At 71.9% G+C, this 56,612-nt stretch carries 52 protein-coding genes and 1 riboswitch (2 of these 53 cut by a window edge); of the genes, 33 read left to right on the top strand and 19 right to left on the bottom strand.

All coding sequences use genetic code 11. From position 1 onward, the window contains the following. On the bottom strand, positions 1-1,228 hold the 5' portion of the coding sequence (locus ACFYOH_RS05700; protein ID WP_388621522.1) for an AMP-dependent synthetase/ligase. The gene continues 569 nt to the left of window position 1, outside the view; 1,228 of the gene's 1,797 nt are visible here — the first part of the coding sequence; it begins with the start codon at positions 1,226-1,228; its stop codon lies beyond the left edge, outside the window. Between the two features lie 296 nt (positions 1,229-1,524). Here ACFYOH_RS05700 and ACFYOH_RS05695 point away from each other — a divergent pair, with 296 nt between their 5' ends. From ACFYOH_RS05695 to ACFYOH_RS05670, 6 genes are all read left to right on the top strand, one after another. Continuing rightward, complete coding sequence (locus ACFYOH_RS05695) at positions 1,525-2,337, top strand: metallophosphoesterase (RefSeq protein ID WP_388621521.1); 813 nt, start codon at positions 1,525-1,527, stop codon at positions 2,335-2,337. Between the two features lie 122 nt (positions 2,338-2,459). Further along, positions 2,460-2,900, top strand: coding sequence for an SRPBCC family protein (locus tag ACFYOH_RS05690; RefSeq protein ID WP_388621519.1), 441 nt, complete (start codon positions 2,460-2,462; stop codon positions 2,898-2,900). A gap of 225 nt (positions 2,901-3,125) precedes the next feature. Then, positions 3,126-4,301, top strand: a complete 1,176-nt coding sequence (locus ACFYOH_RS05685) for an ArsA family ATPase (RefSeq protein ID WP_388621517.1) — start codon at positions 3,126-3,128, stop codon at positions 4,299-4,301. Between the two features lie 60 nt (positions 4,302-4,361). Beyond that, positions 4,362-4,865: a DUF5304 domain-containing protein gene (locus ACFYOH_RS05680; RefSeq protein WP_388621515.1), complete on the top strand. Its 504-nt coding sequence runs from the start codon at positions 4,362-4,364 to the stop codon at positions 4,863-4,865. A gap of 67 nt (positions 4,866-4,932) precedes the next feature. Next, positions 4,933-5,886 (top strand): ROK family glucokinase, encoded by a 954-nt coding sequence (locus tag ACFYOH_RS05675; RefSeq protein WP_055705252.1) that lies wholly within the window; start codon positions 4,933-4,935, stop codon positions 5,884-5,886. A gap of 69 nt (positions 5,887-5,955) precedes the next feature. Then, positions 5,956-6,747 carry an endonuclease/exonuclease/phosphatase family protein gene (locus ACFYOH_RS05670; protein WP_388621513.1) on the top strand — a complete coding sequence of 264 codons (792 nt, stop codon included), beginning with the start codon at positions 5,956-5,958 and terminating at the stop codon, positions 6,745-6,747. 83 nt (positions 6,748-6,830) lie between these two features. On the opposite strand, the gene ACFYOH_RS05665 is transcribed toward ACFYOH_RS05670, so the two are convergent. Further along, the gene (locus ACFYOH_RS05665; RefSeq protein WP_388621511.1) at positions 6,831-7,388 is read right to left on the bottom strand and encodes a hypothetical protein; all 558 of its coding nucleotides are present in this window, start codon (positions 7,386-7,388) and stop codon (positions 6,831-6,833) included. Continuing rightward, entirely contained in the window at positions 7,381-8,160 is a 780-nt protein-coding gene (locus ACFYOH_RS05660; protein ID WP_388621509.1) for an alpha/beta hydrolase, read from the bottom strand. The genes ACFYOH_RS05665 and ACFYOH_RS05660 overlap by 8 nt, the downstream gene beginning before the upstream one ends. A 187-nt stretch (positions 8,161-8,347) precedes the next feature. Here ACFYOH_RS05660 and ACFYOH_RS05655 point away from each other — a divergent pair, with 187 nt between their 5' ends. The 4 genes from ACFYOH_RS05655 to ACFYOH_RS05640 all read left to right on the top strand — a co-directional run bounded on the left by ACFYOH_RS05655 (position 8,348) and on the right by ACFYOH_RS05640 (position 12,111). Further along, positions 8,348-9,058, top strand: a complete 711-nt coding sequence (locus ACFYOH_RS05655; protein WP_388622319.1) for a lysophospholipid acyltransferase family protein — start codon at positions 8,348-8,350, stop codon at positions 9,056-9,058. Between the two features lie 33 nt (positions 9,059-9,091). Beyond that, complete coding sequence (gene macS / locus ACFYOH_RS05650; RefSeq protein WP_388621507.1) at positions 9,092-10,297, top strand: MacS family sensor histidine kinase; 1,206 nt, start codon at positions 9,092-9,094, stop codon at positions 10,295-10,297. Beyond that, positions 10,294-10,971, top strand: coding sequence for a response regulator (locus ACFYOH_RS05645; RefSeq protein ID WP_388621506.1), 678 nt, complete (start codon positions 10,294-10,296; stop codon positions 10,969-10,971). The genes macS and ACFYOH_RS05645 overlap by 4 nt, the downstream gene beginning before the upstream one ends. A gap of 111 nt (positions 10,972-11,082) precedes the next feature. Then, a complete protein-coding gene (locus ACFYOH_RS05640) occupies positions 11,083-12,111 on the top strand; it encodes a 6-phosphofructokinase (protein ID WP_388621505.1) in 1,029 nt (342 codons plus the stop codon). A gap of 68 nt (positions 12,112-12,179) precedes the next feature. Here ACFYOH_RS05640 and ACFYOH_RS05635 read toward each other — a convergent pair whose 3' ends face one another. Together ACFYOH_RS05635 and ACFYOH_RS05630 are read right to left on the bottom strand one after the other, a co-directional pair. After that, a complete protein-coding gene (locus ACFYOH_RS05635; protein ID WP_388621503.1) occupies positions 12,180-14,060 on the bottom strand; it encodes an anthranilate synthase family protein in 1,881 nt (626 codons plus the stop codon). Positions 14,061-14,153: 93 nt separating this feature from the next. Next, positions 14,154-14,210: a trp operon leader peptide gene (locus ACFYOH_RS05630; RefSeq protein ID WP_115913573.1), complete on the bottom strand. Its 57-nt coding sequence runs from the start codon at positions 14,208-14,210 to the stop codon at positions 14,154-14,156. Positions 14,211-14,317: 107 nt separating this feature from the next. Here ACFYOH_RS05630 and ACFYOH_RS05625 point away from each other — a divergent pair, with 107 nt between their 5' ends. Together ACFYOH_RS05625 and ACFYOH_RS05620 are read left to right on the top strand one after the other, a co-directional pair. Next, positions 14,318-15,670 (top strand): class II 3-deoxy-7-phosphoheptulonate synthase, encoded by a 1,353-nt coding sequence (locus ACFYOH_RS05625; RefSeq protein ID WP_388621502.1) that lies wholly within the window; start codon positions 14,318-14,320, stop codon positions 15,668-15,670. A gap of 157 nt (positions 15,671-15,827) precedes the next feature. Beyond that, positions 15,828-16,052 carry a bacterioferritin-associated ferredoxin gene (locus ACFYOH_RS05620; RefSeq protein ID WP_388621501.1) on the top strand — a complete coding sequence of 75 codons (225 nt, stop codon included), beginning with the start codon at positions 15,828-15,830 and terminating at the stop codon, positions 16,050-16,052. 19 nt (positions 16,053-16,071) lie between these two features. Here the strand turns inward: ACFYOH_RS05620 and bfr are convergent, their stop codons facing one another. Beyond that, the gene (bfr, locus tag ACFYOH_RS05615) at positions 16,072-16,590 is read right to left on the bottom strand and encodes a bacterioferritin (RefSeq protein WP_388621499.1); all 519 of its coding nucleotides are present in this window, start codon (positions 16,588-16,590) and stop codon (positions 16,072-16,074) included. Positions 16,591-16,766: 176 nt separating this feature from the next. Between bfr and ACFYOH_RS05610 the strand changes: the two genes are divergently transcribed. Further along, the gene (locus ACFYOH_RS05610) at positions 16,767-17,399 is read left to right on the top strand and encodes a sulfite oxidase-like oxidoreductase (protein ID WP_388621497.1); all 633 of its coding nucleotides are present in this window, start codon (positions 16,767-16,769) and stop codon (positions 17,397-17,399) included. Positions 17,400-17,476: 77 nt separating this feature from the next. Here the strand turns inward: ACFYOH_RS05610 and ACFYOH_RS05605 are convergent, their stop codons facing one another. The 5 genes from ACFYOH_RS05605 to thiO all read right to left on the bottom strand — a co-directional run bounded on the left by ACFYOH_RS05605 (position 17,477) and on the right by thiO (position 23,124). Further along, entirely contained in the window at positions 17,477-18,370 is an 894-nt protein-coding gene (locus ACFYOH_RS05605) for a deoxyribonuclease IV (protein WP_388621495.1), read from the bottom strand. A 492-nt stretch (positions 18,371-18,862) separates the two neighbouring features. Continuing rightward, positions 18,863-20,815, bottom strand: coding sequence for a Stk1 family PASTA domain-containing Ser/Thr kinase (gene pknB, locus ACFYOH_RS05600; protein ID WP_388621494.1), 1,953 nt, complete (start codon positions 20,813-20,815; stop codon positions 18,863-18,865). A gap of 123 nt (positions 20,816-20,938) precedes the next feature. Next, a complete protein-coding gene (locus tag ACFYOH_RS05595) occupies positions 20,939-21,733 on the bottom strand; it encodes a thiazole synthase (RefSeq protein WP_388621492.1) in 795 nt (264 codons plus the stop codon). Between the two features lie 3 nt (positions 21,734-21,736). Beyond that, complete coding sequence (gene thiS, locus ACFYOH_RS05590; protein WP_388621490.1) at positions 21,737-21,955, bottom strand: sulfur carrier protein ThiS; 219 nt, start codon at positions 21,953-21,955, stop codon at positions 21,737-21,739. Beyond that, entirely contained in the window at positions 21,952-23,124 is a 1,173-nt protein-coding gene (gene thiO / locus ACFYOH_RS05585) for a glycine oxidase ThiO (protein ID WP_388621488.1), read from the bottom strand. The genes thiS and thiO overlap by 4 nt, the downstream gene beginning before the upstream one ends. After that, a riboswitch (TPP riboswitch) is annotated at positions 23,122-23,233 on the bottom strand. (Overlaps the previous gene by 3 nt.) Positions 23,234-23,286: 53 nt before the next feature. Between thiO and ACFYOH_RS05580 the strand changes: the two genes are divergently transcribed. The 6 genes from ACFYOH_RS05580 (at position 23,287) to ACFYOH_RS05555 (ending at position 28,296) form a co-directional block, all read left to right on the top strand. Further along, positions 23,287-23,637, top strand: a complete 351-nt coding sequence (locus tag ACFYOH_RS05580; protein WP_388621486.1) for a hypothetical protein — start codon at positions 23,287-23,289, stop codon at positions 23,635-23,637. A gap of 32 nt (positions 23,638-23,669) precedes the next feature. Further along, a complete protein-coding gene (locus ACFYOH_RS05575; protein WP_388621484.1) occupies positions 23,670-24,929 on the top strand; it encodes an NAD(P)/FAD-dependent oxidoreductase in 1,260 nt (419 codons plus the stop codon). 137 nt (positions 24,930-25,066) lie between these two features. Beyond that, positions 25,067-25,432 carry an Rv2175c family DNA-binding protein gene (locus ACFYOH_RS05570; protein ID WP_061919720.1) on the top strand — a complete coding sequence of 122 codons (366 nt, stop codon included), beginning with the start codon at positions 25,067-25,069 and terminating at the stop codon, positions 25,430-25,432. Positions 25,433-25,616: 184 nt separating this feature from the next. Beyond that, complete coding sequence (gene thiE, locus ACFYOH_RS05565) at positions 25,617-26,264, top strand: thiamine phosphate synthase (protein ID WP_388621482.1); 648 nt, start codon at positions 25,617-25,619, stop codon at positions 26,262-26,264. A gap of 122 nt (positions 26,265-26,386) precedes the next feature. Beyond that, the gene (gene metF / locus ACFYOH_RS05560; protein WP_388621480.1) at positions 26,387-27,310 is read left to right on the top strand and encodes a methylenetetrahydrofolate reductase [NAD(P)H]; all 924 of its coding nucleotides are present in this window, start codon (positions 26,387-26,389) and stop codon (positions 27,308-27,310) included. A gap of 56 nt (positions 27,311-27,366) precedes the next feature. Further along, positions 27,367-28,296: a hypothetical protein gene (locus tag ACFYOH_RS05555; RefSeq protein WP_388621479.1), complete on the top strand. Its 930-nt coding sequence runs from the start codon at positions 27,367-27,369 to the stop codon at positions 28,294-28,296. Between the two features lie 34 nt (positions 28,297-28,330). On the opposite strand, the gene ACFYOH_RS05550 is transcribed toward ACFYOH_RS05555, so the two are convergent. From ACFYOH_RS05550 to ACFYOH_RS05535, 4 genes are all read right to left on the bottom strand, one after another. Beyond that, positions 28,331-29,842, bottom strand: coding sequence for a phytoene desaturase family protein (locus ACFYOH_RS05550; protein WP_388621477.1), 1,512 nt, complete (start codon positions 29,840-29,842; stop codon positions 28,331-28,333). Between the two features lie 372 nt (positions 29,843-30,214). Next, complete coding sequence (locus ACFYOH_RS05545; protein ID WP_388621475.1) at positions 30,215-30,844, bottom strand: TetR/AcrR family transcriptional regulator; 630 nt, start codon at positions 30,842-30,844, stop codon at positions 30,215-30,217. 47 nt (positions 30,845-30,891) lie between these two features. Continuing rightward, positions 30,892-32,976: a YhgE/Pip family protein gene (locus tag ACFYOH_RS05540; RefSeq protein WP_388621473.1), complete on the bottom strand. Its 2,085-nt coding sequence runs from the start codon at positions 32,974-32,976 to the stop codon at positions 30,892-30,894. After that, positions 32,963-33,778 (bottom strand): ATP-binding cassette domain-containing protein, encoded by an 816-nt coding sequence (locus ACFYOH_RS05535; RefSeq protein WP_388621471.1) that lies wholly within the window; start codon positions 33,776-33,778, stop codon positions 32,963-32,965. Before ACFYOH_RS05535 ends, ACFYOH_RS05540 begins: the two co-directional genes overlap by 14 nt. A gap of 166 nt (positions 33,779-33,944) precedes the next feature. Here ACFYOH_RS05535 and ACFYOH_RS05530 point away from each other — a divergent pair, with 166 nt between their 5' ends. From ACFYOH_RS05530 to ACFYOH_RS05520, 3 genes are all read left to right on the top strand, one after another. After that, the gene (locus ACFYOH_RS05530; protein ID WP_388621469.1) at positions 33,945-34,508 is read left to right on the top strand and encodes an SAV_6107 family HEPN domain-containing protein; all 564 of its coding nucleotides are present in this window, start codon (positions 33,945-33,947) and stop codon (positions 34,506-34,508) included. 123 nt (positions 34,509-34,631) lie between these two features. Further along, on the top strand, positions 34,632-35,402 hold the full coding sequence (locus tag ACFYOH_RS05525; RefSeq protein WP_388621467.1) for a methyltransferase: 771 nt from the start codon (positions 34,632-34,634) through the stop codon (positions 35,400-35,402). A 277-nt stretch (positions 35,403-35,679) separates the two neighbouring features. After that, complete coding sequence (locus tag ACFYOH_RS05520; RefSeq protein ID WP_388621466.1) at positions 35,680-36,063, top strand: DUF3040 domain-containing protein; 384 nt, start codon at positions 35,680-35,682, stop codon at positions 36,061-36,063. Positions 36,064-36,153: 90 nt separating this feature from the next. On the opposite strand, the gene ACFYOH_RS05515 is transcribed toward ACFYOH_RS05520, so the two are convergent. From ACFYOH_RS05515 to ACFYOH_RS05500, 4 genes are all read right to left on the bottom strand, one after another. Next, positions 36,154-38,541: a DUF3488 and DUF4129 domain-containing transglutaminase family protein gene (locus tag ACFYOH_RS05515; protein ID WP_388621464.1), complete on the bottom strand. Its 2,388-nt coding sequence runs from the start codon at positions 38,539-38,541 to the stop codon at positions 36,154-36,156. Next, complete coding sequence (locus ACFYOH_RS05510; RefSeq protein WP_388621462.1) at positions 38,538-39,899, bottom strand: DUF58 domain-containing protein; 1,362 nt, start codon at positions 39,897-39,899, stop codon at positions 38,538-38,540. The genes ACFYOH_RS05515 and ACFYOH_RS05510 overlap by 4 nt, the downstream gene beginning before the upstream one ends. After that, a complete protein-coding gene (locus ACFYOH_RS05505; RefSeq protein WP_388621460.1) occupies positions 39,899-40,939 on the bottom strand; it encodes an AAA family ATPase in 1,041 nt (346 codons plus the stop codon). The genes ACFYOH_RS05510 and ACFYOH_RS05505 overlap by 1 nt, the downstream gene beginning before the upstream one ends. 253 nt (positions 40,940-41,192) lie before the next feature. After that, the gene (locus tag ACFYOH_RS05500; protein WP_388621458.1) at positions 41,193-41,741 is read right to left on the bottom strand and encodes a beta-class carbonic anhydrase; all 549 of its coding nucleotides are present in this window, start codon (positions 41,739-41,741) and stop codon (positions 41,193-41,195) included. Between the two features lie 419 nt (positions 41,742-42,160). On the opposite strand from ACFYOH_RS05500, the gene rsmH reads away from it, so the two are divergent. The 11 genes from rsmH to ftsZ form a co-directional block, all read left to right on the top strand. After that, positions 42,161-43,117 carry a 16S rRNA (cytosine(1402)-N(4))-methyltransferase RsmH gene (gene rsmH / locus ACFYOH_RS05495; protein WP_388621456.1) on the top strand — a complete coding sequence of 319 codons (957 nt, stop codon included), beginning with the start codon at positions 42,161-42,163 and terminating at the stop codon, positions 43,115-43,117. Positions 43,118-43,780: 663 nt separating this feature from the next. After that, positions 43,781-44,374 carry a septum formation initiator family protein gene (locus ACFYOH_RS05490; RefSeq protein WP_388621454.1) on the top strand — a complete coding sequence of 198 codons (594 nt, stop codon included), beginning with the start codon at positions 43,781-43,783 and terminating at the stop codon, positions 44,372-44,374. Between the two features lie 5 nt (positions 44,375-44,379). Then, on the top strand, positions 44,380-46,341 hold the full coding sequence (locus tag ACFYOH_RS05485) for a peptidoglycan D,D-transpeptidase FtsI family protein (protein ID WP_388621452.1): 1,962 nt from the start codon (positions 44,380-44,382) through the stop codon (positions 46,339-46,341). A 166-nt stretch (positions 46,342-46,507) separates the two neighbouring features. Next, entirely contained in the window at positions 46,508-48,028 is a 1,521-nt protein-coding gene (locus ACFYOH_RS05480; RefSeq protein WP_388621450.1) for a UDP-N-acetylmuramoyl-L-alanyl-D-glutamate--2,6-diaminopimelate ligase, read from the top strand. Between the two features lie 28 nt (positions 48,029-48,056). Then, positions 48,057-49,463, top strand: a complete 1,407-nt coding sequence (gene murF, locus ACFYOH_RS05475) for a UDP-N-acetylmuramoyl-tripeptide--D-alanyl-D-alanine ligase (protein WP_388621448.1) — start codon at positions 48,057-48,059, stop codon at positions 49,461-49,463. Beyond that, positions 49,460-50,533, top strand: a complete 1,074-nt coding sequence (mraY, locus tag ACFYOH_RS05470; RefSeq protein WP_388621447.1) for a phospho-N-acetylmuramoyl-pentapeptide-transferase — start codon at positions 49,460-49,462, stop codon at positions 50,531-50,533. The genes murF and mraY overlap by 4 nt, the downstream gene beginning before the upstream one ends. After that, entirely contained in the window at positions 50,515-51,957 is a 1,443-nt protein-coding gene (gene murD, locus ACFYOH_RS05465) for a UDP-N-acetylmuramoyl-L-alanine--D-glutamate ligase (RefSeq protein WP_388621445.1), read from the top strand. Before mraY ends, murD begins: the two co-directional genes overlap by 19 nt. Before the next feature lie 97 nt (positions 51,958-52,054). Further along, positions 52,055-53,413: a putative lipid II flippase FtsW gene (gene ftsW / locus ACFYOH_RS05460; RefSeq protein WP_388621443.1), complete on the top strand. Its 1,359-nt coding sequence runs from the start codon at positions 52,055-52,057 to the stop codon at positions 53,411-53,413. Between the two features lie 6 nt (positions 53,414-53,419). Next, positions 53,420-54,511: an undecaprenyldiphospho-muramoylpentapeptide beta-N-acetylglucosaminyltransferase gene (gene murG / locus ACFYOH_RS05455; protein WP_388621441.1), complete on the top strand. Its 1,092-nt coding sequence runs from the start codon at positions 53,420-53,422 to the stop codon at positions 54,509-54,511. Positions 54,512-54,574: 63 nt separating this feature from the next. Further along, positions 54,575-55,369: a cell division protein FtsQ/DivIB gene (locus tag ACFYOH_RS05450; protein ID WP_388621440.1), complete on the top strand. Its 795-nt coding sequence runs from the start codon at positions 54,575-54,577 to the stop codon at positions 55,367-55,369. 279 nt (positions 55,370-55,648) lie between these two features. Further along, positions 55,649-56,612, top strand: partial view of a cell division protein FtsZ gene (gene ftsZ, locus ACFYOH_RS05445; RefSeq protein WP_388621438.1) — the 5' portion only. It continues 245 nt past the right edge of the window; only the first 964 of its 1,209 coding nucleotides appear in the window; the start codon lies at positions 55,649-55,651; its stop codon lies off the right edge, out of view.

The following is a 56,612-nucleotide window of genomic DNA, read 5'->3' as shown; positions in this document are numbered from 1 at the left end:
CGTCCGCTATCCGGATCACCGAGCCGGGCAGCGGCTGGCCGACCGTGCCGATCTTCTGCCGGTCCCACGGGTTGAACGCGGTCGCCGCGCAGGACTCGGTCAGCCCGTAGCCCTCCAGCACGGTGAAGCCGATGCCCCGGAAGAAGTGGCCGAGCCGCTCGCCCAGCGGGGCGCCGCCGGAGATGGCGTACTCGCCCCGGCCGCCGAGGACCGCGCGCAGCTTGCTGTAGACCAGCTTGTCGAAGACCTTGTGCTTGACCTTCAGGCCGAACGCCGGGCCGGAGGCGGTGTCCAGCGCCTTGCTGTAGGCGATCGCGGTGTCCGCCGCCTTGTCGAAGATCGCGCCCTTGCCGTCCGCCTGAGCCTTGGCGCGCGCGGTGTTGTAGACCTTCTCGAAGACGCGCGGGACACCGAGGATCAGCGTCGGCCGGAAGGCGGCCAGCTCGTCGGTGAGGTGCTTGATGTCCGGGACGCAGCCCAGCTTGATCGGCGCCATCATCGGCGCGATCTGCACCAGGCGGCCGAAGACGTGCGCCAGCGGCAGGAAGAGCAGGACCGAGCACTCGCCGGTACGGAACAGGGGGCGCAGCCGCTCCACGATGTTGCCGCACTCGGCGAAGAAGCTGCGGTGGGTGAGCACGCAGCCCTTGGGGCGGCCGGTGGTACCGGAGGTGTACACGATGGTCGCCGGGTCGTCGGCCCGGGCGAGCGAGCTGCGCTCCTCGACGGTCCCGTCCGACACGTCCTGCCCGAGCCGCCCGAGCTCCTCCACACCGCCGGCCTCGATCTGCCAGACGTGCTTGAGGGCGGGCAGCGACTCGCGCACCGACTCCACGGCCGCCGCGTGGCCCGGCAGCTCCACGATGCAGGCGGTCGCGCCCGAGTCGGACAGGATCCACTGCACCTGCTCCGGCGAACTGGTCTCGTACACCGGTACGGTGACCGCGCCCGCGCTCCAGATCGCGAAGTCGAGCAGCGTCCACTCGTACCGGGTGCGGGACATCAGGCCCACCCGGTCGCCCGGCTGGACGCCGGAGGCGATGAGACCCTTGGCGGCGGCGCGCACCTCGGCGAGGAACGCGGCGGCCGTCACGTCCTGCCAGACACCTCCCACCTTGCGGGCGATGACGGCGACGTCGGGATGCTGCGCGGCGTTTCTGCGGACGATGTCGGTCAGGTTGCCGTCCGCAGGGACCTCGTACAAAGCCGGAAGGCTGAACTCGCGCAAGACTGCTGCTCCTCATAGGGCGCCGGCGCCACGACACTGTGTGATGCGACGGTGCGGTCCAAGGCTCGGGCAGGTGCTCGGGAAGTCAGCTGTTGAAATCCAGAGCACGACTGGACTGCCCGGACGTTACCCGCCGGTATGGCGTTCCCGACAGGGGTTCCCGGTGAGATGTTCGCTGCGTCACACACGTTGGCGTTCCTTCGCGCACAGTAGTCCACGGCCGAACCGACCGGCGAGTAACCGCAGGCCGGACGGACACTGTTCACGCACAGCGCACACGCCTACGCTTGATCGCCATGGCACCCACACCCTCCGGTAACCGAAGCGCCGGACATCGCAGGACGCGCGTCCACGTGGTCAGCGACGTGCACGGCAACGCCCGGGACCTGGCGCGCGCGGGCGAGGGTGCGGACGCGTTGATCTGCCTGGGCGACCTCGTCCTGTTCCTCGACTACGCCGACCACTCGCGCGGCATCTTCCCGGACCTGTTCGGCAGGGAGAACGCCGACCGCATCGTCGCGCTGCGCACCGCCCGGCGCTTCGAGGAGGCCCGGGAGTTCGGCGCCCGGCTGTGGGGCGGCATCGGCATGGACCGGGCCGCGGCCATCGAGAAGGCGGTGCGCAAGCAGTATGCCGAGCTGTTCGCCGCGTTCCCGACCCCGACGTACGCCACCTACGGCAATGTCGACATGCCGCCACTCTGGAAGGAGTACGCCCACCCCGGCACCACCGTGCTCGACGGCCAGCGGGTGGAGATCGGCGGCTGGACCTTCGGGTTCGTCGGGGGCGGGTTGCGCACGCCCATGCGGACGCCGTACGAGATCAGTGACGAGGAGTACGCGGCGAAGATCGAGGCGGTCGGCGAGGTCGACGTGCTGTGCACGCACATCCCGCCGGAGGTGCCCGAACTGGTCTACGACACCGTGGCGCGCCGCTTCGAGCGGGGCAGCCGCGCGCTGCTGGCCGCGATCCGCCGCACCAGGCCGCGCTATTCGCTCTTCGGCCACGTCCACCAGCCGCTCGCGCGCCGGATGCGGATCGGCGCGACCGAGTGCGTGAACGTGGGCCACTTCGCGGGGACGGGCCGCCCCTGGGCGCTCGAATGGTGACCGGTTGACGGTGGGTGGGACATGGGGTGAAGGCGGCAGGTCGGCGGCGCGGTAGCCTTCACGCTGCACACACGTGCGCACGACGACCTCTGTACCGGCCCGCATCTGGAGGAGCCACGGCGATGGCGGAACACACCAGCTCGAGCATCACCATCGAGGCGGCACCGGCCGACGTCATGGGGGTGATCGCCGACTTCGCCCGCTACCCGGACTGGACGGGCGAGGTGAAGGAGGCGGAGGTCCTCAAGACCGACGACCAGGGCCGTGCCGAGCAGGTCCGGCTCGTCATGGACGCGGGGGCGATCAAGGACGACCAGACGCTGGCCTACACCTGGACCGGCGACAACGAGGTCTCCTGGACCCTGGTCAAGTCCCAGATGCTCCGCTCCCTGGACGGCTCGTACATCCTCAAGCCCACGGGCCCCGCCACGACGGAGGTCACCTACCTCCTCACCGTGGACGTCAAGATCCCCATGCTGGGCATGATCAAGCGCAAGGCGGAGAAGGTCATCATCGACCGCGCCCTGGCAGGCCTGAAGAAGCGGGTGGAATCGCCCGAGTAACCCCTCGACGCCGGGCCCCGCACCCGCTCGTCCAGCCGCGGGCAGTCGTGCCGGTGGGGCGGCACGGGTGGGCGCTGGGGGCATCCCCTCGGGGGGAGGCGCCCCGTCAGCGCCGGGCTGCGCGACCCGCCCCCGGCCGGCCGCAGCTCCGGGTGCCGTCCGGTATCGCAGCTCCGGGCGCCGCCCAACACCCGGTCCGCCCGCCCTCCGTTACCGTTCAGCCTCATGCGCACCATCCTGATCACGGGCCCGGGCGGCGGCGGTCGTACGACCGTCGCCGCCGCCACCGCACAGCGCGCCGCAGGCGACGGCGTCCGCACGCTGCTGCTGAGTGCCGACCGCACCGACAGCCTCGGCGCCGCACTGGGTTCCGCGACGGGACCGGTGCCGGAGGAAGCCGCCGCGAACCTCACCACCTGGCGGCCCGATGCCGTCGACCGCTTCCGGCACGACCTCACCGCCTTCCAGAGCCGCGCAGCCACCGTCCTCGACCTGCTCGGCGCCGCCCGGCTGGACGCCGAGGAGGTCACTCCACTGCCCGGCGCCGAGGAGCTGTCCTTCCTCCGGGCCGTCAGGGACGCGGCGCTGTCCGAGCGCTACGACCTGCTCGTCGTGGACCTCCCGCCGCTCCCGCAGGCCCTCGCCCTGCTCGCCCTCCCCGAGGAGCTGCGCCGCTATCTGCGCCGCCTCCTCCCACCCGAGCGGCAGGCGGCCCGCGCCCTGCGCCCGGTCCTCGGCCGCCTGGCCGGTGTGCCGATGCCGTCCGACTGGCTCTACGAGACGGCCGCCCGCTGGGACGTCGAACTCGCCGCCGTCGAGGCCGTCCTCGCCGACCGGAACACCGCCGTACGCCTGGTCGCCGATCCCGGCCCGGCCGGCGCCGACGCCGTACGGACCGCAGGCCTCGGCCTCGCCCTGCGCGGCCTGCGCACCGAGGCCCTGATCGCCAACCGCACCCTGCCCGAGACCGACCCGGACAGCCTGCTCGCCGGACTCCTCGCCCAGCAGCGCAAGGCACTCGCCGACTGGCAGGAGCAGCCCTACGGCGTCCACCTCGTCCCGCACCTCGGCCACGACCCGCGCGGCGCCGACGACCTCACCGCCCTCGGTGTACCACCCGTCAACCCGGTGACCGCCCCGGTCGAGTGGCCCGTCACCGACCACAGGAGCGACGACGGCGTGCTGGTCTGGCACATCCCGCTGCCCGGCGCCATACGGGACGAGCTGGACCTGATCCGGCGCGGCGACGAGCTCGTGATCACCGCGGGCCCGTTCCGGCGGATCGTCCCGCTGCCCTCCGCCCTGCGCCGCTGCACCGTCGCCGGGGCCGGTCTGCGCGAGGGCGAGCTGCGCATCCGCTTCGCCCCGGATCCCGACCTGTGGCCCGCCACCGGACGGTGATGATCCGGGTACGCCCGTTCGGGTAACGTCGTAAGGGCGAACCGTAGTCAGGAGTCCGCCATGAGCGAAGAGCGTCCCGCACCCGACTCGCCCGAGGAATACGAGGAACAGGCGCGGCGGGCGACCGACGCCGACGCCTGGGCCACCGCCTGCGCCGAGGACCTCGCCGCCGAGAAGGCCCGCCGCCGCGCCGAGCACGGCCCACAGCCGGGCTCGGCCGCCGAGGAACTGAAAAGGCTCGTGGACACGGTGGCCGACAAGCTCTCCGGCCTCCCGTCACCGCTCCTCGGCGGCCTCGCCGGACCCGCCGCCCAGCAGGTGGTGCGCCAGGTCGTCCAGCAGGCCAAGGCCGCCGTCGAGCCCGTCATCGACCGCAACCCGGACGTCTTCGACCACCTGGCCGCGGCCGGCGGCGAACTGCTCGCCGCCTACCGCTCCGCCGTCCAGGCCCAGGAGCGCCGCTGGACCGCCCGCACGGCCGACGACCTCACCCGCGAGGCGCCGGACGACCGGCGCGACGGGGGCGAGGGCACCGGCCCGGGGGAGCGGATCGACCTGGACTGAAGCGCTTTCCCGGCAGGGCCTCGGGTACGGTTGGCCGTAGCGGGGCTCGACCGAAACTGAGGGATTCATGGGACTCACCATCGGCGTCGACATCGGCGGCACCAAGATCGCGGCCGGCGTGGTCGACGAGGAAGGCAACATCCTCTCGACCTTCAAGGTGCCGACCCCCACCACGCCCGAGGCCATCGTGGACGCCATCGCCTCGGCGGTGGAGGGTGCGCGCGCCGGGCACGAGATCGTCGGCGTGGGCATCGGCGCGGCCGGTTACGTCAACCGGCAGCGCTCGACGGTGTACTTCGCGCCGAACATCGACTGGCGCCAGGAGCCGCTGAAGGAGAAGGTCGAGGCCCGCGTGGGCCTCCCGGTCGTGGTCGAGAACGACGCCAACGCCGCCGCCTGGGGCGAGTACAAGTTCGGCGCCGGCAAGGGCCACCGCAACGTCATCTGCATCACGCTCGGCACCGGTCTCGGCGGCGGCATCATCATCGGCAACAAGCTGCGCCGCGGCCACTTCGGCGTGGCCGCGGAATTCGGCCACATCCGGATGGTCCCGGACGGCCTGCTGTGCGGCTGTGGTTCGCAGGGCTGCTGGGAGCAGTACGCCTCCGGTCGCGCGCTCGTCAGATACGCCAAGCAGCGCGCCAACGCCACCCCGGAGAACGCCGAGATCCTGCTCGGCCTCGGCGACGGCACCCCGGACGGCATCGAGGGCAAGCACATCTCCATGGCCGCCCGCCAGGGCGACCCGGTGGCCGTCGACTCCTACCGTGAGCTGGCCCGCTGGGCCGGCGCGGGCCTGGCCGACCTCGCCTCCCTCTTCGACCCGTCCGCGTTCATCGTCGGCGGCGGCCTCTCCGACGAGGGTGAACTGGTCCTCGACCCGATCCGCAAGTCCTACAAGCGCTGGCTGGTCGGCGGCAACTGGCGCCCGGTGGCCGACGTGATCGCCGCCCAGCTCGGCAACAAGGCGGGCCTCGTCGGCGCGGCGGACCTGGCCCGGGAGCCCGACCCGATCATGTAGTGGGGTCGTACGACAGTGCCCGCCGCGTCCGTTCCCGGGACGGGCGGGCATCGTCGTATGTTGATCGGCATGGCGACCAGCACGCTGCTTCCCAACTCCCGTACCGAATCCGACGGTTCGGCTGTCATCCGCGTCCTGAGCTACAACGTCCGCTCGATGCGCGACGACACCGACGCCCTGGCCAGGGTCATCACCGCCTGCGCCCCCGACCTGGTCCTGATCCAGGAAGCCCCCCGCTTCTTCCGCTGGCGCAAGAAGCTCGCCCGCCTCGCCGCGGCCTCCGGCCAGGTGGTCCTCACCGGCGGAGCCACCGCGGCCGGCCCGGCGATCCTCTGCTCGCTCCGGGCCACCGTCGAGCGCACGGAGGACGTACTCCTCCCGCTCACCCCCGGACTCCACCGACGCGGCTTCGCCATGGCGGTGGTCCGTTTCGGAGGGGTCCGGCTGGGCGTCATCAGCTGCCATCTGAGCCTGGACGGCAAGGAGCGGTACGAGCAGGGCGGCATGCTCCTCGACCGGCTCGCCGGACTCGGTGTCGAGCACGCCGTCGCCGGCGGCGACCTCAACGAAGGCCCCGACGGCCCCGCCTTCCGTCTGCTCTCCGCGAGCCTCCAGGACTGCCGGGCCGTCGCCCCCTGGGGCGGCGAGACCACCTGGCCGCACAGCGAGCCCCCGCAGCGCATCGACGCCGTCTTCGCGACCAAGGGCATCGAGGTGCTCGGCTGCGGGGTCCCTTCCCCCCTCTCGGCTTCGCTCGAGCGGGGGGACCCCCATGCCCAGCCGGGCATCACCCGGGCCGACCTGACCGCTGCCACGGACCATCTCCCGGTCCTCGCCGCCCTGCGCGTACCGGTGGCATGAGCTCTGCACGACCCGGCACGGGAAACCGGTGGCAGCACTGGGCGCGGGATCTCAGCCCTCCGTGTCCGGGCGCCCCCTCGCCCTCAGACCACCGCGCCCCGGCCCGGGTCGTCGTCCTCGTCGTCGTCCGTGCGCATGCGCATCACCAGCGTGGCGAAGCCGCCGAGGAAGCCGCCGATGCCGAGCGTCGTCAGCCACCAGGTCATGTCCCAGCCGAGCAGCACCGCCAGCAGCAGCAGGACCGGCCCGCCGACGACGCCCAGCCAGGCGAACTTCGCGGTGGTGTCGGCCTCCGGCAGCGGCGGATCCGGTGGGACGAAGTGGCCCTCGTCGTCCTCGTCGAAGTCGTTTTCGGAGGGCTCGGGCGGGGTGTGGTCGCGCGGGCCGACACCGGGCGCGAAGGAGACCGAGCTGCCCAGCGGCCGCACCGGGGCCTTGCCGGTGTCGCTCTCGGCGTCCCTCTCCGGCTCAGGCTCCGGCAGCGCCAGGTCCTCCACCGGCTTGAAGGGCCGGGCGCCCGGCGGGTCCGGCGGCTCCTCGCCGTACCCCGCGACGATGGCCCGCCAGGCGGCGTCCTCGTCGAAGGGCACCTTCTGCTCGTCCGGCTCGCGGTCCTCGCGGTCGGACTCGTGCTCAGCCACCTGTGGCCGCCCCTTCCTTGCCGAGACTGGGTGCGAGCCGGCCCATGAAGGCGAGGCTCTCCTCGAAGATCCGGTCCGCATCCTGGTCCAACGTCGCCACGTGGTAGCTCTGTTCCAGCACGATCTCCGTCACGTCCGTGGACGACACCCGGCTGAGCACCCGGGCCGAGTCGGCCGCCGGGACGACATGGTCCTGGGCGCTGCGCAGCAGCAGCAAGGGCTGGGTGACCTGGGGCAGCTCGCCGTCCAGCCGGCGCAGGAACACCCGCAGCGAGTGCGCGGCGTGCAGCGGCACCCGGTCGTAGCCCAGCTCGGCCGCGCCCTCCTTGGCGATGTCGCTGGCGATGCCCTTCGTCGTCCGCACGAGATGCCGGGCCACCGGAAGGGCGTACGCCGACAGGCCGTGCACCTTGTTCGCCGGGTTGACGACCACCGCGCCCGTGACCCGCTCGCCGTGCCGGGCCGCCAGCCGGAGCGCCAGCGCGCCGCCCATCGACAGGCCCGCGACGAACACCCGGGAGCAGCGCTCGGCGAGGATCCGCAGCTCGCGGTCCACCTCTGCGTACCAGTCCTGCCAGCCCGTGACCTGCATGTCCTCCCAGCGGGTGCCATGGCCGGGCAGCAGGGGCAGCGACACGGTCAGGCCGTGCGCAGCGTGGTGCTCCGCCCAGGGGCGCAGCGACTGGGGCGAGCCGGTGAAGCCGTGGCAGAGGAGGACCCCCACCTCCCCGCCCTGGTGGCGGTACGGCTCGGCTCCGGGGAGGACCGGCACCTTCGACGCTCCTGTTCCTGAAGAGGGCCCACCGGCGGACGGCGGGGGGCGTGAGGAAAACGTGCGGATGTGCTTCACCGTACGCGACCGCACTGACACCGACCAGGGTCGTCGGGCCCTTTGACGGTCCTGAAGGGTTAAGGTCTGTTCGACGGAAACGGGAGGCAAGCGGGTGTTGTACGGCACGATGAAGGTCGCCATCGGTGGGCCGCTGAAGGTCGCCTTCAGACCTTGGGTGGAGGGACTGGAGAACATACCGGCCGAGGGCCCCGCCATCCTGGCGAGCAATCACCTGTCCTTCTCGGACTCCTTCTTTCTGCCCGCGGTCCTGGACCGCAAGGTCACCTTCATCGCGAAGGCCGAGTACTTCACCACGCCCGGTGTGAAGGGCCGGCTGACCGCCGCTTTCTTCAAGGGCGTCGGACAGCTCCCGGTGGACCGCTCCGGGGCGCGCGGCGCCGGTGAGGCCGCGATCAAGAGCGGCATAGAGGTGCTGGAGCGCGGCGAGCTGTTCGGCATCTACCCCGAGGGCACCCGCTCGCCCGACGGCCGGCTCTACCGGGGCAAGCCCGGCGGCCTCGCGCGCGTGGCGCTCGCCACCGGCGCGCCGGTCATCCCGGTGGCCATGATCGACACCGAGAAGATCCAGCCGCCCGGCAAGGTGGTGCCGAAGCTGATGCGGCCCGGCATCCGCATCGGCAAGCCGCTGGACTTCAGCCGCTACCACGGCATGGAGCACGACCGCTTCGTCCTGCGTGCCCTGACCGACGAGGTCATGTACGAGATCATGAAGCTGTCCGGCCAGGAGTACGTCGACATGTACGCGACGGCGGCCAAGCGGCAGATCGCGGAGGCGGCGAAGGCCGCCAAGGAAGCGGAGAAGAAGACCGAGGAGTAGGCGGGGAGCCGGGGGAGTGGGGGGCCGGGGGACATGCCCAAGCGCGAGCGCGTGATGAGGATGTCGGTGGAGCTGCCGCTGTGGCGCGCGCTCGCCGGCTACCGCGTGCTGACCATGCTGTACGCCATCGCTCTGGGCGCCACCAGATACGACCTGTTCACGCACCCCTGGGTCGCCGTCTGCTACTTCGCCGTCCTGTTCGTCTGGACCCTCGCCACCCTGCCGAGGGTGCGCAACGCGGCGAGCTGCACCAGGCCCTTCCTGGCCGCCGACCTGACCATCGCCCTCGCCGGCGTCCTGATCACCCCGCTCGCCGACAGCCATCAGCGGATCGCGGGCGGCCCCACGCTGCCGTCGATATGGACCGGCGGTGCGGTGCTGGCCTTCGCGATCAAGGGCGGCTGGCGCTGGGCCGCCGCCGCCTCCACGCCGGTCGCGCTGGCCAACCTGGTCGAACGCGGCCATCCCGCCCGGGACACCGTGCACATCCTGATCCTCGTCTGGGTGGCCTCCATCGGCATCGGCTACGTCGTGGAGGTCGCCCGCGCCTCCGAGCGCACCCTCGCCCGCGCCCTGGAGATCGAGGCGGCGACCCGGGAACGGGAGCGGCTGGCCCGGGACATCCACGACAGCGTGCTCCAGGTGCTGGCGATGGTGCAGCGGCGCGGCGCGGTCATCGGCGGCGAGGCGGCGGAGCTGGGGCGGCTCGCCGGGGAGCAGGAGGTGGCGCTGCGCACGCTGGTCTCCAGCGGTCTGCTGCCGGTCTCCCGGGTGTCGGAGGACGCCGCGGCGGGGGCCGTCGTACGGGCGGTGGACGAGCCCGACGACGAGGGACCGGTCGATCTGCGCTCCCTGCTCGCCCGGTACGCCGGCGCCCGGGTGAGCCTGGCCGAACCCGGTGCGCCGGTCGAGCTGCCCCGGTCGGCCGCGCGGGAGCTGGCCGCCGCGGTCGGCGCCGCCCTGGACAACGTGCGCGAGCACGCGGGCGAGCAGGCCCGGGCCTGGATCCTGGTCGAGGACGAGCCGGACGGGATCGTCGTGACCGTCCGGGACGACGGCCCCGGCATCCCCGAGGGCCGGCTCGCCCAGGCCGAGGGGGAGGGCCGGCTCGGCGTGGCCCAGTCGATCCGGGGGCGGCTGCGCGACCTGGGCGGCAGCGCCGAACTCGTCTCCGTCCCCGGGCAGGGCACGGAAGTGGAACTGAAGGTACCGAAGAACGCGAAGGCGGGGCGTCGATGAGCGAGCAGCAGGACCCGATCAAGGTCATGGTGGTGGACGACCACCCCATGTGGCGCGACTCGGTCGCCCGGGACCTGACCGAGTCCGGCTTCCACGTGGTAGCCACCGCCGGTGACGGCGAGCAGGCGGTCCGCCGCGCCAGGGCCGCCGTCCCCGACGTCCTCGTGCTGGACCTCAACCTGCCCGCCAAGCCCGGGGTCCAGGTGTGCAAGGAAGTCGTCGGCCACAACCCGGCGTTGCGCGTCCTCGTCCTCTCGGCGAGCGGCGAGCACGCCGATGTGCTGGAGGCGGTCAAGTCCGGCGCGACCGGCTACCTGCTGAAGTCGGCGTCCACCGAGGAGCTGCTGGACGCGGTGCGCCGTACCGCCGTCGGCGATCCGGTGTTCACGCCCGGTCTCGCCGGGCTGGTCCTCGGCGAGTACCGCCGGCTGGCCGCCGAGCCCGCGCCCGCCGCTGACACCGACGAGCCCGGCGCGCCCCGGCTGACGGACCGGGAGACGGAGGTGCTGCGGCTGGTCGCCAAGGGACTGAGCTACAAGCAGATCGCCGAACGCCTCGTCATCTCCCATCGCACGGTGCAGAACCACGTCCAGAACACCCTCGGCAAGCTGCAGTTGCACAACAGGGTCGAGCTGGTGCGGTACGCCATAGAGCGCGGACTGGACGACGAGTAGGGCCCGCTGCGCGGCCGTACGCCTGAATCACCCTTCCCGCCTCTCCCGATGTGACGTGAATCACCATTAGCGTGACTCTGTGTCAGGGAACCGCGGCGAAGGGACATTTCCATGCGGGTCGGAGTACTGACCGGAGGCGGCGACTGCCCCGGGCTCAACGCCGTCATCCGGGGCATCGTCCGCAAGGGCGTGCAGGAGTACGGCTATGACTTCGTCGGCTTCCGGGACGGCTGGCGGGGTCCCCTCGAAGGCGACAGCGTCCGTCTCGACATCCCCGCGGTGCGCGGCATCCTGCCCCGCGGCGGCACCATCCTCGGCTCCTCGCGCACCAACCCCCTCAAGGCGGAGAACGGCATCCGCCGGATCAAGGACAACCTGGCCAAGCTGGACGTCCAGGCCCTCATCGCGATCGGCGGCGAGGACACCCTGGGCGTCGCCGCGCGGCTGTCCGACGAGTACGGGGTGCCCTGCGTCGGGGTGCCCAAGACCATCGACAACGACCTGTCGGCCACCGACTACACCTTCGGCTTCGACACCGCCGTCAACATCGCCACTGAGGCCATCGACCGGCTGCACACCACCGCAGAGTCCCATATGCGGGTCCTGGTCGTGGAGGTGATGGGCCGGCACGCCGGCTGGATCGCCCTGCACTCCGGCCTGGCCGGCGGCGCCAACGTCATCCTCATCCCTGAGCAGCGTTTCGACGTCGACCAGGTCTGCGCCTGGGTGACCTCCCGGTTCCGGGCGTCCTACGCGCCGATCGTGGTCATCGCCGAGGGCGCCATGCCGAAGGACGGCGACATGGTGCTCAAGGACGGCTCGCTGGACTCCTTCGGGCATGTCCGGCTCTCCGGGGTCGGCGAGTGGCTGGCCAAGGAGATCGAGGGCCGCACCGGCAAGGAGGCCAGGACCACGGTCCTCGGCCACGTCCAGCGCGGCGGCACCCCGAGCGCCTTCGACCGCTGGCTCGCCACCCGCTTCGGCCTGCACGCCATCGACTGCGTCCACGACGGCGACTTCGGCAGGATGGTCGCCCTGCGCGCCACCGACATCGTCCGCGTTCCGCTCGCCGAGGCCACCGCCCGCCTGAAGACGGTGGACCCGAAGCTGTACGCGGAGGTCGGGGTGTTCTTCGGCTGAACGCGGCGCGTTCCCGGTACCGGCCCTCGTCGCCCCGCCGCGCGAGGGCCGCTGCACCGGGGTCGGTTCTACAGGGCGGGCCGCCGCTCGGAGAACGTGCTCGTCCCGCGCAGCTGACCGACCAGCTCCCGCACGATCGCGGCCCCGTTCAGGCTGAGGACCGACTCCGGGTGGAACTGCACACCCGCGAAACCGGGACCCCGCAGGGCGTGCACCTCGTCGTTCGCCGCCCGGCTCACTCCGGTGCCGTGCGCGGCCAGTTCCCGGGCCGTCTCCTCGTCGCAGCGGGCGACGAAGCTGTTGTAGAAGCCGACGGTCTCGGGCCGCCCGAACAGGTCGATCGCGGTCTGCGCCCCCTGGTACGGCACCTCCTTGCGGACGATGTCCAGCCCCAGCTCGGCCGCGATCAGCTCATGGCCCAGGCAGACGCCCAGCACCCCGTGCCGGTGCCCCCGGAGCACGGTGGCGGTCAGCTCCCGCAGGAACCGCATCTTCGGGTCGGCCAGATCCGCCGGGTCGCCCGGGCCGGGGCCGAGCACCACCGGGCCCTCGTGCGCGAGCACGGCCGCCCGCAGCCCCGGCTCGTCGTACCGCCGTACGGTCACCTCCAGGCCGCCCGAGCGCAGCACATGCGCCAGCATCGCGGTGAAGGTGTCCTCGCCGTCCACGACCAGGGCATGGCCGGTCAGCTCGCGCGCCGGCTCCTGCATCCGCAGCCAGAACGGCGCGAGCGCGGCGCGCCGGCCGTCCAGCGCCGCCCGCACCCGCGGGTCGTCGGCCAGCCGGGGCCGCTCGCGCTCCGCGCGCGGCCGGGACGGACGTACCCCGAGGGCCGCCAGCACCCCCGCCGCCTTCGCGTGCGTCTCCGCGACCTCGCCCGCCGGGTCCGAGCCGCGCACCAGGGTCGCCCCGACCGGGACGCGCAGCCGCCCCTGGGCGGAGATGTCGGCGGTGCGGATCAGGATGGGGGAGTCCAGGGTCTGCGCGCCCCCGTGGTCCCGGCCGAGCAGCGCCAGCGCGCCCGCGTAGTAGCCGCGCCCGCCGACTTCGTGGCGCTCGATGACCCGGCACGCGTTCTGCACCGGCGACCCGGTCACCGTCGCCGCGAACATGGTCTCCTTCAGCACCTCCCGCGCGTCCAGGGAGGACTTGCCGCGCAGTTCGTACTCGGTGTGCGCGAGGTGCGCCATCTCCTTCAGCCGGGGGCCGACGACGACCCCGCCCATGTCGCCGACGGTGCACATCATCTTCAGTTCCTCGTCGACCACCATCGACAGCTCCTCGATCTCCTTGCCGTCGGCGAGGAAGGAGAGGAGATGCCCGGGGGTCGGGCCCTCGGCGGGATAGCGGTACGTCCCGCTGATCGGGTTCATCACGACCGTCCCGCCGGACATCCGGACGTGCACCTCGGGGCTGGCGCCGACCAGCGTGCGGTCCCCGGTGTGCACGACGAACGTCCAGTACGCGCCCCGCTCGCCCTCCAGCAGCCGCCGGAACAGCGCGAGCGCGTCGGCGCGGCCGAACCCCGGGATCTCGCCCTCGTAGGTGCGCCGGATCACGAAGTTCGCGCCCTCGCCCCGGCCGATCTCCTCGGTCAGCACCCGCCCGACGATCCCGGCGTACTCCTCGTCGCCCACGTCGAAGCCGCCGCCCTCGACGCGCACCTCGTGCGCCGGGAGCTGCGCCAGTGCCACGTCCAGCGGGACCTCGTACGACTCCTCGGGGGTGAGCACCAGCAGCGGGGTGCCGTCGTCGCGGACGTCGAAGCCGCGCTCGCGGATCTGCCGGAACGGGACCAGTGCCAGTCCCTCGTCGGGCAGGTCGGCGAGCCGGTCGCGGCGGGTCACCGGGCCGAGCAGGACCTCCACCGTGTGCTCGTCGCGGCCCGGGGTGCGGCGGCGGAGCAGGGCGAAGGGGCGGTCGTCGTGCAGGAGCTGTGCCAGGTCCATGGGTCCTCTTCCGTCGATCTCGGTGAGGAACGACCCCGGACACACCGAAGGCCGCCCCTCGGGCGGCCTTCGCGAAGTCTTGCGTACGCGCAGTCAGTGGGCCGCCGGATGAGCGGTCCACCACCAGTTCTGGATCGAAAGCGCGAACATGACGAAAACCCTACCGCACCCGCCCCCCGGTCCACAGGACAACCCGCGCGTCTCACCCTTCGAGCCAGAAGATGGGGCATGCGACACGACCCCGTAATGTTTACGAGGTGACCGTGAACGCTAAGACCAGCCCGAGCGCTGGCAACACCTGGCGAGACCTGCCCGCGGCGCAGCAGCCCGAGTACCCCGACCCCGAGGCTCTGCGCGCAGTGATCGCGGACCTCGAGTCGTATCCGCCGCTCGTCTTCGCGGGCGAGTGCGACCAGCTGCGCGCCCGGATGGCGGCCGTCGCCAAGGGAGAGGCGTTCCTCCTCCAGGGCGGCGACTGCGCCGAGGCGTTCGACGCGGTGTCCGCCGACCACATCCGCAACAAGCTGAAGACGCTGCTCCAGATGGGTGCCGTCCTCACCTACGCGGCCGCCGTGCCCGTGGTGAAGGTCGGCCGTATCGCCGGGCAGTACTCCAAGCCCCGCTCCAAGCCGACCGAGACCCGCGACGGCGTGACGCTCCCGGTGTACCGGGGCGACTCCGTCAACGGCTTCGAGTTCACCGAGGCGTCCCGCATCCCGGACCCCGAGCGGCTCAAGCGCATGTACCACGCCTCGGCGTCCACGCTGAACCTGGTCCGCGCCTTCACCACCGGCGGTTACGCGGACCTGCGCCAGGTGCACGCCTGGAACCAGGACTTCGTGAAGACCTCGCCGTCGGGCCAGCGCTACGAGCAGCTCGCGCGCGAGATCGACAACGCGCTGAACTTCATGCGGGCCTGCGGCACGGACCCGGAGGAGTTCAAGACCGTCGAGCTGTACTCCTCGCACGAGGCGTTGCTGCTGGACTACGAGTCCGCCCTGACCAGGGTCGACTCGCGCACCGGCAAGCTGTACGACGTCTCCGCGCACATGGTGTGGATCGGTGAGCGCACCCGCCAGCTGGACGGGGCGCACATCGAGTTCGCCTCGAAGATCCGCAACCCGCTCGGCATCAAGCTCGGCCCGACGACGACGGCCGAGGAGGCGCTGCAGTACATCGACCGCCTCGACCCCGAGCGGGAGCCGGGCCGGCTGACCTTCATCGTGCGGATGGGCGCCGACAAGATCCGCGACAAGCTCCCCGAGCTGGTGGAGAAGGTCACGGCGTCCGGCGCGACGGTGGCCTGGGTGACCGACCCGATGCACGGCAACACCTTCGAGGCGGCCTCCGGGCACAAGACCCGCCGCTTCGACGACGTGCTCGACGAGGTCAAGGGCTTCTTCGAGGTCCACAAGGCGCTCGGCACCCACCCGGGCGGCATCCATGTGGAGCTGACCGGCGACGACGTCACCGAGTGCGTCGGCGGCGGCGACGAGATCTTCGTCGACGACCTGCACCAGCGCTACGAGACGGCCTGCGACCCGCGGCTGAACCGCAGCCAGTCGCTGGACCTGGCGTTCCTGGTCGCGGAGATGTACCGGGACCAGTAGGGCCCGGCCGGGCCTGTGGGCGATCTGGGGCGCGGATCACATCCGATCCGCGCCCTTCCCCACTTTTGCGGGCCCTGTGCGGCGGGTAAGGTTAGGTTTGCCTCACCGATCAAGGGGATGGCATCAAGAGAGCGATCCCGTCGGGAGGTGAGTCCGCGTGTACGTCTGCAGCTGCTTCGGCATCACCGAGGCCCAGGTCAAGCAGCACGCGGAGGACGGTGCCGGCACCCCCCGCCAGATAGCCTCCGCCTGCAAGGCGGGCACGGACTGCGGGAACTGTGTGCGGCGCATCCAGGCACTGCTCGGCCGGGGTGCCTGCCCCCGCCGGGAGCTGATCGACCGGCGCGTCCCGGCGCTGGAGCGGCTGGACGACGCGGCCTAGCGGTCGTGCGGGCCGGAGCTCAGTGTGCGGAGAAGCCGCTGGTGCCCGGGCCCGAGGAGTCGGGCTGGCTCTGCTCGATCACGGTCGAGAGGTACAGCGCCTCGCCCAGCTTGTCCACGAGTTCCAGCTGGGTGTCCAGGTAGTCGATGTGGTGCTCCTCGTCGGCCAGGATCGCCTCGAAGACGTTCGCCGAGGTGATGTCGTTCTTCTCGCGCATCACCTGGACGCCCCGGCGCAGCCGGTCGATCGCCTCGACCTCGATCTGCCGGTCCGCCTGGAACATCTCGGTCACCGTCTGCCCGACCCGGACATGGAAGAGCCGCTGGTAGTTCGGCAGGCCGTCCAGCAGCAGGATGCGGTCGGTGAGGATCTCCGCGTGCCGCATCTCGTCGAACGACTCTTCCCGGGTGTACCTGGCGAGCTTCGACCACCCCTTGTGGTCCTGCAGTTTGGCGTGCAGGAAGTACTGGTTGATCGCGGTCAGCTCGGCGGTCAGCTGTTCGTTGAGCAGTTCGATGATCTCGGGGTCGCCCTGCATCGCAATGGACTCCTTCCAGGTAATCCGGACCCGGCCGATAGCGCCGCATGATGGCATCGGCGACGAAGATCGTCCAGTAAGTGCGCACTTAGTAAATATGTACTGAATTGATGCGCCTTGCCCGATTTTCGGGAGGGTGGTCAAGGGCACTGCCCCAGGTCTGTCAGGATGGATACATGGGTCATCCGGTGGAGCGCGAGTCTGGAGCAACGGCAGGGTCCGAGCTTCCGCCGGGTCAGCGGCTCCAGCGCGGCTGGCCGGTCACGCACTACGGACCCGTCCCGAAGTTCCGCCCCGAGCGCTGGGAGTTCCGGGTCTTCGGTGCCACCGCCGACGGTGGCAAGCACATCTGGAACCACGAGGAGTTCACGGCCCTGCCGTACACCACTGTGGTGGCCGATCTGCACTGCGTGACGAAGTTCAGCATGATCGGCGCGGAGTGGGGCGGCGTCCCCGCCCGCACCATCCTGGAGCTGGCCCCGCCGGCGCCGGAGGTCACCCATGTGATGGTCTGGGCGGAGTACGGCTTCAGCTCGAACCTCCGCCTGTCGGACTTCGCCTCGGACCGCACCCTCTTCGCCACCCACAAGGACGGCGAACTCCTCACCGCCGAGCACGGCTTCCCGGTCCGCCTGATCGTGCCGCACCTGTACGCCTGGAAGGGCCCCAAGTGGGTCCGCGGCGTCGAGTACATGACCGCCGACCGCCGCGGCTTCTGGGAGGAACGCGGCTACCACAACATCGGCGACCCATGGAAGGAACAGCGGTACTCGTACCAGGAGGAACCGGGGGAGGGGCCGGAACTCTGACCGGCGGGGCTCTCAGCGCCGGTACCATCTCCGGGGGGCGAGAACACCCGTTCGCTCGCGCGACCGACCCCGGCGCCTCATCCGTCCCTGAGCTTCTTCAGGCGTTCCACGTCCGCCGCGTGTCCCAGCTTGCCGCCGGGCGTCTCGATGATCAGGGGTACGCCCTCGGTCGCGGGGTGGGCCATCAGGGCCCGGAAGGGGGCCTCGCCGATGTGGCCGGCGCCGATGTTCTCGTGCCGGTCCTTGTGCGCGCCGACCACGTCCTTGGAGTCGTTGGCGTGGATCAGCTTCAGGCGGCCCTCGCCGACGGTGTCCACCAGCAGGTCCAGGGTCTGGTGCATCCCGCTCGGCCCGGTCAGATCGTGGCCCGCGGCGAAGACGTGGCAGGTGTCCAGGCAGACCCCGAGCTTCGGGTGCGCGTCGAGTGCCTCGAAGTACGGTCCGAAGTCCCAGGTGCGCGAGCAGAGCGAGGCGCCCTGCCCGGCGGTCGACTCCAGCAGCAGGAACGGGTCGTCGTCGTGCGTCAGCTCGTCCAGCAGCGGCAGCATGTGCGCGCGCACCTGCTTGAGCGCCACCTCCCGGGCCCGCCCGCCGGTCGCGCTCCCGGTGTGCACGACCACACCCAGCGCGCCGATCTCCCGCCCGCGCCGCAGGGAGTGCCGCAGCGACTCCACCGACCGCTCCACGGTCGCCTCGGTGTGCGAGCCGAAGTTGATCAGGTAGGGCGCATGGACGTAGGCCGGGATCGACTCCTCGGCGCAGGCCGCGCGAAAGGCCTCGTCCTGCCGGGGATTCCCGGCGGGCGTGGCCCAGCCCCGCGGGTTGGCCACGAAGACCTGCACGGTCTCCGCCCGCAGCTCACGGGCGTACGACAGCCCGACGGAGTGCAGGCCACCGGCGACGGGGACATGACCGCCGACGGGGTTGCGGGCGGGGGAGGCCGGGAGCGAGGGAGAGTTTGCTGAGGTCATGGCTCACCCAGCATGCCAGGACGAGTGGGGACGCCCTCGATCAGGGTACGACTGCACCAGCGCACCTGTGCGGACGCCAGGGGCGGGTGTACAGGGTGGACGTCGTCAGCCTCTCACTGCCGGACGGAGGCAGCGTCCTCGTCGAACCGGTCGACGAGGACGTCTACGGGGGCCGGGACCGGGCCGGCCGGGCCATCGGGATCATCCTCCGGGTCACCGCCGCGTCCGGTGCCCTGTCCCGCAGGACCGCCGGCCCCATCACCCGGGAGGCCGCCACGTCCTTCACACCGCAGCCGCTGTACGAGGTGGGGAACCGGTCGCCGACCAGGGATCGCCCCGGTGGCGCCCGGGTCGTCCTGCCACGGCCGGCCGAGGGCGGATGCTCAGCTGCCAGACGTCGGTTGCGATCAACTCCGCGACCGGTTCCACCCCAAGAGGCCCATCGACGGCGGCCGGTTGACACTGTTGCCGACGGGCCCGCAAGCGCCCTGGTCAGCGGATGGTGATCGTGATGGTCGCCCCCTTGGGAGCCTTGTCGCCGCCCCGCACCGACTGCTTCTTCACGGTGTCGCCGAACAGCCCGAGCAGGCCGCGGTCCTCGTTCACCTTGAACCCGGCGCCCTCCAGCGCCTTGTGGGCGTCGTCGACGCTGTCGCCGACCACGTCCGGCACCTCGACCATCTCCGGTCCCTTGGACAGCGTCAGCGTCACCGTGTCGCCCTCGGCGGCCTGGCTGCCGTCTCCCGGGCTCTGCTGGGCCACCTTGCCCTTGTCGTACTCGGAGTTGACCTGCTGGGGCGCTATCCGCACCTTCAGCCCGGCGTCCGTCAGCTGCTGTCTGGCGTCGGCAGGATCGTCACCGGTGACGTCCGGCACGTCGATCGGGCGGCCCTTGCTGACGGTCAGCGCGATCGCCGACCCGGCGTGCCGCTTGGTGCCGGCCTGCGGAGTGGTCGCGATCACCGCGCCCTTGGCGACGTCCTCGCTGAACTCCCGGGTGACCATGCCCGGTTCCAGCCCGTCCGCCCTCAGCCGCGCCCGCGCCTCGGCCAGGGGACGGCCCGCGACATCGGGCACGTTCACCGTCGCCGGGCCCAGCGAGATGGTCAGCGTCACCGAGTCGTGGTCACGGATCCGGGCGCCGGGCGCGGGATCGGTGCCGATGACCGTGCCCCGCTGGACCGCGTCGTTGTACTCGCGCTTGACCTGCCCGACCTCCAGGCCGGCCGACCTGAGCCGGTCCCGGGCCTGTGCCTCGGTCTTGGCCAGCAGCGGCGGGACCTTCGTGAACTGGCCGGAGTTTATGTACCAGACCCCGGCGCCCACGCCGAACACCACCAGCACGGCGGCGACGATCGTCAGCACCAGGCGCCGCGACCGGCGCGGCGGCAGCGGCGGCGCCTGCAGCCGGCTGGTGTGCTGGACGCCACCCCCGGCCGGCTCCTCCTCGTCGACGGGCAGCGGCCGGGATTTGGATCCCCCCGCGCGAGCGAAGCCGAGCGTGGGGGAGGTCAGCGAGCGCGGTATCACGCTCGTACGGTCGCCGGCGTTGTCGTGCACCGCGGACAGCGCCTGCGGCGGCACCGCGTCCAACTGCTCGTCGCTCAGTCCCTGGCGCGCCTCGCGCACCTGGGCGAGCAGCGCCACGGCGTCGTGCGGCCGGATGTCCGGGGTGCGCGCGGTCGCCGAGGCGACCACCTCGTCCAGCTCGTACGACAGCCCGGGCACCAGCGCCGAGGGCGGCGGCACGTCCTCGTGGATGTGCTTGTAGAGGACCTGGGCGGGGGAGTCCCCGGAGTGCGGCTTGCCGCCGGTCAGCATCTCGTAGAGCACGACACCGCACGCGTAGACGTCGACACGCGGATCGGCGGTGCCCTGCTCGATCTGCTCGGGTGCGAGATACGACACGGTCCCGAGGACGGCGCCGGTGGTGCTGGTCTGGGTGTCCACGGACCGCACGAGCCCGAAGTCGGCGACCTTGACCCTCCCGTCGTCGCCTATCAGCACGTTCTCGGGCTTCATGTCCCGGTGCACGAACCCGGCCCGGTGCGCGGCGCCGAGCGCGGCGAGGACGGGTTCGAGGATGTCCAGGGCCGCGCGGGGCTGCAGCGCCCCGCGCTCGCGCAGCACGTCCCGCAGGGTGCACCCGGCGACGTACTCCATCGCCAGGTACACGTACGACCCGTCGGTCCCCTGGTCGAAGACCTGCACCACGTTCGGGTGCGCCAGCCGGGCGACGGACTTCGCCTCCCGGATGAACCGCTCCACGAAGGATCCGTCGGCCGCGAGCGTCGGGTGCATCACCTTCAGCGCGAGCACACGGTCCAGACGGGTGTCCAGGGCCCGGTAGACCGTGGCCATCCCGCCGACCGCGATCCGCGCGTCGACGCGATAACGGCCGTCGAGCACCTGCCCGACGAGGGGGTCCTGAAGGGTCGTATCCACGCAGGGGAGTCTACGAGGACGGACCGACAAACCCCCGGCCGAGCCCATTTCCGCCCTGGTACTGAAGCTGACCTGTAACGCTTCCCACACCACACACGCACCCGCGGCCGCCGACGGCGGCGACTAGAACGCCGGTCGCTCAGGATCCAGCCGGGCCAACCCCTCCGCAGGAGACGACGCCTGCGCGAGGTACCGCCGCGGAATCCGCCCCGCCAACCGAGCCAGCCGACCCCCCTCCACGGCATGCCGCATCGCCGCCGCCATGAGTTCCGGCTCCTGCGCCCGCGTCACCGCGGAGGCGAGCATCACCCCCGCACACCCCAGCTCCATGGCCAGCGCGACATCGGACGCCGTACCGGCCCCCGCATCCAGAATCACCGGCACACGCGCGTGCTCGACGATCAGCTGGAAGTTGTGGGGATTGCGGATCCCGAGCCCGGACCCGATCGGCGACCCCAGCGGCATGACGGCCGCACATCCCACGTCCTCCAGCTTCCGCGCCAGCACGGGATCGTCATTGGTGTACGGCAGCACCGTGAACCCGTCGTCGACCAGCGTCTCCGCCGCCTCCAGCAGCTCCACCGGATCCGGCAGCAGCGTCCGCTCGTCGGCGATGACCTCCAGCTTGATCAGGTCCGTGCCCAGCGCCTCCCGCGCCAGCCGCGCGGTCAGCACGGCCTCGCCCGCCGTGAAACAGCCCGCCGTGTTCGGCAGCACCCGGATGCCCAGCCTCTCCAGCACCGACAGCACCGAACCGTGCACGGAGGGGTCCACCCGCCGCATCGCGACCGTCGTCAGCTCCGTACCGGAGGCGACCAGCGCCCGCTCCAGCACCTCCAGGCTGGGCGCACCGCCGGTGCCCATGATCAGCCGCGACGAGAAGGTCGTACCCCCCAGGACCAAGGGATCGTCGGCCATGGCTCAGCCTCCCTGGACCGCGGTGAGGACTTCGACCCGGTCACCCTCGGCCAGCGCCGTGGTCGCCCACTGCGCGCGCGGGACGACGGTCTCGTTGACGGCGGCGGCCACCCCGGCGGGCGACGGGGCCAGCGACCGTACGACGGCGTCGAGAGTGGTGCCCGGAGCGATCTCCCGGCGCTCTCCGTTGACAGCGATGGAAACGGTGAGGGAGATGGTCATGCGGGCTGCTCCATGAGGACGGCGGCGCCGAAGCGCTGCGGCGTGAAGGGACGGGCTTCTTCCGGGAGCCGGCCGCTCGCCAGTACCTCGGCCAGCACATCCCCGGTGACCGGCGTGAGCAGCACCCCGTTGCGGTAGTGCCCGGTGGCCAGCAGCAGCCCTTCCAGGCCGGACGGGCCGAGCAGCGGCGCGTTGTCGGGGGAGCCGGGGCGCAGTCCGGCCCGGGTCTCGGTGAGCGGCAGTTCGGTGATGCCCGGCACCAGCTCATGGGCGTCGCGCAGCAGCTCGTACACCCCGCCCGCGGTGACGGTCGTGTCCCAGCCCAGCTCCTCGCTGGTCGCGCCGACGACCAGTTCGCCGTTCTCACGGGGCACCAGATAGACCTGGCTGCCGCGGACCACGGCCCGTACGGTACGGCTGAGGAACGGTGCGTACCGGCGCGGCACCGTCAGCCGCAGCACCTGCCCCTTCACCGGCCGCACCGGCGGCAGCAGCGCCTCCGGCACGCCCGCGAGCCGCCCGCTCATGCTGCCGGCCGCGAGCACCACCTGCCCGGCGCGCAACTCGGTGCCGTCCGCGAGCGTGACCCCGGCGGCCCGGTCCCGTACGACGTCCAGCCGCTCGGCCCACGCGCGGTGGAACACCACGCCGGCCCGCTCGCACGCGGCCACCAGCGCCGCCGCGAGCCGCCGCGGGTCGATCTGGTGGTCGCCGTCGACCCGCAGCCCGCCGCGCACCCCGGGCGCCAGCATCGGCTCCAGGCGCCGGCACTCCCGCCCGGACAGCCACTCCGAGTCCAGGCCGGAGCGCTGCTGCAGCGCGTGCAGTTCACGCAGATGGGCGCGGTCATCGGCGTCGAGGGCGACCGCGAGGGTGCCGCAGCGGCGGTAGCCGAGGTCGTGGCCGGTCAGCTCGGTCAGCTCGGCCGCGAAGTCCGGGTAGCGCCGGGCCGATTCCAGGTTCAGGGCGAGCAGTTTCTCCTCGCCGTAGTGCAGTTCGGTGACCGCGGCCAGCATCCCGGCCGCGACCCGCGCGGCCCCGCCCCCGGGCTCGGGGTCCACCACGGCCGTCGCGAGCCCGCGCTGCGCCGCGCGCCAGGCCGTGACCAGGCCGATGATTCCGCCCCCCAGGACAAGGACGTCGGACGTATCGGACGTACGTGACGACATGGGCGCCCAGCCCCTCCCTTCGCCGGCATGACCCGGATCAGGTTCGTACGGTCGGAGGCCGCCAGCCTCCCTCTCAGCCCGGTGCGTCCGGGCTCCCGCGAGTGCTTGTACGGTGGCCACCCTAGCCCGCCCCCCTCGTCACCCGTAAGGGAGCCCCTGCCGATGACCCGGTCGCTCGACGGACTGATCCTCGCCCCCGTGGCGGACCAAGCCCCAGGTCAGGTGGGTACCCGCACCCGGTTCGCGTACCACGAGGAGGACGGCGGGATCTGGGCCGAGTACGCGGGCGGCGATGTCGTACGCGGTCATCTGGTCGGCACCCGGGAGGGTGACCGGCTGGACTTCCGCTACGTCCAGCTGAAGACCGACGGGACGACCTCCTCGGGGCACTGTGTCTCCACGGTCGTGGAGCTGCCGGACGGGCGGGTGCGGCTGGAGGAGACCTGGGAGTGGGAGTCCCAGGCGGGCGCCGGTACGAGCGTTGTGGAAGAGGTCACCGGGCACGCCCGCTGACTGACGCGTTGTCACGTGTCTATGGTGATCGGGTGAGCGAGCAGACAGCGCAAGGGGGCACGTCAGCGGGGCGGCGCGTGGTCGTCGTCGGTGCGGGCATGGCCGGGGTGCAGACCGCGGTCGCGCTGCGGGAACTGGGCTTCAAGGGCCCCGTCACCGTGATCGGCGCGGAGCCGCACCAGCCGTACGACCGGCCGCCCCTGTCGAAGGCCGTGCTGCTCGGCAAGGCCGAGGACTCCGCCTTCGACGTGGACTTCGAGTCCCTCGGCGTCGAGCTGCGGCTCGGCTGCGAGGTGCTGGCCCTGCGCTCCGCCGAACACGAGCTGGACACCGAGGCGGGCCCGGTGCCGTACGACGTCCTGGTCCTCGCCACCGGCGCCGAGCCGATCACCCTGCCCGGCACCGAGGGAGTGCCCGGGGTGCATCTGCTGCGCACCCTGGACGACGCCGAACGGCTGAAGCCGGTGCTCGCCCGGCAGCACGACATCGTGGTCGTCGGCGCCGGCTGGATCGGCGCCGAGTTCGCCACGGCCGCCCGCGAGGCCGGCTGCGCGGTGACCGTCGTGGAGGCCGCCGACCATCCGCTCGCCGGTGCCCTGCCCCCCGAGGTCGCGGCCCCCATGACCGGCTGGTACGCCGACGCGGGTGTGGAACTGCGCACCCACGCGCGCGTGGAGCGCATCGAGCCCGGCGCGGTGGTGCTCGCCGACGGCACCCGGCTGCCCGCGGGGGCCGCCGTCGTCGGCATCGGCGCCCGCCCCGCCACGGCCTGGCTGGCCGGCTCCGGCGTCGAGCTGGGCCCGCACGGGGACGTCCTCGCCGACGACCGTCTGCGCACCTCCGTGGAGGACGTGTACGCCGTCGGCGACTGCGCCTCCTTCCCCTCCGCCCGCTACGGCGAACGGCTGCTCGTCCACCACTGGGACAACGCCCTCCAGGGCCCGCGCACGGTGGCCGCGAACATCCTCGGCGAGACCCCGGCGGTCTACGACCCGGTGCCGTACTTCTGGTCCGAGCAGTTCGGCCGCTTCGTGCAGTACGCCGGCCACCACGCCGCCGCCGACCGCATGGTCTGGCGCGGCGACGCGTCCGGCCCGGCCTGGACGGTGTGCTGGCTCCACGAGAACCGGCTGATGGCCCTGCTGGCGGTGGGCCGTCCGCGTGATCTGGCGCAGGGCCGGCGGCTGATCGAGGCGGGCCGCGCCATGGACCCGGAGGCCGTGGCCGACCCTGGAAAGCCCCTGAAGGATGCCGCGGTCGACCAGTCAGGGGGCTCCGGGCGGCGCCCGTAGGGGGCGCGGGGCTGTGTCTGATACGCGGCTACCGCCGCGTGGGCACGAGCAACCAGGACGAACCCGCACCCGGCGGACGACACAACCCGGGACCGACCACATCGCGGCCGAACCGGCGGAGCGCCTACGCTTGTCCTGTGACCGAGATTGACGCAAAGATCGATGCTCTCGTCCCCGCCTGGCTCACCCTCCCCGACATCGCCGAACAGTTCGGCGTCGAGGTGACGCGCGTGCGGCAGCTGGTCAAGGAGGGCCAGCTCATCGCCGTACGCCGGGGTGAGAACCGCGCACTGCACGTCCCCGCCGCCTTCATCGACGGGGACAAGGTCGTCAAGGGCCTGTCCGGCACCCTGACGCTCCTGCGGGACGACGGCTTCACGGTCGAAGAGATGATCGAGTGGCTCTTCACCCCCGACCCGACCCTGCCCGGCACCCCCGCGCAGGCTCTGAGCGAGAATCGCGGCACGGAGGTGAAGCGCCGCGCCCAGGCGCTCGCCGTCTGAGCCGAATCGCACATGAGGGGTGGGGGGGGGGGGGGCCGGGGGCCCCCCCCCCCCCCCCCCCCCCCCCCCCCCCCCCCCCCCCCGGGGGCCCCCCCCCCCCCGGGGGGGGGGGGGGGGGGGCCCCCGGGGCCCCCCCCACCACCCGCCGAAGCCGTCAGGGACACCGACCAGGGGGGACCCACGTATGTCCGACACCGCACGCGCCGCGCTCACGGACGCCCGCCTGTATCTGTGCACGGACGCGCGCACGCGCCAGGGCGACCTTCCCGAGTTCCTGGACGCGGTCCTGGCCGGCGGTGTCGACGTCGTGCAGCTGCGCGACAAGGGCATGGAGGCCGCCGAGGAGCTGGCGCACCTGGAGGTCTTCGCGGACGCCTGCGCCCGGCACGGCAGGCTTCTCGCGGTGAACGACCGCGCGGACGTCGCCCACGCCGCCCGCGCCGATGTGCTGCACCTCGGCCAGGGCGACCTGCCGGTCCCCGCGGCCCGCGCCATCCTCGGCGACGAGGTCCTGATCGGCCGCTCCACGCACGCCGAGTCCGAGGCCGCCGCGGCCGCAGTGCAGGAGGGCGTGGACTACTTCTGCACCGGGCCCTGCTGGCCCACCCCCACCAAGCCCGGCCGCCACGCCCCCGGCCTCGACCTGGTCCGGTACGCGGCCGGCCTGGGCACCGACCGCCCCTGGTTCGCGATCGGCGGCATCGACCTCGGGAATCTCGACCAGGTGCTGGACGCGGGTGCCCGCCGGGTGGTCGTGGTCCGCGCGATCACCGCGGCCGACGACCCGGGAGCGGCCGCGGCCGAGTTCGCGAAGCGGCTGCGGCAGGGCTAGCGACCTGGCCCGTCGGCCCCTCTGTCCAGGTTTTCGTCCAAGGGGTGGACAGGAAGGCGACAATTCGGGCAATTCTTAGTCCTCCGGTTGGGGGACCGCCCGCCCCTGGCTAACCTGCCGGTATGGCCCTCGGAACCCCCTCCACCAGGACTGATCGCGCACGCACCGTGCGCGACATGCTCGCCTCCGGCAAGGCGACGTACTCGTTCGAGTTCTACGCGCCGAAGACTCCCCAGGGCGAGCGGAACCTGTGGAACGCGCTCAGGAGGGTCGAGGCCGTCGCCCCCGACTTCGTCTCCGTCACCTACGGTGCCGGCGGTACCACCCGCACGACCACGGTCCGGGAGACGCAGCAGATCGTCGTGGACACGACGCTCACACCCGTGGCCCACCTCACCGCGGTCGACCACTCGATCGCCGAACTGCGGAACATCATCGGCCAGTATGCGGACGCCGGGATCCGCAACATGCTCGCCGTGCGGGGCGACCCGCCCGGCGACCCGATGGGCGAGTGGGTGCCGCACCCCCGGGGGCTGACGTACGCGGCCGAACTCGTCCGGCTCATCAAGGAGTCGGGCGACTTCTGTGTGGGAGTCGCCGCCTTCCCGGAGATGCACCCCCGTTCCGCGGACTGGGACACCGACGTTGCCCACTTCGTGGACAAGTGCCGTGCGGGTGCGGACTACGCCATCACACAGATGTTCTTCCACCCGGAGTCGTATCTGCGGCTGCGCGACCGCGTGGTGGCCGCGGGCTGCGAGACCCCCATCATCCCCGAGATCCTGCCGGTCACCAGCGTGAAGATGCTGCAACGGGTGCCCAAGCTCAGCACCGCCCTGTTCCCGGACGCCCTGAAAGAGCGGATCCTCACAGCGCAGGACGATCCGGCGGCGGTACGCTCCATCGGTATCGACTTCGCCACGGAATTCTGCGCTCGGCTGCGCGCCGAGGGAGTGCCCGGACTGCACTTCATCACGCTGAACAACTCCACGGCGACCCTGGAAATCTACGAGAACCTGGGCCTGCACCACCCCCCGCAGGCCTAGACCGGCCGCACCGTGATACGACACACTGCGTAGCGGTCACTGGGAGAGGGGCGTACATGGGCTGGACGGTCCTCTACATCGCGTTCGGCATCGTCGCACTGTGGTTGCTGGGCGAGGTGCTGCTGCAGTACAAGGCGCGCCTGCGCTGGCGGCTGCTCGCGTTCGCCGGCTTCCTCGGCGTCGTGTTCGGCGTGCTGATGCCGTCCGTGATCGTGATCGGCATCGGTGCCATCGCCTTCGCGGTCGGCCAGACCTATGTCACGCTGTCGTTCCGCCGCGGCTTCGCCGCCGGCTGGGCGGTCAAGCGACCCGAGTCCGGGGACGAGGCCGAAGGCGGCAGCAAGCGCCGCCGCGGCAGGGCCGACCGGCACGACCCGGCGCTGGACGGCCCCGACCAGGAGCAGCCCCTCGACCCGGAGCACGACCGGGACGCCGACGAGGCCGGCTACGGCCAGGGGTACGGCGACTACGACGACCACGACCGCGACGACGTCTTCACCCCGGCCGGGGCTCAGGCCACCGCGGCCGAGAGCACCGCCGTCTACGAGCCCCAGCCGCTGCCCGAGGACACCGGCTCCTACGGCGTCTACGGCGACACCGCCTACGCGGGCGCCGCCCAGGCCACCGAGCAGCAGAACTACGCCTACGACTACTCCGGCTACGGCCAGCAGGGGTACGGCTACGACACCGGCGGCCAGCAGGGCTACGCCAACTACTCCGACCCGTACATCGGCAGCCAGTCCTACGGCGGCGCCTCGTACGACACCGGCTACTCCGGGCAGTACGACCAGCAGGGCTACGCCCAGGCCCCGTACGGCGGCGGCTACGGCGAGACCCCGGCGGGCGGGGTGTGGGTGCCGCAGCAGCGCACCGACGAGACCTACGGCGGCGAACTCCCGCAGGAGCAGCCGTACCCGTACGAGAACCAGGGGCACGGGCATGCCCAGCAGCCCGGTGCCGGGTACGACGAGCAGTACCGTTTCTGAGGCCGTTCCGCCGGCGAGGCCCGGCCACCCCGGCTCACTGGGAGCCGCGGAACTCCGGGCCCTCCACGATCAGCCCCGCGACCAGCGCGCCCGACATGCCCGCGTGCGGCAGGCCGCCGCCGGGGTGTGACCAGCCGCCGACCCGGTACAGACCGGGCAGCCGCGTGGTGTTCGACGGGTGCAGGAAGCGCCCCTGGCCGGCGGCCAGAGCGGGGGCCGGCACCGCGCCGAGGAAGGCGCCCGTCTCGTCGTCGGTGTGGTCGGGTGTGCGCACCTCGTGCCACAGGACGCGGTCCCGCAGGCCCGGTATCGCGGCCTCGGCGGCTTCGAGGAGATGCTCCGTGTACTGCCGGACCGTGCCCTCCTCGTCCCAGTCGGCGGCGCCCGGCACCACCGCGGACAGCACCACGGACTCGTGACCGTCGTCCGGTCTGAGCGCGGGGTCGTCCGGGCGCAGCACGGTCACCGTGGGCGCCGGCGGCTGGTCCCCGTCCGCCGCGGCCAGGAAGTCCAGCTCGGACTCCGGGTCCGGCGCATGGACGACCGTGCGATGTGCGGCACCGGCCTCGCGCCCGCCGCGCAGGGCCAGCAGCACGGCGAACCGCCCCGGACGGGTCGTGAACGGATCGGCCCGCACATCCCCGGTCCCGTCCAGCGGACGGTCCGTCAGCGCCTTCAGCCACGCCGGGTCCACGTCCGCCACGACATGGTCCGCCTCGGCCACCGTGCCGTCTCTCAGCTCCACGCCCGCGGCCCGGCCGTCCTTGACCAGGATGCGCAGGACCTCCGCGTCGAAGGCGAACTCCACCCGCCGCTTCACACACCGCTCGTACACCGCGCGCGCCAACTCCCGGATGCCGCCGCGCACATACCAGGTGCCGAAGGCGTGCTCCATGTAGGGCAGGACGGCCGCGCTCGCCGGAGTGGTCCGCGGATCGAGGCCGTGGGCGAGCACGGAACTCGCCAGCAGGGCCGCGAGGCGCTCGTCGCGCAGCTCCCAGGTGCCGATCTCGGAGAGCGTGCCGGCCCGCCGCGTGCGCAGCAGCCGCTTGTGCGGGACGGCCGGATACGGCTCCTGGTCGGCCAGCACCCGCCAGTTGGGCCACAGCGGCTCCTCCAGCAGGGGCCTGCGGGTGCGGTCCCAGGCCTCCCGGGCCCGCACCAGGAACTCGCCCCAGCGCTCGCCCGCGCCCCCGCCCAGCGCCTCGTCCAGTGCCGCGACCACGCCCGCGCGCGAGGCGTTCGGCAGCGACACCCCCGTGCCGTCCGCGAAGAGGTGCCGTGCGGACGGATCGACCTGGACCAGCTCGACGCAGTCCTCCAGGGGCTCCTTGCCGGTCTTGACGAACAGATCGCGGTACACGGCGGGCAGCGTCAGCAGGCCCGGGCCGGTGTCGAAGCCGAACCCGTCCCGCTCGAAGCGGCGCACCGCACCGCCGTACGTGTCCGTGCGCTCGTACACCACCACCCGGTGGCCCGCGACGGCCAGCCGGGCGGCGGCCGCCATCGCGCCCATCCCGGCGCCGATCACCGCAATCCGTGCCATGCCTGCGACTTTATCGACCGCCACTGACAATCCGGCCCGCGGGAGGCCGGGGCGCTCGCGGGGCACGGCCCGCGAGCGTGGGCACGCGTGCGCAGGGCTGAGTATCCGTACTCAGGTTGCGAGATGAGTATGCGCGCGGATGGGCCGCGACCTGTGCGGACGGGAGAGTGGAGACACGGCAAGGGGGCGCGGCCCGGCACCGCCGACACGGGGCGGCGGAACGGCGCCCGCCACCCTGCCGCTCCTTCCGCCGATCCGTCGGCGGAAGCGAGCCGGGGGACCCGGGGACGACCGCCCACGGGGGACCACAGGGGGAGTACGGGGGAATGGGAGGCGCCGGTCCGGCAGCGGACCGGCGCCTTCCTCACGCGCTCAGCCCTTTCCGCTCACGCGTCCCTGGAGGAGCCGGGACAGGGCCGCGTGGACGTCGTCCAGGGACCGCTCCGGCTGGAAGGACTTCCAGTCCAGCGCGGCCACCAGGACCATGCCGACCAGCGCGGCCGCCGTCAGCTGGACGTCGATCTCGTCGCTGAACTCGCCGGCCGCCACGCCCTCGCGCAGGACCCTCTCGACCACCGCGACGGCCTGCTGCCGGACCACCATCAGCGTGGACTGCCAGGCCCGGTTGGTGCGCCACAGCTCGGCCACGTACAGCTGGGTGAAGGCCGGATAGCGGTCGATGAAGGCCAGGCCCGCGCGGATCATCGCGTCCAGCGCGTCCACCTTGCCGCCGCCCGCCCGCGCGGTCTGCTCGGCCGCCTCCTGCAGAGAGGCGGTGAGCAGGCCCACCCCGTGCCGCAGCAGCTCCTCGAAGAGGACCGACTTGCTCGCGAAGTTGTAGTAGACCGTGCCCTTCGCGACCCCGGCCCGCTCCGCGATCTCGTCCACCGTGGTCGCGGAGAAGCCCTGCTCGGCGATGAGCGTGACGGCCGCCTCGTAGAGCTTCTGCCGGGTGGCCTCGCGGCGCGTGCTGCCGCCGGACCTGGCGCTGCTGCTTTCCATGGCCCTGATTCTCACAGGTACGCGCGCGTGCGGGGCCTCCCCCCGGTTCACAGGCTCAGTTCCGGGTGCAGCCGGTCGAGCGTCCACACCTGGCGGCGGCGGGCCGCGAGGGCGGTCAGCGCGAGCGCGCCCGCGGTGAAGGCGGCCAGCACTGCGCACGCCTGCCAGACCGGGCCAAGTCCGCCGCCGGTGATCAGCCGGCGCAGCGCCTCCACGATGTAGCTCATCGGCAGGAACGGGTGGATCGCGGTGAAGAAGCCCGGGCTGGTCTGCACGGGGTAGGTGCCGCCCGCCGAGGTCAGCTGGAGCATCAGCAGCGCGAGCACCAGGATCCGGCCGGCCGCGCCGAAGCGGGCGTTCAGCCACTGCACGATCGCCGCGAAGCAGGCCGTGACCAGGCACAGGAAGCCGATCGTGCCGGCCGGGCGGAACATCTGCAGACCGATCGCCCAGTGCAGTACGGCCATCAGCGCGGCCACCTGGAGCACACCCACGGCGACCACCGGCAGCCAGCCCGCGAGCGCGATCCGCCAGGCCGGCGAACCGGCCGCCAGGGCACGCCGGTTGAGCGGCGCGATCAGCATGTAGGCGACCATCGCGCCCACCCACAGGGACAGCGGGATGAAGTACGGGGCGAATCCGGTGCCGTAGTTGGGCGCCTTGTGCAGGTCGTGGGAGGCCAGCTGGACCGGGTCGGCCATCACACCGGTGCGCCGGTCGCGGTCCTTCTTGTCGTAGTCCGGGATCTTCCTGGCGCCGTCGTGCAGTCCGCCGGCGAGCTTCCCGGAGCCGTCGGAGAGCTTGTAGAGGCCGCCGTCCAGGGTCTGGGCGCCCGACGCGGCCGTGCCGATGCCCTGGTCCAGCGTGGTCGCCCCGGCCTGTGCGGTACCGAGCCCGGCGTGCAGCTTCTCGGCGCCGTCGGCGACCCTCTGTGCGCCGGCGTTCAGCTTGTCGATCTTCCGGACGGTGTCTTCGACGTCCTCGTACAGGTGCGGTGCGCGCTTCTCGAGGGCCGCGGCCTGCTTCTGGAGGGTGCCGAGGTTGTCCCGCATCGTCTTCAGGGCGCCGTCCTGGTCCGCGATCAGCGTGTTGAGGTCGTCGGCGACGGTGGCCACCTCGGCGGCGGCCGTCTTGGCCCGCTTCAGCTGGGGGCAGTACGGATCGGGAATGGTCGCGGTCTCGCAGCGCGCCTGGTAGATCTCCTCCAGGACGGCGGAGTTCGTGTGGGCGGCCTTCGCGGCGCCCGGGGCGAGTTTCACCAGGACGTCGAGATTGTCCTTGACGGTCCTGGCCGAGTCGGCGACCAGCCGGGCGGTGTCCCCGATGGTCTTCTCGTTGTCCTTGAGGTAGGGGGCGGCCTGGTCGTAGACGCCGTCGGCCTTGTCGGCGAGGGCCTGGGTGCCGTCGGCGACCCGGCGGGCCCCGTCCTCGAGGTCGCCGGCGCCCGTGTTCATCTTCGTCAGGCCGCCGGCCAGTTTGCCGCTGCCGCTCTTGGCGTCCTTCAGCCCGTCGGCGAGGTCCTTGGAGCCCTTCTCCGCCTTCCCGATGCCGGAGTTCAGCCGGTCGGCGCCGTCGGCGGCCGTGACGGTCTTGTCGTGGATGCCGGAGAACGAGACGAAGATCTTGTCCAGGAAGGTGCGGGAGGCCTTGGCGGAGGCGGCCGAGCGGACCTCGTTGAAGACGGTCCGGGAGATCTGGCCGACGATGTAGTTGTTGGCGTCGTTGGTGCGCACCTGAAGGGCGCCGGTCTCGGGGGAGTTGCCCGAGCTGGAGGCGATCCGCCGGCTGAAGTCGGCCGGCATGGTCAGCGACAGGTAGTACGTGCCGTTCTCGACGCCCTCGCGGGCCGCCTCGTCGCTCACCTCGTGCCACTCGAAGGTGCGGCTGTCGCGCAGCCCGTCCACGATGTCGTCACCGGCGCTGATCCTCTTCCCGCCCGCGGTGGCGCCCTTGTCGTCGTTCACCAGGGCCACCGGGATGCGGTCGAGGCGGCCGTACGGGTCCCAGAAGGACCACAGGTACAGGGCGCCGTAGAGCAGCGGCAGCACGAGCAGCGCGACCAGGGCGGCACGCGGCAGCCGACCACGCCCGAAGCGCCTGAGTTCCAGCACGGCCAGCCTAGGCGAGCGCATCTACGTCCTCCTTCGGGTCGCTCTTCTCGGCGCTCTCGCCGTCGGTCTCGTCGCCCGTGCCGGACTCGGCTTCGGCGTTCTTCGCGTCGCCCGTGCCGGTCGTCGCGCCGGTGTCCTGTGGCCCCGTCGGTACGACGACGCAGTCGCCGGGGGCCGTGCGGCAGACGACCGCCACCGTCGTCCCCGCGCGCGTGAGCGAGCGCAGCAGCTCCCACAGTTCGCGGCGCTCGGCGTCCGAGAGCTTGGTGTCGAGGTCGTCGACGCCGAGCAGCCCCGGCCGGCCGAGCAGCGCCAGGGCGATGGACAGGCGCAGCTCCTGCGGCCGTTCCAGGTCGCGCACGGCCGTCCGGGAGCCCTTGGGCAGCGCCTCCAGGTCGAGTCCGGCGGCGGCCAGGGCCGCGTCGACGCGCAGCCGTGCCTCGTGCACGCGCTGGGTGCGAGGGCGCAGCAGTTCGCGCAGCGCGTCGCCGAAGCGGCTCTGCAGCAGGGCCCGTTCGCGCAGGTGCTCGCCGACGGTCAGGGCCGGCTCCAGGTCGGTCACCCCGGCCACGTTGGCCACCGCGCTGACCCGGCGCAGCCGGGCCAGGTGCCGGGGGAGCCGGAACCCGCCGACGGTGGCCGTTCCCTCGGTGGGCTTCATCCGTCCCGTGAGCGCGAGCAGCAGACATGTGCGCCCGGAGCCGGACGGTCCCTCGATCGCGATGAGTGAGCCGGGCTCCGCGTCGAGGGTGACGCCCCGGAAGGCCCACCCCCGCGGCCCCTTGAGCCCGAGGTCCTCCGCCTTGACGTGCACGCCGTCCACAAGCCCCCCTGCGGCTTCGTGATTTTTGAACTGACTGGTCAGTGCAAAAGTACGCCCGAACCTACGATCGAAGCAAAACCCCAGGTCAGAACGGATTGTCAGTGCCATACCTCACGATGGGCACATACGGCACCCGTGCCGTCACCCAGACGACAGGAGGTTCGTCATGGCCAACCCGTCCGCAGCCGCCGCCCGCCGGCGCCGCGCCACCGGCCCTGCCCCCTCACTGACCGGCCCGGCGAGCGACGTGCACCCCGTGCTCCGCCGGGCCACGGCCCCGCCCGCCGCCCTCGACCTGCTCGCCCAGGCCCGGGCCGCACTGGACGAGGCCACCGTCCTGGAAACGCCGAACGAGCGCTATGCGACGGCCCACCTCGCCGCCCTGCGCACCGCCGCCGCCGTGCTCGCCGCCCGCGGCCGCCCCGAGACCTCCCCGCGCCGCCGCGCCCGGATCCGCAGCGCCTGGGAGGTACTGCCCGAGATCGCCCCCGAACTGACCGAGTGGAGCGCGCTGTTCGCCTCCGGCGCAGCCCGCCGGGCCCGTGCCGAGGCCGGCATCCAGGGCGCCGCGAGCCGCCGCGACGCCGACGACCTGATACGGGACGTGGCGATGTTCCTGCGCATTGTCGAGCGGATGCTCGTCCTCCAGCCGGTCCTGCCCCAACCCCGCCAGGATCCCGGGGAACCGGACGGCCCGAGCGCGCGCGGTGAGCTTCCGGACGCGGGCTGACCACGGGAAGTCCGGCGTTCGAGACGCGCCGGGCCGTATCCGTCCGCGGTGACCGGCAGGGCGGCGCAGGCAATAGGGTGGAGTCGCCTGAAGCGATCCAGCCCTGCCGAGGAGTCAACTGCCGTGTCGGACCCGATGCGCCCCCGCGCCTCCCTGCGTACCGCCGTGGTCTGGGAGGTCCTCCAGGACGCCCTCGACCGCCGGGTCAAGGCCACGGGACGGGAGTCGCTGGACGTCCTCGACACCGGAGGCGGCAGCGGCAACTTCGCGGTGCCCGTCGCCCGGCTCGGCCACCGCGTCACCGTCGTCGACCCCAGCCCGAACGCGTTGTTCGCGCTGGAGCGCCGGGCCGCCGAGGCCGGCGTCGCCGAGCGGGTCCGCGGCGTCCAGGGCGATGCGCACGGCCTGTTCGACGTGGTCGAGCGCGACGGTTACGACGCCGTGCTGTGCCATGGCGTGCTGGAGTACGTGGACGACCCGGCCGAGGGCATCCGCAACGCCGTCGCCGCGCTGCGCTCCGAGGGCGTGCTCAGCCTGCTCGCCGCCGGCCTCGGCGGCGCCGTGCTCGCCCGCGCCCTCGCCGGCCACTTCACGGAGGCCCGGCAGGCGCTGCAGGACCCCGAGGGCCGCTGGGGTGCCGGCGACCCGATGCCGCGCCGGTTCACCGCCGAGCAGCTCACGGCGCTGGTCGAGGGCGCGGGCCTGACCGTCGGGGCCGTGCACGGCGTGCGGGTCTTCGCCGACCTGGTCCCCGGCGTGCTCGTGGACACCGAGCCCGGCGCCCTGGACGCGCTCCTGAAGCTGGAGGCCGCCGCGGCCGAGCTGCCCGCGTTCCACTCCGTCGCGACCCAGCTGCACGTGCTCGGTGAGACGCCGGGTGCCACCGAGGGCTGAGCGGACTGCCGTGACCCGCCGCTGATCAGGGCCTTGGCAGCGGATGGAGTACGCCACAAGACCCCCGATCGAGGGGTTTGCGCCGTATGATCGAGGTACACCGCCCGGCATGACGGGTCGGCCGCCGGGGAATGGAAGCCTCAGCGAGCCGGGACGGCCATGACGGATTCCGGTTGGCCAATTGGCGTAGAGGGGCGGGTTTCACGGGGGCGATTCCCTGCCTATCCTGAAGGGACCCCCCGGGTCGCCCCGGCGACTGCACGATGAGGAGGACTCCGTGCCGCTCTCGGAGCACGAGCAGCGCATGCTCGAGCAAATGGAGCGAGCGCTGTACGCCGAAGATCCCAAGTTCGCGTCGGCGCTTGAGGGAAGCGGGCTGCGTACGTACACCCGGCGGCGGGTCTACCAGGCGGTCGCAGGCTTCCTCGTGGGTATCGCGCTCCTCATGGCCGGAATGGTCGCGCAGCTGATCTGGGTCAGCGTGGTGGGTTTCCTCGTCATGCTGGGCTGTGCCGTGCTCGCCGTCACCGGCTGGCGCAAGGCGCCCAAGCCGGGCGAGCAGCCCGCGGGTGCCGCTCGTCGCCAGGTGCGGCCGAAGCGCTCCATGATGGATCGCATCGAAGAGCGCTGGCAGCGCCGCCGGGACGAACACGGCCATTAGCCGGCCGACGGTTTTCCCGGAGTTCCCCGGACACCGACAGACACCATGTGAGGGGCGACCACCAGCGGTGGTCGCCCCTCACACATGCTCTCAGCCCTGCTGCTGCGACGGCCGGCGCAGCCGGCCGGGCCGGGCCGCCGCCACCCGTGCCCTGAGCGCCGACCAGCGGGCCGACACCGCCCACAGCACCCGCACCGAGGAGCGGGGCAGGAACAGCGCCCGCAGCCGGGTGCCGGTGCTCGCCGTGCCGCGCAGCCCCTCGATCACCCGGCGCACATCCGCCGCCGTACCCGCCGCCGGGCGCGGCCGGGGCGCGTACAGCACCTGCTCCACCGCGTCCGCGACCCGCTGCACCGCTCCACCGGTCGCCTGGTCCAGCCGCCCGAGCTCGACGACCCGGGCGGCCGCCCGGCGCGGGGTCAGCGACTCGTCCGGCGCGATGCCGTGATCCCAGGCGCTGTCCGTCAACTCCTGCCAGGCCGCCAAGGCGTGCGCGGCCGCGCCCTGCTCGGTCCGGGCGTGCCCGCCGAGCCGCACCGAGCGCACCCGCGTCCGCCACAGCAGCGGCGACAGCGGAATCGCCAGGACCACCAGCGCGGCCAGGCCGATCAGGGCATACCGCCACGGGCCCGGGCCACCGCCGCCGCTGTGCGGGGCCGCCACGGCGGACCCGGTGTCACAACCCTGGAGCCTGACCACATCGTGCGCGCAGCTCTGGCTCGGCGAGGCCGCCGCCGAGGGTGCCGTGGAGGACTGGTGCGACGGCAGGGTCTGGTCCGGCAGCGAGCTGCCGGGCGTGTCCGCCTGGGTGTACGACGGCGTGGTGCCGCGGGTCGGGGTCGGCTCGAAGCGGGTCCAGCCCACACCCTCGAAGTACAGCTCGGGCCAGGCGTGCGCGTCCTTCTGGTTCACCGCCACCGTGCCGTCGGGCTGTGGGGTACCGGGCGCGAAGCCCACCGCGACCCGGGCCGGGATGCCCAGGGTGCGGGCCATCGCCGCCATCGCGAAGGAGAAGTGGACGCAGAAGCCCTGCTTCTTCTTCAGAAAAGTCGCGATGGCGTCGGGGCCGCGGCCGACCTCGACCTGGGTGTCGTACTGGAAGCCGCCCGTCACGGCGAAGTAGTCCTGGAGTTTGACGGCCTCCTCGTAGTGGCTGTGCGCGCCCGCCGTGATCTCCTTGGCGGTCCTGGCCACGACCATCGGCACCGAGGACGGCACCTTCGTGTACTCGCGCTTCAGGGCCGCCGGCGGCTCCGGCGCGGTGGACAGCTGCTCCGCGGTCGGCTGCACGTCCAGACTGGTGATCTGGTAGGTCTCGCCACGCGTGGTCTGGCCGTGGTCGCCGACCAGGGTCATGCCGACCGGCTCGTAGCGCCAGCGGCCGCCGATCTGCACACCGCTCGGCGGGTACGGCATCGGCAGCCAGTCCTGGGCGTACCAGTCCGACGCCGAGACCGTCGTCGTCACCGTGCCGCGCTTGACGTCCGGGGCGAGGCCGATGGGCGTCGGGAACTTGTCCGGTACGCCGACGATGTGCCGCTGGGCCGGCTTCCAGGTGGTGCCGTCGAAGTCGTCCAGGGACACTATCCGCAGATACAGGTCCGAGATGTCGTTCGTGCTGGTCTTCAGGGACAGGACCTGGCGGTCGTTGTTCGTGTTCAGGCTGTCGCGCAGGGACACCAGCGGATTGACCGCGGAGATCGTGCCGCCGTTGCCGTCGCCCACTCCCACGCCCGTACCGGCGGCGTCCAGCAGGCCTCCCTGCATCGCGGGCAGGGCGAGCGGCACCACCAGGGCCGCACCGAGCGCGACCGCGCCGATCCGGCGTCCGGTCCGCACCGGGGCCATCGCGCTGGCCTCCGGGGAGCCCTGCGTAGAGGGAGCGCCGCCGAAGACCCGGCCCCACTGCGCCAGCCGGTCCCGGCCCTCCGCGAGCAGCAGCATCAGATAGCCGGCCGCCGCCACCAGGAACCACAGCCAGTCGGCGCCGCCGTCGGAGAGCCCGGCGGCCACCGAGTACAGCGCGAGCAGCGGCAGCCCGGCCGGGGCCGCACTGCGGAAGGTCACCGCGAGCGTGTCCACCAGCAGGCCGATCAGCAGCACGCCGCCGATCAGCATCAGCTTGATGCCGTCGGTCAGCGGCGCCGGTATCGCGTACTCGCTGACGTCGGTCGAGCCCTGCTGGAGCAGGTCGGCGAAGTGCCGGAAGGCGTCCGGGCCGGGGATCAGCCCGATGACCGCGTACTCCCGCGCGAAGACCAGGGTCAGCAGCACCAGGGTGACCAGCGCCTGCGCCAGCACGGTCAGCGGCCGGGCCAGCGGCACCCGGCGGGCCGCCGCGCCCACCCCGGTCTGCGCGGCCACCAGCGGGACCAGCTGGAGCAGCCAGGTCGGCTCGGCCACCAGAGGCAGCAGCGCACAGGAGGCCATCAGCGTGGCCGCGGCCGCGCACAGCGCCAGTCGTGCCCGACCGCTCATCGCGTCGCCTCCCCGCCCACCGCGGCCAGGCCCGAGCGCTCCCGGTCCGCCTGCTGCCACAGCCCGTTCAGTGCCGTGCCGCGGGGCACGCTCAGCGCCGTCCAGCCCGCCTCGCGCAGCATCCGCAGCCGCTCGGCGTGCCGGTCGCCGGGCCGCGGCACATCGGTCGCCTCCCGCACCCAGGTGTCCGGGTCCAGTACGAAGGCGACGGCGCCGCCGCTGCGCCGGCTCATCTTCGCGACCGTCGTGGCCTGCTCCTCGTCCAGGTCGCCGAGGAAGGCGATCAGCAGTCCCTCGTTGCCGCCGCGCAGCACGTCGTACGCCCGCGACAGGCCCGTGCCGTCGGAGTGGTCGATCACCGCGAGGGTGTCCATCATCAGTCCGGCCGCCTCCGCGGTCTCCTGGCCGGCGCCCGCGAACCCGTCGGCGCCCTCGCCGGGCACCACACTGCCGCTGTCGGTCAGCAGCCGTACCGAGAAGCCGCGTTCGAGCATGTGCACCAGCACCGAGGCCGCGCCGGAGACGGCCCACTCGAAGGCCGAGTCGGGGCCCGCGCCCTCATAGGCCCCGCCCCGGGTGTCCAGCAGGACCGTGCAGCGCGAGCGCCGGGGCTGCTCCTCGCGCCGCACCATCAACTCGCCGTAGCGCGCGGTGGACCGCCAGTGCACCCGGCGCAGATCGTCGCCGTAGCGGTAGCCGCGCGGGATCACGTCGTCCTCGCCGGCCAGGGCCAGCGAGCGCTGCCGCCCGTCGCCGTACCCCTTGGCCTCGCCGCTGAAGCGGACCGGGGCGAGCGGCTCCACGCGCGGGATGACCGTGAGGGTGTCGAACGTCGAGAAGGAACGGGTGAGTTCGCACATTCCGAAGGGGTCTGTGAGCCGCAGCTGCAGCGGGCCCAGCGGATAGCGGCCGCGCAGGTCGGAGCGGACCCGGTAGGACACCTCGCGGCGGCCGCCCGGCTCCACCCGGTCCAGCACGAACCTCGGGCGCGGCCCGAGGACGTACGGCACCCGGTCCTGGAGCATCAGCAGGCCGGTGGGCAGCCGGGAGACGTTGTCCATCCGCAGGTGCACCCGGGCCTCGCTGCCGGCCGGCACGCGCGCGGGGGAGAGCCGACGGGTGCCGGCCACCCGGTAGCGCGTGCGGTACACCACGGTCGCGCAGGTCAGGGGCAGTGCGGCCAGCAGCAGGCCGACCCGCAGCAGATCGCTCTGGCCCAGGACGTACGCGCAGATCGCGGCCGCGACACCGGCCGCCAGGAAGGAACGGCCGCGGGTGGTCAGCCCCGCCAGGGCCGTACGGACGCCGCCGGACTCGCCGCGGTCGGCCTCCGCCTGCCCCGTCCCCCCAGTGCTCATCACAGACTCCGCGGGGGCTGCTGGGGATACGCCGGAACGCCACGGCCGAGTCCGCCGAAGTCGCCCTGCTGCCCCGGCGCGGCGGGCACCGGGGTGTGCTGCAGGATCTCCTGCACGACCTGCTCGGCGGTACGGCGGTTCAGCTGGGCCTGGGCGGTGGGCAGCAGACGGTGCGCGAGGACGGCGACGGCGAGTGCCTGGACGTCGTCCGGAAGCGCGAACTCCCGGCCGGCGAGGGCCGCGGACGCCTTGGCCGCCCGCAGCAGATGCAGCGTCGCGCGCGGGGAGGCGCCGAGTCTGAGGTCGGGGTGGGTGCGGGTGGCGGCGACCAGTTCCACCGCGTACCGCCGGACCGGCTCGGCGACATGCACCCCGCGCACGGCCTCGATCAGCTTCACGATCTCGTGCGCGTGCGCCACCGGCTGCAGGTCCTCCAGCGGGCTCACCCCGCCGTGGATGTCCAGCATCTGCAACTCGGCCTCCACGCTCGGGTAGCCGACGGAGACGCGGGCCATGAAACGGTCGCGCTGGGCCTCGGGCAGCGGGTAGGTGCCCTCCATCTCGACCGGGTTCTGCGTGGCCACCACCATGAAGGGGCTGGGCAGTTCATACGTCTGCCCGTCGATGGTGACCTGGCGCTCCTCCATGGACTCCAGCAGCGCCGACTGGGTCTTGGGCGAGGCGCGGTTGATCTCGTCACCGATCACGATCTGCGCGAAGATGGCGCCCGGCTTGAACTCGAAGTCCCGGCGCTGCTGGTCCCAGATGGACACACCGGTGATGTCCGAGGGCAGCAGGTCGGGCGTGAACTGGATGCGCCGCACCGAGCAGTCGATGGACCGCGCCAGCGCCTTGGCCAGCATCGTCTTGCCCACTCCGGGGACGTCCTCGATCAGCAGGTGGCCCTCGGCGAGCAGCACGGTCAGCGCGAGCCGTACGACCTCGGGCTTGCCCTCGATCACGCCCTCCACCGAACCGCGTACCCGCTCCACTGTGGCGGTCAGATCTGTGAGGCTCGCTCGATCGTCATAGGTCGTCACCCGGCCCTCCTCGGCCCGTTCTTTCCGGGCCGACGCTACGTGCGAAACCGGCCCACCCCGAAACACGGACACCACGCGGGAAAGGTTCCGCGCGACGCCACACCCCGCATTCTTGCCGCCGTTACCGATTCGTGTCACTCGCCTGTGGACAACTGCCCGCAGGATGTCGGTCTTACGACTTTTTCGACCACATCTTCGATACGGCGATACGGCGATGGCGGGATGCTTCCGGGGCGGCCGGCCGGTCTGCCGGTCAGGCCGGGTCGACCTCGCGCAGCAGACCGGTGCGCACGTCGAACACGAAACCGCGCACGTCGTCGGTGTGCAGCAGGAAGGGCGAGGTGCGCACGCGCTGCATGGACTGGCGTACGTCCTGGTCGACGTCCCGGAAGGCCTCGACCGCCCAGGCCGGCCGCTGGCCGACCTCCATCTCCAGGTCGTGCCGGAAGTCCTCGGTGATGGTCTCCATGCCGCATCCGGTGTGGTGGATGAGCACGACGCTGCGGGTGCCGAGGGCCCGCTGGCTGATGGTCAGGGAGCGGATCACGTCGTCGGTGACGACACCGCCCGCGTTGCGGATGGTGTGGCAGTCGCCGAGCTGCAGGCCGAGCGCCGCGTGCAGGTCGAGACGCGCGTCCATACAGGCCACGACCGCGACCTTGAGTACGGGACGGGCGTCCATCCCTGGGTCGGTGAACTCGGCGGCGTACGTCTGGTTGGACTCGACAAGGCGGTCGGTCACGGTGCCAGCGTCGGTTATGGCGCCTTCGGATCCAGTGGGCACTGCTGCGGAAGTCGTCATACCCATGACGTTACTGGTCACCCCCGGTCCCGTCCTCCTGTGAGAGCGGGACAAAAAACGTCATCGCGCCTTGCTGTGAGCTACCCCACAGGGGGGCAAACCTCCCCCGGACGGGTGAATCCCGTCGAATTGCGGCTCCCGTCGCGATGCGGTAGGCGACGCGCAGGCCGGTTGATTGACCGCGAGACAGGGTGGACTAAAGTGACGCGAAGCGGGAGGCGTGGTTCTCCCTGCTGGTAAAACCCCCGGAGACCCCGGCTCACCCCGGACCGTCTCCCCACGTGCGCGGCGCGTACGTACGGCTCGGCCTCCTCCCGCTCCCGGTCCGGCTGACGCTTCCGGCGCCGGCAGGCCTCCCCTACACGAGCTGGCGGGGACCCGGCGGTGCGTGCGGGCCCGCCGGAAGATGAGAGGCCCCCTTGAGCCAGAGTCGACACGTCCCGGTGATGCTCCAGCGGTGCCTGGACCTGCTGGCGCCCGCCCTGGAGCGCCCGGGAGCGGTGGTCGTCGACTGCACCCTCGGCCTCGGCGGACACAGCGAGGCGCTGCTGACCCGGTTCCCGGAGGCGCGGCTGATCGGCCTCGACCGGGACAAGGAGGCGCTGCGCCTGTCGGGCGAGCGGCTGGCGCCCTACGGTGAGCGCGCCACCCTGGTGCACGCCGTCTACGACGAGCTGCCCGACGTACTGCACAAGCTCCGCATCGCGCGCGTGCAGGGCGTTCTGTTCGACCTCGGGGTCTCCTCCATGCAGCTGGACGAGGCCGACCGCGGCTTCGCCTACGCGCAGGACGCGCCGCTGGACATGCGGATGGACCAGACGACCGGCATCAGCGCCGCCGAGGTCCTGAACACCTACCCGGCGGGCGAACTGGTACGGATCCTGCGCGCGTACGGCGAGGAGAAGCAGGCCAAGCGGATCGTGGCCGCGATCGTGCGCGAGCGCGAGAAGGAGCCGTTCAGCAACAGCGCGCGGCTGGTCGAGCTGATCCGTGACGCTCTGCCGCAGGCCGCCAAGCGCACCGGCGGCAATCCCGCCAAGCGCACCTTCCAGGCGCTGCGCATCGAGGTCAACGGTGAGCTGTCCGTCCTGGAGCGGGCGATCCCGGCGGCGGTGAAGGCCCTGGACGTCGGCGGGCGCATCGCCGTCCTCTCGTACCACTCGTTGGAGGACCGCCTGGTCAAGCAGGTCTTCGCGGCCGGCGCGGCCTCCACCGCGCCGCCCGGGCTGCCGGTGGTGCCCGAGCGCTACCAGCCGCGGCTCAAGCTGCTCACCCGGGGTGCCGAACTTCCCACCGAGGAAGAGGTCGCCGAGAACCGCCGGGCCGCACCGGCCAGGCTGCGCGGCGCCGAACGCATCAGGGAGGACGCCGAGTGACCGAGACGGGTCGGTTGGATTCCCGAACCCACTGGGAGACTCACGGGGATGCCCGGTCTCACCAGGGGCGTCAGGGACATTCCCGAACTCGCCAGGCGGGTCGCGTGGCTTCCCGCAGGTACCGCGCGGCTCGCGTGCTTCGCCGGGCCTCCCAGAACAGCCACGAGGATCTTTGGCCGCACCGGGGGACCGACGAGGCATCCCGGACTCGCGGGGCTTCCCGGTCTCGCCCGGAGCGCCGAGCGGAGTCCGCAACGCGCCGGGCTCGCGGTGCGGTTCTCGGGACTCGCCGGGAGTGCCGCGAGGGTCCCAGGTCTCGCCTGGAGTGCCGAGTGGACCTCGGGACGTGCCGGGAGTGCTGCGAGGGTTCCCGGACTCGCCTGAAGTGCCGAGTGGACCTCGGGACGTGCCGGGAGCGCCGCGGGGGTTCGCGTACTCGCCTGGAGTGCTGCCGTGGGGACGCCGGAACACGCTGGGAGCGCCGTGCGGTTCTCGGGACTCGCCGGGAGTGCCGCGGGGGTTCCCGGAGCCACCGGCAGCGCCGGGGGGACCCCGGCGCTTGGCCGGGGCGCCGTGTGGAGCGCCGTAGTCATGCGGAGTGCCGCGCGGGTTTCCGGGGCGAGCGGCCGAGCTACGAGGAGCCCCTGACCGACCGGGGGAGCTGTGAGTAGGAAACCGCAGTTGAAGGGGCGGGCCGCGCGGCTTGTGCGGCTCTTTCCGGCCGGCCGGGCCCGGGCCGCCCGCACCCCGTTCGTCCTGCTCGTCGTCCTGCTCCTCGGCGGCGGTCTCATCGGACTGCTGGTGCTCAACTCCGCGCTCAGCGAAGGCTCGTTCAAGCTCGCCGACCTGCAGAAGCGGACGAAGAACCTGACCGACGAGGAACAGGCCCTCCAGCGGGACATCGACGCCTACTCCTCCCCCGACGCCCTCCAGCGCCGCGCCCGCCAACTCGGCATGGTCCCCGGCGGCGACCCGGCCTTCCTCGGCTCCGACGGCAGGATCAAGGGCGTCCCGAGCGCCGCCACCCCCGAGTCCGCCGACTTCACCGACCCGGTCGCCCCCGAGGCCCTGACCCCGGCCCCGGCCCCCTCCACGACCTCGGGCACACCCACCACGCCGGCCCCGGTCACGCCCTCCGCCACCGCATCGGCACCGGCACAGCCCCGGTCGGCCGCCGTCGCCTCCGCCCGCGCGGGGGCCGTTCCGCCGCACCCGTCCACCCCCCAGCCCATTCCCACCCCGACCCCCGGCAGGTGACGGAAGTGTCCGACAGGGAACCGCCGCGCCGTCGTGTGCCCGGGCCGGCCAAGCCGCCGCGGCCGAGGAGTGCCGTACGGCAGCCCCGGCCCGGTGCGCGTCCGGTGCGGCGGCCGAGCGGTGCTCGGCCGCCGTATCAGCGCCCGCTCCGGCTCGGCAGCCCGCGGCCCCGGCTGCGCCTGGTCAGCCTCACGCTGACCCTGATCCTGATCGCCTTCGTCGTACGGCTGCTCCAGGTGCAGGCCGTCGACGCCAGCGCGTACGCCGCGCGGGCCGAGCAGAACCGGTATGTCGTGCACACGCTGGCCGCCGAGCGCGGCGGGATCACCGACCGCAACGGCGTGGCCCTCGCCATCAGCGAGGACGCATACGACATCACGGCCGATCCGACGATGTTCAGCAGCAAGCAGCTGAAGGTCGACGACGGCCCGGAGCAGGCCGCCGCGCTGCTCTCGCCGATCCTCGGGCAGAGCCAGGGCGACATCGTGAAGAAGCTCCGGCCGAAGAACAAGGACTCCCGGTACGCCCGGCTCGCCACCCGGCAGACACCGCAGGTCTGGAAGCAGATCAAGGACCTGAAGACCGCGCTCGCCAAGAAGGCGGAGACGGACAAGAACACCGTCAACGCGCTCGCCGGCGTCTTCGCCGACCCGAGCAGCCAGCGGGTGTACCCCAACGGCGACCTCGCCGCCGGGATACTGGGCTGGGTCAACGCCGACGGCCAGGGCGGCGGCGGCATCGAGCAGGAGCTGAACAAGCAGCTGTCCGGGAAGGACGGCAAGATCCGCTATGCCCAGTCCGGGGGGCGTGAGGTGCCCACGGCGGGATCGACGGAGACGCCCGCCGTGCCCGGTTCCGACGTCGAGCTGACCATCGACCGCGACATCCAGTGGGCCGCGCAGAACGCCATCACCCAACAGGTGAAGAAGTCCAAGGCCGACCGCGGTTATGTCGTCGTCCAGGACACCCGCACCGGGCAGATCCTGGCCATGGCCAACTCGCCCGGTTTCGACCCCAATGACCTGTCGAAGGCCGACGGCGCGGCCCTGGGCAACGCGGCCGTCCAGGACGCCTACGAGCCCGGCTCCACCGCCAAGGTGATGTCCATGGCGGCCGTGCTGGAGGAGAACGCGGCCACTCCGCTCACCCACGTCGTCGTACCGAACCGGCTGCATCGCGGCGACCGGCTCTTCTCCGACGACGTCGACCACGCCACCTGGAACCTCACGCTGAACGGCGTCCTCGCCAAGTCCAGCAACATCGGCACCATCCTGGCCACCGGCCAGCTCGGCAGGACGCAGCCGGAGGCCAACAAGGTCCTCTACTCCTACCTGCGCAAGTTCGGCATCGGCCGCTACACCGGACTCGGCTTCCCGGGCGAGACCCCGGGCATCCTCGCGCCGTACCAGAAGTGGTCCACCTCGCAGCAGTACACGATTCCTTTCGGCCAGGGCTTCTCCATCAACGCCGTCCAGGCCGCCTCCGTCTACTCGACCATCGCCAACGGCGGGGTCCGGATCGAGCCGACCCTGGTCCGCGGCAGCAAGGGTGCCGACGGCCGCTTCACCCCCGCGCCCAAGCCCAAGCAGACCCGCGTGGTCAGCGAGAAGACGGCCCGGTCCGTGGCCATGATGCTGGAGTCCGTCGTGGACGACGAGCAGGGCACCGGCGTCAAGGCCCGCATCCCCGGATACAACGTGGCGGGCAAGACGGGCACGGCCAACCGTGTGGATCCGGCCACCGGGAAGTACCACGGGTACACCTCGTCGTTCGCCGGCTTCGCACCCGCGGACAACCCCCGCATCACCGTCTACTGCGCCATCCAGAACGCCACCTCCGGCAGCTACTTCGGCGGCCAGATCTGTGGCCCCATCTACAAGCAGGTGATGGAGTTCGCCCTGAAGACGCTCCAGGTCCCGCCGACCGGGGCGCCGGCCACGAACCTGCCCGTCGACTACAAGCCCTGATCAGCACACCGGAACACCAGGAAACGAACTCGTGACAACGATCACCCCGGAACCCGGGAACCAGGGGGCCGAGAACCCCTCACTTCGCTCCGGAGCGGGTACGCCCGGTACGCTCACCGCCGTGCCACACGCTGATCAGTCCCAAACCACCCAGAAGGGCCAACCCGTGACATATCCGGGACTGCCCCGGCCGACGCTGCTCCCCGCCACACCCCTCGCGGAGCTCGCCGACCAGCTGGGTGTCACCGCGCCGGAGGGCGCCGCCGAGATCAAGGGCATCACCCATGACTCGCGCGCCGTCCGCCCCGGCGACCTGTACGCCGCCCTCCCGGGCGCCCGGCTGCACGGCGCCGACTTCGTCAACCAGGCCGCGAGCCTGGGCGCCGTCGCCGTGCTCACCGACCCCACGGGTGCCGAGCGCGCCGCCGCGACCGGACTGCCCGTCCTGGTCGTCGACGACCCGCGCGGACGGATGGGAGAGCTGGCGGCCACGATCTACCGGCACCCGGGCCGCGATCTGCTCCAGATCGGCATCACCGGCACCTCCGGCAAGACCACCACCGCCTATCTCGTCGAAGGCGGCCTGGGCGCGTCCCGCCCCGCCGGCCTCATCGGCACGGTGGAGATCCGCATCGGCGACGAACGCATCAAGTCGGAGCGCACCACCCCCGAAGCCACCGACCTCCAGGCCCTGTTCGCGGTCATGCGCGAAAGAGGCGCCGAGGCGGTCGCCATGGAGGTCTCCAGCCACGCCCTGGTCCTCGGCCGGGTCGACGGCTGTGTCTTCGACATCGCCGTGTTCACCAACCTCAGCCCGGAGCACATGGAGTTCCACTCCGACATGGAGGACTACTTCCGGGCCAAGGCGCAGCTGTTCACCCCGAAACGCAGCAAACTCGGCGTGATCAACGTGGACGACGCGTACGGCCGCCGGCTGGCCGAGGAGGCCACGGTCCCCGTCGTCACCTTCTCCGCCGAGGGCCACCCCGACGCCGACTGGCGCGCCGAGGACGTCCAGGTCGGCCCGGTGGACTCGACGTTCACCGTCGTCGGCCCGGACGGCGAGCGGATCCACGCCAAGTCGCCGATCGCCGGCCCCTTCAACGTGGCGAACACCCTCGCCGCCGTCGTCGCGCTCGCCGCCGCCGGTCTCGACCCGCAGACCGCCGCCGACGGCATCGCCGCCGTCCCGGGCGTCCCCGGCCGGCTGGAGCGCGTGGACGCCGGGCAGCCCTATCTCGCGGTCGTGGACTACGCCCACAAGACCGACGCCGTCGAGTCCGTGCTCAAGGCGCTGCGCAAGGTCACCAAGGGCCGCCTGCACGTGGTCCTCGGGTGCGGCGGCGACCGCGACCGGACCAAGCGCGCCCCGATGGGCGCCGCCGCGGCCCGGCTCGCCGACACAGCCGTACTGACCTCCGACAACCCCCGCTCCGAGGACCCCCTGGCGATCCTCGCGACCATGCTCCAGGGCGCCGCCTCCGTGCCCGCGCACGAGCGTGGCGAGGTGCTCCTGTTCGAGGAGCGGGCGGCCGCGATCGCCGCCGCAGTGGGCCGCGCCCAGGCCGGCGACACCGTGCTGGTCGCGGGCAAGGGCCATGAGCAGGGCCAGGACATCGCCGGCGTGGTCCGTCCCTTCGACGACCGCCAGGTGCTCCGCGAAGCCATCCAGAAAACCCAGGGATGAAAATCCAGAAGACCCAGGGGATGAACTTGTGATCGCCCTCTCCCTCGCCGAGATCGCAGCAGTCGTCGGCGGGCAGACGCACGACATACCGGATCCGTCCGTGGAGGTCACGGGACCGGTCGTCCGGGACTCCCGCGAGGTGCTGCCCGGCAGCCTGTTCGCCGCCTTCGTCGGCGAACGCGTGGACGGCCACGACTACGCAGCGCAGGTGATCGAGGCGGGCGCGGTCGCCGTACTGGCGTCGCGCCCGGTCGGCGTGCCCGCGATCGTCGTCGACGACGTCCAGACCGCGCTGGGCGCCCTCGCCCGGCACGTCGTACGCCGGCTCGGCGCGACCCTCGTCGCCCTGACCGGCTCGGCGGGCAAGACCAGCACCAAGGACCTGATCGCGCAGGTGCTGCAGCGCAAGGCGCCGACGGTGTTCACGCCCGGCTCGCTCAACAACGAGATCGGGCTGCCGCTGACCGCCCTGTCCGCCACCGAGGAGACGCGGTTCCTCGTGCTGGAGATGGGCGCCCGCGGCATCGGGCACATCCGCTACCTCACCGACCTCACGCCTCCCAGGATCGGTCTGGTCCTCAACGTCGGCACCGCCCACATCGGCGAGTTCGGCGGCCGCGAGCAGATCGCCCAGGCCAAGGGCGAGATCATCGAGGGCCTTCCGGAGGACGGCGCCGCGATCCTGAACGCCGACGACCCGCTGGTCCGCGCCATGGCCCCCCGTACCAAGGCGAAGGTGGTCCTTTTCGGAGAGTCGGCCGAAGCGGACGTACGCGCCGAGAACGTGCGACTCACGGACAGCGGACAGCCCTCCTTCAGGCTTCACACACCCTCCGGTGCAAGTGATGTGACCATGCGCCTGTACGGTGAGCATCACGTGTCGAACGCGCTCGCCGCGGCCGCCGTCGCCCATGAGCTGGGCATGTCCGCGGAAGAGATCGCCACCGCGCTCTCCGAGGCGGGCTCCCTCTCCCGCTGGCGCATGGAGGTCACCGAGCGCCCGGACGGCGTGACCATCGTCAACGACGCCTACAACGCCAACCCCGAGTCCATGCGGGCCGCCCTTCGGGCACTCGCGGCCATGGGCAAGGGGCGCCGCACGTGGGCGGTGCTCGGCAAGATGGCCGAGCTGGGGGACGAGGCGCTCGCCGAGCACGACGCCGTCGGACGGCTCGCCGTCCGGCTCAACGTCAGCAAGCTCGTCGCCGTCGGGGGGATTGAGGCCTCCTGGCTGCAACTGGGCGCATATAACGAGGGTTCGTGGGGTGAGGAGTCGGTGCACGTGTCCGACGCACAGGCGGCGATCGACCTGTTGCGCAGCGAGTTGCGCCCGGGGGACGTCGTGCTCGTGAAGGCGTCCCGTTCGGTGGGTCTGGAGAGCGTTGCCCAGGCGCTCGTCGAGACCGGTGCCGAGGGTGAGGTTGCCGCCCGATGATGAAGCAGATCCTGTTCTCAGGAGTCATTGGCCTCTTCCTGACGCTGATCGGCACCCCGCTGCTGATCAAGCTCCTCGCCCGCAAGGGCTACGGCCAGTACATCCGTGATGACGGTCCGCGTGAGCACGCCAGCAAGCGCGGAACGCCGACCATGGGCGGTATCGCCTTCATCCTGGCGACGATCGCGGCGTACTTCCTGAGCAAGCTCATCACCGGTTACCCGCCCACCTACTCCGGGCTGCTGGTCCTCGGCCTGATGTTCGGCATGGGGTTGGTCGGCTTCCTCGACGACTACATCAAGATCGTCAAGCGGCGTTCGCTGGGCCTGCGGGCCAAGGCGAAGATGGCCGGCCAGCTGATCGTAGGCATCGCCTTCGCGGTGCTGTCGCTGATGTTCGCCGACGCGCGCGGCAACACCCCGGCCTCCACCAAGCTGTCGTTCATCACCGACTTCGGCTGGACGATCGGCCCGGTGCTGTTCGTCGTCTGGGCGCTGTTCATGATCCTCGCGATGTCGAACGGCGTGAACCTCACCGACGGTCTGGACGGACTGGCCACCGGCGCCTCCGTGCTCGTCTTCGGCGCCTACACGTTCATCGGCGTCTGGCAGTTCCAGGAGTCCTGCGCCAACGCGCAGACCCTGACCAACCCGGCCGCCTGCTACGAGGTGCGCGACCCGCTCGACCTCGCGGTGGTCGCCTCCGCCCTGATGGGCGCCTGCCTGGGCTTCCTGTGGTGGAACACCTCGCCGGCGAAGATCTTCATGGGCGACACCGGCTCGCTCGCCCTCGGCGGTGTCCTCACCGGTCTGGCCATCCTCTCCCGCACGGAGCTGCTGCTGGCCATCATGGGCGGTCTGTTCGTCCTCATCACCATGTCGGTCGTCATCCAGGTCGGCTCCTTCCGGCTCACCGGCAGGCGCGTCTTCCGGATGGCGCCACTCCAGCACCACTTCGAACTCAAGGGCTGGTCCGAGGTCCTGGTGGTGGTCCGATTCTGGATCATCCAGGGCATCTGTGTGATTGTCGGACTGGGCCTCTTCTATGCAGGATGGGCAGCGGAAAAGTGACCTCCACCTCGGAGCTCTACGACTTCCAGGGCAAGCACGTCACCGTCGCCGGGCTCGGTGTCTCCGGCGTCCCGGCGGCGAAGGTGCTGCACGCGCGCGGGGCGGTCGTCACGGTCGTCAACGACGGCGACGACGCACGCGCGCGTGAGCAGGCCGCCGAACTGGAGGCGCTCGGCATCACCGTGCGCCTCGGCGACGGGGCGACCCTGCCGGAGGGCACCGAGCTGATCGTCACGGCGCCCGGCTGGAAGCCCGACAAGCCCCTCTTCACGGCGGCCGCCGCGGCGGGCGTGCCGGTCTGGGGCGACGTCGAGCTGGCCTGGCGCCTGCGCGGACCCGACGCGGCGCCCTGGCTGGCCGTCACGGGCACCAACGGCAAGACCACGACCGTGCAGATGCTCGCGTCCATCCTGCGGGCCGCGGGCCTGCGCACGGCCGCCGTGGGCAACATCGGCGTCTCGCTGCTGGACGTGGTGCTCGGGGACGAGGAGTACGACGTCCTCGCCGTGGAGCTGTCCAGCTACCAGCTGCACTGGGCGCCCTCGCTGCGCGCCCACTCCGCCGCCGTCCTCAACCTCGCCCCGGACCACCTCGACTGGCACGGCTCGATGGAGGCGTACGCCAAGGACAAGGGCCGTATCTACGAAGGAAATCGGGTCGCCTGCGTCTACAACGTGGCCGACAAGCTGACCGAGGAGCTGGTGCGCGAGGCCGACGTGGAGGAGGGCTGCCGGGCCGTCGGCTTCACTCTCGGCACCCCCGCCCCCTCCCAACTCGGCGTCGTGGAGGGCATCCTGGTCGACCGCGCCTTCGTCGAGAACCGGCAGAAGAACGCCCAGGAGCTGGCCGAGGTCTCCGACATCAACCCGCCGGCCCCGCACAACATCGCCAACGCCCTTGCCGCGGCGGCCCTCGCGCGTGCCTTCGGGGTGCCCGCCAAGGCCGTACGGGAGGGTCTCAAGGCCTTCCGCCCGGACGCGCACCGCATCGCGCACGTCGCCGACCTCGACGGGGTCGCGTACATCGACGACTCCAAGGCGACCAACACCCACGCCGCGGAAGCCTCGTTGGCGGCATATGAGTCGATCGTATGGATTGCGGGTGGTCTGGCGAAGGGCGCGACGTTCGACGAGCTGGTCGCCAGGTCGGCGAAGCGCCTTCGCGGTGCCGTCCTGATCGGCGCCGACCGTGAGCTGATCCGCGACGCCCTCGCGCGACACGCCCCGGAAGTACCCGTGGTCGACCTCGACCGGACCGACACTGGGGCGATGCTCCAGGCGGTGACGGAAGCGAAGCGGCTCGCGAAGCCCGGTGACACGGTGCTGCTGGCCCCGGCCTGCGCCTCCATGGACATGTTCACCAACTACAACCAGCGCGGTGACGCGTTCGCGGCGGCGGTCCGCGAACTCGGCGCGGGCGCCTGACGGCGGGTCTCGGCCACCTGGGGTGCTTCGGGACCCTTGGAGGGACGCGTGAGGCGGATGTGGCTCGGGTTTGGTCGGCGGGTGCGAGGAGCTGGTGATGTCCGGTAGCCGTACAGGCCGTCCACCGGCTCAGCGCGCCGCCAGTAGGCCCGCGGCGCCCCGCCCGCCGCGCGAGAACTCCGTACAACGGCTCTACACGCGCGCCCGGAAGGCCTGGGACCGGCCGCTGACCGCCTACTACCTGATCGTCGGCGGCACCCTGCTGATCACCGTGCTCGGTCTGGTGATGGTCTACTCGGCCTCCCAGATCACGGCGCTGCAGCTGTCGCTGCCCGGGTCGTACTTCTTCCGCAAGCAGTTCCTCGCCGCGGTCATCGGCGGCGTACTGCTGTTCGTGGCCTCCCGCATGCCGGTGAAACTGCACCGGGCGCTGGCGTACCCGATCCTCGCCGGCGCCGTCTTTCTGATGGTCCTGGTGCAGATCCCCGGGATAGGGATGGCGGTCAACGGCAACCAGAACTGGATCGCCCTCGGCGGCTCCTTCCAGATCCAGCCCAGCGAGTTCGGCAAGCTGGCCCTGGTGCTGTGGGGCGCGGACCTGATCGCCCGCAAGCAGGAGAAGAGGCTGCTGGCCCAGTGGAAGCACATGCTGGTGCCGCTGGTGCCGGTCACCTTCCTGCTGCTCGGGCTGATCATGCTCGGCGGCGACATGGGTACGACGATCATCCTGACCGCGATCCTGTTCGGGCTGCTGTGGCTCGCGGGAGCGCCGACCCGGCTGTTCTCCGGGGTGCTGGGCGTCGCCGGGCTGCTCGCCGCGCTCGCCATCTGGTCCAGCCCCCACCGGCTGAACCGGCTCAGCTGCATCGCCGCCACCGACCCCGGCCCGAACGACATGTGCTGGCAGGGCGCGCACGGCATCTATGCCCTCGCCTCCGGCGGACTCTTCGGTTCCGGTCTCGGTGCGAGTGTGGAAAAATGGGGCCAACTGCCGGAGGCCCACACCGACTTCATCTTCGCCGTCACCGGTGAGGAACTGGGGCTGGCGGGGACGCTGTCGGTGCTCGCCCTGTTCGCGGCTCTAGGCTATGCGGGTATCCGCGTGGCCGGACGCACGGAGGACCCCTTCGTGAGGTACGCCGCGGGAGGCGTGACCACCTGGATCACCGCCCAGGCGGTGATCAACATCGGTGCGGTGCTCGGTCTGCTGCCGATCGCCGGCGTCCCTCTCCCGCTGTTCTCCTACGGAGGGTCCGCCCTGCTGCCGACCATGTTCGCCATCGGGCTGCTGATCGCCTTCGCGCGCGACGAGCCCGCTGCGCGGGCGGCGCTTGCGATGCGGCAACCTCGCTTTGGTAGAAAGCGGGCGGGAGGCTCCGGTGCTGAGCGGGGGCCTCGGAGATGGAACACGATGCGACGGCGTGCCTCGGCGGCGCGTTCGTCCGGAGAGCGGTGAATTTCGGTGCATGTCGTACTCGCCGGTGGGGGGACCGCCGGCCACATCGAGCCCGCGCTCGCCCTCGCGGACGCCCTGCGCAGGCAGGACCCGACCGTGGGGATCACGGCCCTGGGCACGGAACGCGGCCTGGAGACCAAGCTCGTCCCGGAGCGCGGCTACGAGCTGGCGCTGATCCCGGCGGTGCCGCTGCCCCGTAAGCCGACCCCCGAGCTGATCACCGTCCCGGGCCGGCTGCGCGGCACCATCAAGGCCGCCGAGCAGATCCTGGAGCGCACCAAGGCGGACGTCGTGGTCGGTTTCGGCGGCTATGTCGCCCTGCCCGGCTATCTGGCCGCCAAGCGCCTCGGTGTGCCCATCGTGATCCACGAGGCCAACGCCCGCCCCGGCCTGGCCAACAAGATCGGCTCGCGGTACGCGGCCCGGGTCGCCGTCTCCACGCCCGACAGCAAGCTGCGCGACGCCCGCTACATCGGCATCCCGCTGCGCCGTTCCATCGCCACCCTGGACCGCGCCGCCGCCCGCCCCGAGGCCCGGCACCGCTTCGGCCTCGACCCGAACCTGCCCACGCTGCTCGTCTCCGGCGGCTCCCAGGGTGCCCGCCGTCTCAACGAGGTCGTCCAGCAGGTCGCCCCGTGGCTGCAGCAGGCCGGCATCCAGATCCTGCACGCGGTCGGCCCGAAGAACGAACTGCCGCAGGTGCACCAGATGCCGGGAATGCCCCCCTACATCCCGGTAAGTTACCTGGACCGGATGGACCTCGCGTACGCCGCGGCCGACATGATGCTCTGCCGTGCGGGCGCGATGACCGTCGCCGAACTCTCCGCCGTCGGACTGCCGGCCGCCTATGTCCCGCTGCCCATCGGCAACGGCGAACAGCGGCTCAACGCCCAGCCGGTGGTCAAGGCCGGCGGCGGCCTCCTGGTCGACGACGCGGAACTCACGCCGGAGTGGGTCCAGCAGAACGTCCTGCCCGTGCTCGCCGATCCGCACCGGCTGTACGAGATGTCCCGCGCGGCAAGCGAGTTCGGCCGCCGGGACGCCGACGAGCTGCTCGTCGGCATGGTGTACGAGGCGATCGCCTCGCGCCACCACTAGCATCGGCGAGTGAGCCGAAGGGGCGCGCCCCGGAGGTGAGCCGAGCCAAGAAAGGGAGCGCGCGTGGCCGGACCGACGACCGCCGAGCGCGGTGAACGCCAGCAGGAGTCGTCCGGCCCGCCGCTCGTCCGCCGGCTCAGGAGACCGCCTCTTCGTACGATCGTCATCCTGGCCGCGCTCGCCGTGCTCCTCGGGGCCGGTGGCATCTGGGTGTTGTACGGCTCGAGCTGGCTGCGCGTCCGGCACGTCTCGGTGTCCGGCACGCGCGTGCTCATCCCCGCCGAGGTGCTGGACGCGGCGGACGTACCGGTCGGGGCGCCGATGATTTCCGTCGACACCGATGGCATCGAAGCCCGACTTCGCCGGAAATTGCCCCGAATTGACACCGTTGATGTGGTCCGGTCCTGGCCCCATGGAATCGGCCTGAAAGTGACCGAGCGTACCCCGGTTCTGATTGTCCGAAAAGATCGGAATTTCATCGAAATCGACCATGAAGGTGTCCGATTCGCCACGGTTTCTCAGGCGCCGAATGGCGTTCCGGTGCTGGAATTGTCCGTCTCCCGCACGGGTTCCGGCTCCGCGAGCCTCCGCCGCTTCGGCACCGACCGGCTGGTGCGCGAGGCGGTCCTGGTCGCCGGCGAGCTGCCGGCCGCCGTGGCGGCGGACACCCGGACCGTCCAAGTCCGTTCCTACGACGACATCTCGCTGGAGTTGGCCGACGGCCGCACGGTCGCTTGGGGCAGCGGCGAGAACGGCCGCACCAAGGCGCGGACCCTCGCAGCTCTCATGAAAGCAGCTCCCGGCGCGCGGCATTTCGATGTCAGCGTTCCCACCGCCCCTGCGTCATCGGGTAGTTGACGCACATCGGCGCAGGCCAGCACCCTGGTTGGGCACTGCTATGGCTGATCACATAGGGTGAAAAGAAAAACGGGAGGTTCGGCGTGTTCGTTGAACGGGCGCCACTTGTCGACTTAGTGTCCTGTTCAGAAGACTCCAGAGAACAGACACACTGGTAACCCTAAACTTCAGGGTTAGGGTTCGGGTCGGCGTTACGGACCGTCCCATTCGGCATCTGTCGTCCCGGCGCGGGGCACCGCACGGCGACGGCAACGTAATTCGAGGCGAGAGGCCTTCGACGTGGCAGCACCGCAGAACTACCTCGCAGTCATCAAGGTCATCGGTGTCGGCGGCGGTGGTGTCAATGCCATCAACCGGATGATCGAGGTCGGTCTCAAGGGCGTCGAGTTCATCGCCATCAACACCGACGCTCAGGCGCTGTTGATGAGCGACGCCGACGTCAAGCTGGACGTCGGCCGCGAACTCACCCGCGGACTCGGCGCCGGAGCCAACCCGGCCGTCGGCCGCAAGGCCGCCGAGGACCACCGCGAGGAGATCGAGGAGGTCCTCAAGGGGGCCGACATGGTCTTCGTGACGGCCGGTGAAGGCGGCGGCACCGGCACCGGCGGCGCGCCCGTCGTGGCCAACATCGCACGCTCCCTCGGCGCCCTCACCATCGGCGTGGTCACGCGCCCGTTCACCTTCGAGGGACGGCGCCGCGCCAACCAGGCCGAGGACGGCATCGCCGAACTGCGCGAGGAGGTCGACACCCTCATCGTCATCCCCAACGACCGGCTGCTGTCCATCTCGGACCGCCAGGTCTCGGTCCTGGACGCCTTCAAGTCCGCCGACCAGGTCCTGCTCTCCGGTGTCCAGGGCATCACCGACCTCATCACCACCCCCGGCCTCATCAACCTCGACTTCGCCGATGTGAAGTCGGTCATGTCCGAGGCCGGTTCCGCCCTCATGGGCATCGGCTCGGCGCGCGGCGACGACCGCGCGGTGGCCGCGGCCGAGATGGCGATCTCCTCGCCGCTGCTGGAAGCGTCCATCGACGGCGCCCGTGGCGTGCTGCTCTCCATCTCCGGCGGCTCCGACCTCGGTCTGTTCGAGATCAACGAGGCGGCCCAGCTGGTCAGCGAGGCCGCCCACCCCGAGGCCAACATCATCTTCGGCGCGGTCATCGACGACGCCCTCGGCGACGAGGTCCGGGTCACCGTGATCGCGGCCGGCTTCGACGGCGGCCAGCCTCCGGCTCGCCGGG

The organism is Streptomyces sp. NPDC007856 (assembly GCF_042868225.1).
Classification (GTDB): domain Bacteria; phylum Actinomycetota; class Actinomycetes; order Streptomycetales; family Streptomycetaceae; genus Streptomyces.
This window is presented reverse-complemented; position numbering and strand designations above follow the sequence as displayed.

What these genes read in the sequence shown, in the direction of transcription:
- ACFYOH_RS05695 (WP_388621521.1), top strand. Translation starts at nt 1,525, where the DNA reads ATGGCACCCACACCCTCCGGTAACCGAAGCGCCGGACATCGCAGGACG.
- ACFYOH_RS05690 (WP_388621519.1), top strand. Translation starts at nt 2,460, where the DNA reads ATGGCGGAACACACCAGCTCGAGCATCACCATCGAGGCGGCACCGGCC.
- ACFYOH_RS05685 (WP_388621517.1), top strand. Translation starts at nt 3,126, where the DNA reads ATGCGCACCATCCTGATCACGGGCCCGGGCGGCGGCGGTCGTACGACC.
- ACFYOH_RS05680 (WP_388621515.1), top strand. Translation starts at nt 4,362, where the DNA reads ATGAGCGAAGAGCGTCCCGCACCCGACTCGCCCGAGGAATACGAGGAA.
- ACFYOH_RS05675 (WP_055705252.1), top strand. Translation starts at nt 4,933, where the DNA reads ATGGGACTCACCATCGGCGTCGACATCGGCGGCACCAAGATCGCGGCC.
- ACFYOH_RS05670 (WP_388621513.1), top strand. Translation starts at nt 5,956, where the DNA reads ATGGCGACCAGCACGCTGCTTCCCAACTCCCGTACCGAATCCGACGGT.
- ACFYOH_RS05655 (WP_388622319.1), top strand. Translation starts at nt 8,348, where the DNA reads ATGAAGGTCGCCATCGGTGGGCCGCTGAAGGTCGCCTTCAGACCTTGG.
- macS (WP_388621507.1), top strand. Translation starts at nt 9,092, where the DNA reads ATGCCCAAGCGCGAGCGCGTGATGAGGATGTCGGTGGAGCTGCCGCTG.
- ACFYOH_RS05645 (WP_388621506.1), top strand. Translation starts at nt 10,294, where the DNA reads ATGAGCGAGCAGCAGGACCCGATCAAGGTCATGGTGGTGGACGACCAC.
- ACFYOH_RS05640 (WP_388621505.1), top strand. Translation starts at nt 11,083, where the DNA reads ATGCGGGTCGGAGTACTGACCGGAGGCGGCGACTGCCCCGGGCTCAAC.
- ACFYOH_RS05635 (WP_388621503.1), bottom strand. Translation starts at nt 14,060, where the DNA reads ATGGACCTGGCACAGCTCCTGCACGACGACCGCCCCTTCGCCCTGCTC.
- bfr (WP_388621499.1), bottom strand. Translation starts at nt 16,590, where the DNA reads ATGCAGGGCGACCCCGAGATCATCGAACTGCTCAACGAACAGCTGACC.
- ACFYOH_RS05610 (WP_388621497.1), top strand. Translation starts at nt 16,767, where the DNA reads ATGGGTCATCCGGTGGAGCGCGAGTCTGGAGCAACGGCAGGGTCCGAG.
- ACFYOH_RS05605 (WP_388621495.1), bottom strand. Translation starts at nt 18,370, where the DNA reads ATGACCTCAGCAAACTCTCCCTCGCTCCCGGCCTCCCCCGCCCGCAAC.
- ACFYOH_RS05595 (WP_388621492.1), bottom strand. Translation starts at nt 21,733, where the DNA reads ATGGCCGACGATCCCTTGGTCCTGGGGGGTACGACCTTCTCGTCGCGG.
- thiS (WP_388621490.1), bottom strand. Translation starts at nt 21,955, where the DNA reads ATGACCATCTCCCTCACCGTTTCCATCGCTGTCAACGGAGAGCGCCGG.
- thiO (WP_388621488.1), bottom strand. Translation starts at nt 23,124, where the DNA reads ATGTCGTCACGTACGTCCGATACGTCCGACGTCCTTGTCCTGGGGGGC.
- ACFYOH_RS05580 (WP_388621486.1), top strand. Translation starts at nt 23,287, where the DNA reads ATGACCCGGTCGCTCGACGGACTGATCCTCGCCCCCGTGGCGGACCAA.
- thiE (WP_388621482.1), top strand. Translation starts at nt 25,617, where the DNA reads ATGTCCGACACCGCACGCGCCGCGCTCACGGACGCCCGCCTGTATCTG.
- metF (WP_388621480.1), top strand. Translation starts at nt 26,387, where the DNA reads ATGGCCCTCGGAACCCCCTCCACCAGGACTGATCGCGCACGCACCGTG.
- ACFYOH_RS05555 (WP_388621479.1), top strand. Translation starts at nt 27,367, where the DNA reads ATGGGCTGGACGGTCCTCTACATCGCGTTCGGCATCGTCGCACTGTGG.
- ACFYOH_RS05550 (WP_388621477.1), bottom strand. Translation starts at nt 29,842, where the DNA reads ATGGCACGGATTGCGGTGATCGGCGCCGGGATGGGCGCGATGGCGGCC.
- ACFYOH_RS05545 (WP_388621475.1), bottom strand. Translation starts at nt 30,844, where the DNA reads ATGGAAAGCAGCAGCGCCAGGTCCGGCGGCAGCACGCGCCGCGAGGCC.
- ACFYOH_RS05540 (WP_388621473.1), bottom strand. Translation starts at nt 32,976, where the DNA reads ATGCGCTCGCCTAGGCTGGCCGTGCTGGAACTCAGGCGCTTCGGGCGT.
- ACFYOH_RS05530 (WP_388621469.1), top strand. Translation starts at nt 33,945, where the DNA reads ATGGCCAACCCGTCCGCAGCCGCCGCCCGCCGGCGCCGCGCCACCGGC.
- ACFYOH_RS05515 (WP_388621464.1), bottom strand. Translation starts at nt 38,541, where the DNA reads ATGAGCGGTCGGGCACGACTGGCGCTGTGCGCGGCCGCGGCCACGCTG.
- ACFYOH_RS05510 (WP_388621462.1), bottom strand. Translation starts at nt 39,899, where the DNA reads ATGAGCACTGGGGGGACGGGGCAGGCGGAGGCCGACCGCGGCGAGTCC.
- ACFYOH_RS05500 (WP_388621458.1), bottom strand. Translation starts at nt 41,741, where the DNA reads ATGACGACTTCCGCAGCAGTGCCCACTGGATCCGAAGGCGCCATAACC.
- mraY (WP_388621447.1), top strand. Translation starts at nt 49,460, where the DNA reads ATGATGAAGCAGATCCTGTTCTCAGGAGTCATTGGCCTCTTCCTGACG.
- murD (WP_388621445.1), top strand. Translation starts at nt 50,515, where the DNA reads ATGGGCAGCGGAAAAGTGACCTCCACCTCGGAGCTCTACGACTTCCAG.
- ftsW (WP_388621443.1), top strand. Translation starts at nt 52,055, where the DNA reads ATGTCCGGTAGCCGTACAGGCCGTCCACCGGCTCAGCGCGCCGCCAGT.